This is a genomic window from Escherichia sp. E4702 (genome assembly GCF_963883545.1).
In the GTDB taxonomy this organism is placed as follows: Bacteria; Pseudomonadota; Gammaproteobacteria; order Enterobacterales; family Enterobacteriaceae; genus Escherichia.
Genome location: NZ_CAWORF010000034.1, coordinates 1 through 57,205, shown reverse-complemented (window position 1 = coordinate 57,205; position 57,205 = coordinate 1). Strand labels below are relative to the sequence as shown.

Genomic DNA, 57,205 nt, shown 5'->3' with positions numbered 1-57,205 from the left:
AAAAGTGACTTCAGCACCGCGTGCCGTCAGAGTTTCTCCAATCAGCTCACGACCGCCGTTGCCACGTAATATCAGCGCACGTTTGCCCGCAATACTTTGTAATTCCGGTAATTGTAGCAAGACTTCACTGATTTCCCGATCCTGCGGATAACGAACCTGGTGTCCGCTCACGGTATGCAGCGCCAGCGCAGTGGTGCGGCCGATGGCGAAATAACCAGCAAGTGATGGCCATTTAAGGGCTTGCTGATGCAGTTGTGATTGGGCAAAAGCAACGGCGTGTTGCGAAAGGGCAAACAATAGATCGCCTTCACCAAGTGCTGATAGCTGGTCGGCAAGTTGTGGCAATTGCCGACCCGGGGAAAACTCTATCAGCGGAAAATGCCAGGCCACCTGCCCCAGTGTGCGCAGACGGCTCACTAACTCTTCTCCAGTTGGAGATGGGCGGGTGACCAGGATACTCATGCTGGCGCGTCTCCGTTGTATACTTCAGCGAGAATCTCCCGTGCGCCGTTGTTCAGTAGCTCTTCCGCCAGTGAAATCCCCATTTGCTCGGCATCCTGCGGCGCACCGCGGCGTTCACCACGAATAATCTGCGAACCGTCCGGCGCACCGACCAGCGCACGCAACCAGATTTTGCCGTCGACAAGTTCGGCATAGCTGCCAATCGGCACCTGACACCCCCCTTCCAGACGGGTATTCATCGCACGTTCAGCGGTGACGCGTAGCGCGGTTTCATGGTGATTAAGCGCGGCAAGAAGCTCGCGGGTACGCGTATCATCAAGGCGGCATTCAATACCTACGGCACCTTGTCCGACTGCCGGAAGAGAAATTTCAGGGGGCAGCGCAGCGCGAATGCGGGACTCCAGCCCTAAACGTTTTAGTCCAGCCACGGCAAGAATAATGGCATCGTATTCGCCGTTATCCAGCTTGCTAAGGCGTGTTCCAACGTTCCCACGCAGAGAGCGGATAATCAGGTCCGAGCGGCGTTCCGCCAGTTGGCACTGGCGACGTAAGCTGGAAGTCCCGACGATACTGCCAGCCGGTAATGCATCCAGACTGTCATAATTATTGGACACAAAGGCATCACGCGGATCCTCGCGTTCGCAAATGGTGACCAGCCCCAGACCTTGCGGGAATTCAACCGGCACATCTTTCATCGAATGTACGGCGATATCGGCGCGGTTTTCCAGAAGCGCGACTTCCAGCTCTTTAACAAATAAGCCTTTTCCGCCTACTTTCGCCAGCGGCGTATCAAGAATTACATCGCCGCGCGTCACCATCGGTACTAGTTCAACGACTAATCCCGGATGGCTCGCCATCAACTTGTCTTTGACATAGTGTGCCTGCCAGAGTGCAAGTGGGCTTTGGCGTGTGGCAATTCTTAAAACATTGTCTAACATGCTTGTTACCGTCATTATCATCCGTGGTCCATCCTAACATCCTTGCTGGAGCGATGTCAGTGTTGTGGTGAAACGTTGACGTTAATGCAAAACGTAAATGGAATCCTGACAGGCGTTTCAAGCCGTCGTAATAAGGAATTTACAGAGAATAAACGGTGCTACACTTGTATGTAGCGCATCTTTCTTTACGGTCAATCAGCAAGGTGTTAAATTGATCACGTTTTAGACCATTTTTTCGTCGTGAAACTAAAAAAACCAGGCGCGGAAAGTGGTAACAGTTACCTTTGACATACGAAATATCCCGAATGCCGCGTGTTTCCGTTGATGTTGCCGGAATCACAGACATGACGGGTAGCAAATCAGGCGATACGTCTTGTACCTCTATATTGAGACTCTGAAACAGAGACTGGATGCCATAAATCAATTGCGCGTGGATCGCGCGCTTGCTGCCATGGGGCCTGCATTCCAACAGGTTTACAGTCTGCTGCCGACATTGTTGCACTATCACCATCCGCTAATGCCGGGTTACCTGGATGGTAACGTTCCCAAAGGCATTTGCCTTTACACGCCTGATGAAACCCAACGCCACTACCTGAACGAACTTGAACTGTATCGTGGAATGTCAGTACAGGACCCGCCGAAAGGCGAGCTTCCGATTACTGGTGTATACACGATGGGCAGTACTTCGTCCGTAGGGCAAAGTTGTTCCTCTGACCTGGATATCTGGGTCTGTCATCAATCCTGGCTCGATAGCGAAGAGCGCCAATTACTACAACGTAAATGTAGCCTGCTGGAAAGCTGGGCCGCCTCGCTGGGGGTGGAAGTTAGCTTCTTCCTGATTGATGAAAACCGTTTCCGCCACAACGAGAGTGGCAGTCTGGGGGGCGAAGATTGCGGCTCTACCCAGCATATACTGCTACTTGATGAATTTTACCGTACCGCCGTGCGTCTCGCCGGTAAGCGTATTCTGTGGAATATGGTGCCTTGCGACGAAGAAGAGCATTACGATGACTACGTAATGACGCTCTACGCGCAGGGCGTGCTGACGCCAAATGAATGGCTGGATCTCGGCGGCTTAAGCTCGCTTTCCGCTGAAGAGTACTTTGGTGCCAGCCTTTGGCAACTCTACAAAAGTATCGATTCCCCGTACAAAGCGGTGCTGAAGACACTGCTGCTGGAAGCCTATTCCTGGGAATATCCGAATCCACGCCTGCTGGCGAAAGATATCAAACAGCGTTTGCACGACGGCGAGATTGTGTCGTTTGGCCTCGATCCGTACTGCATGATGCTGGAGCGTGTTACTGAGTACCTGACGGCGATTGAAGATTTCACCCGTCTGGATTTAGTACGCCGCTGCTTCTATTTAAAAGTGTGCGAAAAACTCAGCCGTGAACGCGCCTGCGTAGGCTGGCGTCGTGAAGTGTTAAGCCAGTTGGTGAAAGAGTGGGAATGGGACGATGCTCGTCTGGCAATGCTCGATAACCGCGCTAACTGGAAGATAGATCAGGTGCGTGAGGCGCACAACGAGCTGCTCGACGCAATGATGCAGAGCTACCGTAATCTGATCCGCTTTGCGCGCCGCAATAACCTTAGCGTCTCCGCCAGCCCGCAGGATATCGGTGTGCTGACGCGTAAACTGTACGCCGCGTTTGAAGCATTACCGGGTAAAGTGACGCTGGTAAACCCGCAGATTTCACCTGATCTCTCGGAACCGAATCTGACCTTTATTTATGTACCGCCGGGCCGTGCTAACCGTTCAGGTTGGTATCTGTATAACCGCGCGCCAAATATTGAGTCGATCATCAGCCATCAGCCGCTGGAATATAACCGTTACCTGAATAAACTGGTGGCGTGGGCATGGTTTAACGGCTTGCTGACCTCGCGCACCCGTTTGTATATTAAAGGCAACGGCGTTGTCGACTTGCCGAAGTTGCAGGAGATGGTCGCCGACGTGTCGCACCATTTCCCGCTGCGCTTACCTGCACCGACACCGAAGGCGCTCTACAGCCCGTGTGAGATCCGCCATCTGGCGATTATCGTTAACCTGGAATATGACCCGACGGCAGCCTTCCGCAATCAGGTGGTGCATTTTGATTTCCGTAAGCTGGATGTCTTCAGCTTTGGCGAGAATCAAAATTGCCTGGTAGGTAGTGTGGACCTGCTGTATCGCAACTCGTGGAACGAAGTGCGTACGCTGCACTTCAACGGTGAGCAGTCGATGATTGAAGCCCTGAAAACCATTCTCGGCAAAATGCATCAGGACGCCGCACCGCCAGATAGCGTGGAAGTCTTCTGCTACAGCCAGCATCTGCGCGGCTTAATCCGTACTCGCGTGCAGCAACTGGTTTCTGAGTGTATTGAACTGCGTCTTTCCAGCACCCGTCAGGAAACCGGACGTTTCAAGGCGCTGCGCGTTTCCGGTCAAACCTGGGGCTTGTTCTTCGAACGCCTGAATGTATCGGTACAGAAACTGGAGAACGCCATCGAGTTTTATGGCGCTATTTCGCATAACAAACTGCACGGCCTGTCAGTGCAGGTTGAAACCAATCACGTCAAATTACCGGCTGTGGTGGACGGCTTTGCTAGTGAAGGGATCATCCAGTTTTTCTTCGAAGAAACGCAGGACGAGAATGGCTTTAATATCTACATTCTCGACGAAAGCAACCGGGTTGAGGTGTATCACCACTGCGAAGGCAGCAAAGAGGAACTGGTGCGTGACGTCAGTCGCTTCTACTCGTCATCGCACGACCGCTTCACCTACGGCTCAAGCTTCATCAACTTCAACCTGCCGCAGTTCTATCAGATTGTGAAGGTCGATGGTCGCGAACAGGTGATTCCGTTCCGCACCAAATCTATTGGCAACATGCCGCCTGCCAACCAGGATCACGATGCGCCGCTATTACAGCAGTATTTTTCGTGATGAGCGTGCCGGAAAGCGAGGCTTATCCGGCATGCAATCTTAGCGAAAACTGACGGTTTCACCCGCCTGCTGCGTTGCCGCCTGCTCCAGCAAATCCCAGAAGGTTTCACCGCTACGGTCGCAAATCCACTCATCGCCTTTCAGGTCAAAATGGTAGCCGCCCTGTTTGGTCGCCAGCCACACCTGGTGCAGCGGTTCCTGACGATTAATAATGATTTTGCTGCCGTTTTCAAAGGTAATGGTCAGCACGCCACCGTTGATTTCGCAGTCGATATCGCTGTCGCCATCCCAGTCGTCCAGATGCTCTTCAATGGTCAGCCACAGTTGGTCAGCCAGGCGATGAAATTCACTGTCGTTCATTGTTGTATCCTGTTTTTAAGTGATGGCGGCAGTATAGCGGCATGGGGTCAGGGCTTCAAAGTTTGCACCTCTGCGGCTGCGTTCCGGCATGATTCATCCGTCACCGGAATAATAATGTCTCTGTTATGAATTTCACGCACATTCTCTTCTCTGACGCGTGTTTTAGCCGGGCAGGGGGATGGCGTAATCCTTACCTCTGTATCGGTCCATGTATAAACATTGCGATCGTCATAAGCGAAGCGATCGTTTTTAGTTAGCGGACCGTTAACTGGAATAATTTGCACACTCTTTGACCGTAATGGGCGGATAAAATAAGCATGCTGTTTACCGCTATTAAATGAGCGTTCAATGACCAGGTCTGGCGTATCCAGCGGGATTATCTCAAGCTGGTCTTCACCAAATGCCGATAATTTTGTTACATACAGCCGATCTTTATACTGCGCAATATTGCCAGTAATCAGATGAAATTGTTCAGGTTCAATACCCGGTAGGTCTATCCACTTGCTCCACTGACGGTCGGGCGTGAGCTGTTTACGCCAGCGAACGCGACTTTCCCCTACTTCAAAAGAGACGTCATCATCTACGGGTATCGCTTTGCCAGATAATTGACCAAAGGGATAACGATGCAGACCCTTATTGTCGCAAAAAACCAGCAGTGAATGAGGTATCCAGCGAATTATTTCAAATGAATCTGCATCCGCCGCAAGGCGAACGCCATTTAAATAAATATTCTGCCCACTGCGGATAAGCAGATCATTGGAATACAAATTTCTGTTTACACTCATAAGACGTGGATTAATACCCCACCATCTTTTTTCTAATACAGTAACATCACTGCTGCTCCCCTGACGTCTACCGGACAAGTAGAGATTTTTACTATCCACCAGCGTGGTAGAGTTACCTTCGATAGCTTTTAGTGTCGCCAGATCAACACGTGACGCGCCGCTATTACTTTCGGTACGCTGTCCGTCAAAATAGAGGCTATATTTATCGACCGCGAAGCGGCCCATAGCCTGAAAGCTGGCAATATCGACAGTGGGTGTTCCCGGTGGATTGCTAACGATTTTGCCACGCCAGAGAATAACGCGGCCGTCTGTCACCCAGTGATATTCCTCATTTTCTATGCTTATTTCATCGGAAGGTATATAGCCTTCCACCAACTCCCGCTCCCCGGATATATTTGTCACAAGGCGCAAATCGGTCCTGTTCATCTTCGGAAATTGGGCAATGATTTTCTTATCCACCCAATTACCTTTACCGTAAGACATGACACCGTGATCGTTGTAATAGTCGAACCCTATGGCCTGTACAGGAGGTGTCAGAAATGTGTGCCCCAACAGGATGAGTGCAACTGTGATTATTTGACCCTTCATTTTGTCGCCTCATTGCGCGGGGCAGGAATAAATTCGCCGTCATCGGTAATTTTTCCGTCCAGATATCCCGTTTTGTAATTTACGCCATAGCCATATCCCGAATGTTGTTCCTTCCAGATTAAGCGAACTTGTTTCGGATCCGCGGTGCGGTATCGCCAGAGCTGCGCGCCATCAAAGCTGTAAACGTAGCGGTTATCGCGGGCATACCATCTGCGCATAAAGGGATGGTCATTAAGATGGGCTTCGCGTTCATCCGGAGAGCGGTTATCCAGTAAGATCAGCGGTCCGTCAGATTCAAACACGTGTAAACCGGAATGGTATGGCCACCCTTCGGCACGCGTAAGTAAATAGCCGTGGTGTTTCCCGGCGTTGAAACGTTTGTTGATAATAAGATTGGGATCATCGAGTTTTACGATCTCCAGCTTGCGGTCACCAGACTCTGTTTCGATGATGGTATAAAGCGAGTCCTGATACTGGGCGACAGCATCACTGATGGGGTGGAACTGTTCAGGATCGAGTCCGGGTAACTCTTCCTGTTTACAAGCAGGCCCTTTACGCCAGAACACTTTCTTTTCCAGCAGAGAAAAATCCAGACAGTGCTTTGTTAAATCCTCATCCCACGCCAGATTTTCCTTGTCGAGGACTTTACGCTGCAGCCCGTTTTTATCACGCCAGGTCAAGAGTGAGCCGGGCATCCAGCGCACGACGGAAAAGGTGTCCGGGTCGGCATCCAGTTGTTCGCCGTTGATCAGGATTTTGGTCCGTGTACGAGCCAGGGTATCCCAGGGGCCAAATGGGGTAGCCACACAGGGATTAAACGCGGTAGAAAACTTTCCTCGCTGATCCCATGACTTTTGTGCCAGTACCGTAAAGGTGTCGGGATCATCAAGGCGCTGACCATTTGCGTAAAGATAATGCTTGTCACGGAGAATCAAACCTAGCCAGTCTGGTTCCCATTGCGGGTTAAATTCTACCTGACGCAACGTTTGGCGGTTTAGTTGCTGGTTGCTATCGGTGCGTTTGCCTTCGTAATAGAGGCTGTACTTATCTGCGGCAAAATCACCCCATGCCTGAAATGACGAGATATCGACTGGCGGTGTGCCTGGAGGGTTTTGCACAATCTCGCCAGCGTAGAGAATAGCGCGACCATCGCTATAGTAAGAGTAATGGGGAAAAGTTGCGTTTGCGCCGCTGTAGACAACGTCTGTCGTGAGATCGGTAGCCGGGGGCACCGTTTCCCAATCCTCCAGTTTTGTTGGGTCAATTAACAAATTGGGTAACAGACGCAGACGCTTGTAGTTAATCTGCGGTAGCGAAATATTGGTCTTTTCATAAGGGCGTAGGTACACCACGCCTTTTCCCTGTTTCTGGTAAATATTATGTTCCGGCTCATCAAGCCGGCATCCCCATGCCGACGATAAGAACAACGAACAAGCCAACAAACAAACCACATTGCGATAGTGCATAAAGCCATCCTGGCGCGAGGTGCCGATCACGAAACTACCAGCAAAACATAAATCCCCACGAGTAAGCGTTATACTCGCAGCATTTCCTCACTTTTCAGACTTCATAAAGAGTCGCTAAACGCTTGCTTTTACGCCTTCTCCTGCGATGATAGAAAGCAGAAAGCGATGAACTTTACAGGCAATCCATAATGAAAAACGTGTTTAAGGCACTCACTGTATTACTTACTCTCTTCAGCCTGACGGGCTGCGGTCTGAAAGGTCCGCTCTATTTCCCGCCTGCAGATAAAAACGCACCGCCGCCGACCAAACCGGTAGAGACGCAAACGCAATCCACGGTGCCGGATAAAAACGATCGCGCCACTGGCGATGGTCCATCCCAGGTGAATTACTAAAAGTCAGTTTCTGTACCCGCGTGATTGGAGTAAATGATGCAGTTCTCGAAAATGCATGGCCTTGGCAACGATTTTATGGTCGTCGACGCGGTAACGCAGAATGTCTTTTTTTCACCGGAACTGATTCGTCGCCTGGCGGATCGGCACCTGGGAGTAGGGTTTGATCAGTTGCTGGTGGTTGAGCCGCCGTATGATCCTGAACTGGATTTTCACTATCGCATTTTTAATGCTGATGGCAGTGAAGTGGCGCAGTGCGGCAACGGCGCGCGCTGCTTTGCCCGTTTTGTGCGTCTGAAAGGGCTGACCAATAAGCGCGATATCCGCGTCAGCACCGCCAACGGGCGGATGGTTCTGACCGTCACCGATGATGATCTGGTCCGCGTAAATATGGGCGAGCCCAACTTCGAGCCTTCCGCTGTGCCGTTTCGCGCTAACAAAGCGGAAAAGACCTATATTATGCGCGCCGCCGAGCAGACAATCTTATGCGGTGTGGTGTCGATGGGAAATCCGCACTGCGTGATTCAGGTCGATGATGTCGATACTGCGGCGGTAGAAACACTGGGGCCTGTTCTGGAAAGCCACGAGCGTTTTCCGGAGCGCGCCAATATCGGTTTTATGCAAGTGGTTAAGCGCGAGCATATTCGTTTACGCGTTTATGAGCGTGGGGCAGGAGAAACCCAGGCCTGCGGCAGCGGCGCGTGTGCGGCGGTTGCGGTAGGGATTCAGCAAGGTTTGCTGGCCGAAGAAGTACGTGTGGAACTCCCTGGTGGTCGTCTTGATATCGCCTGGAAAGGTCCGGGTCATCCGTTATATATGACGGGTCCGGCAGTACATGTTTACGACGGATTTATTCATCTATGAAGCAACCAGGGGAAGAACTACAGGAAACACTCACGGAGCTTGATGACCGGGCGGTTGTCGATTATCTGATTAAAAATCCTGAGTTTTTTATCCGCAATGCGCGCGCAGTAGAAGCGATACGTGTGCCACATCCGGTACGCGGTACCGTTTCGTTGGTCGAGTGGCATATGGCTCGCGCGCGTCACCATATTCATGTTCTGGAAGAGAACATGTCGCTGTTGATGGAACAGGCTATCGCCAACGAAGGCCTGTTTTATCGCTTACTCTACCTGCAGCGCAGTCTCACCGCCGCCAGCAGTCTCGACGATATGCTGATGCGTTTTCACCGCTGGGCGCGCGATCTCGGTCTGGCGGGCGCGAGTGTGCGTCTGTTTCCGGATCGTTGGCGCTTAGGTGCGCCGTCGAACCATACTCATCTGGCATTAAACCGTCAGGCTTTCGAACCACTGCGTATTCAGCGTCTGGGCCAGGAGCAGCACTATCTGGGGCCGCTTAACGGGCCGGAGCTGCTGGTGGTGCTACCGGAAGCGAAAGCGGTGGGATCGGTGGCGATGTCGATGCTGGGAAGCGATGCTGATTCAGGCGTGGTGCTGTTCACCAGCCGCGATGCTAATCACTATCAACAAGGGCAGGGAACGCAGTTACTTGATGAAATTGCGCTGATGTTGCCGGAGCTTCTGGAGCGTTGGATTGAACGCGTATGACCAATTTACATACCGATGTAGAACGCTATCTACGTTATCTGAGCGTGGAGCGTCAGCTTAGCCCGATAACCCTGCTTAACTACCAGCGCCAGCTTGAGGCGATCATCAATTTTGCCAGCGAAAACGGCCTGCAAAGCTGGCAGCAATGTGATGTGACGATGGTGCGCAATTTTGCTGTACGCAGTCGCCGTAAAGGGCTGGGCGCGGCAAGCCTCGCATTACGCCTCTCTGCGCTACGTAGCTTTTTTGACTGGCTGGTCAGCCAGAACGAACTCAAAGCTAACCCGGCAAAAGGTGTTTCGGCACCGAAAGCGCCACGTCATCTGCCGAAGAATATCGACGTCGACGATATGAATCGGCTGCTGGATATTGATATCAACGATCCCCTCGCCGTGCGCGACCGGGCAATGCTGGAAGTGATGTACGGCGCGGGCCTGCGTCTTTCCGAACTGGTGGGGCTGGATATCAAACACCTCGACCTGGAGTCCGGCGAAGTGTGGGTGATGGGGAAAGGCAGCAAAGAGCGCCGCCTGCCGATTGGTCGCAACGCTGTGGCGTGGATTGAGCACTGGCTTGATTTGCGTGACCTGTTTGGTAGCGAAGATGACGCGCTTTTCCTGTCGAAACTGGGCAAGCGTATCTCCGCGCGTAATGTACAGAAACGCTTTGCCGAATGGGGCATAAAACAAGGGCTGAATAATCACGTTCACCCGCATAAATTACGTCACTCGTTCGCTACGCATATGCTGGAGTCGAGCGGCGATCTTCGTGGTGTGCAGGAGCTGCTGGGTCATGCCAACCTCTCCACCACGCAAATCTATACTCATCTTGATTTTCAACACCTTGCCTCGGTGTACGATGCGGCGCATCCACGCGCCAAACGGGGGAAATAATGCGTTTTTACCGGCCTTTGGGGCGCATCTCGGCGCTCACCTTTGACCTGGATGATACCCTTTACGATAACCGTCCGGTGATCCAACGTACCGAGCAAGAAGCTCTTATCTTTGTGCAAAATTATCATCCGGCGCTGCGCAGCTTCCAGAATGAAGATCTGCAACGCCTGCGCCAGGCGGTACGGGAAGCGGAACCCGAGATTTATCACGACGTGACGCGCTGGCGTTTTCGTTCGATTGAACAAGCGATGCTCGACGCCGGGCTGAGTGCCGAAGAAGCCAGCGCAGGCGCACACGCGGCAATGATCAACTTTGCCAAATGGCGCAGCCGAATCGACGTCCCGCAGCAAACCCACGACACCTTAAAAAAGCTGGCGAAGAAATGGCCGCTGGTGGCGATCACCAACGGTAACGCCCAGCCGGAGCTGTTTGGTTTGGGGGATTATTTTGAGTTTGTGCTGCGCGCTGGCCCGCACGGGCGCTCGAAACCGTTCAGCGATATGTACTTTCTGGCGGCGGAAAAACTCAACGTGCCGATCGGCGAGATCTTACATGTTGGGGACGATCTCACCACTGACGTGGGCGGGGCAATTCGCAGCGGAATGCAGGCCTGTTGGATCAGACCGGAAAATGGCGATCTGATGCAAACCTGGGACAGCCGTTTACTCCCGCATCTGGAAATTTCCCGGTTGGCATCTCTGACCTCGCTGATATAATCAGCAAATCTGTATATATACCCAGCTTTTTGGCGGAGGGCGTTGCGCTTCTCCGCCCAACCTATTTTTACGCGGCGGTGCCAATGGACGTTTCTTACCTGCTCGATAGCCTTAATGACAAACAGCGCGAAGCGGTGGCCGCGCCACGCAGCAACCTTCTGGTGCTGGCGGGCGCGGGCAGTGGTAAGACGCGCGTACTGGTGCATCGTATCGCCTGGCTGATGAGCGTGGAAAACTGCTCGCCATACTCGATTATGGCGGTGACGTTTACCAACAAAGCGGCGGCGGAAATGCGTCATCGTATCGGGCAACTGATGGGCACCAGCCAGGGCGGCATGTGGGTCGGCACCTTCCACGGGCTGGCGCATCGCCTGCTGCGTGCGCACCACATGGACGCCAACCTGCCGCAGGATTTCCAGATCCTCGACAGTGAAGACCAGCTGCGCCTGCTTAAGCGTTTGATCAAGGCGATGAACCTCGACGAGAAGCAGTGGCCGCCGCGCCAGGCAATGTGGTACATCAACAGCCAGAAAGATGAAGGCCTGCGTCCGCATCATATTCAAAGCTACGGTAACCCGGTGGAGCAGACCTGGCAGAAGGTGTATCAGGCGTATCAGGAAGCGTGTGACCGCGCGGGCCTGGTGGACTTCGCCGAGCTGCTGCTGCGCGCCCACGAACTGTGGCTTAACAAGCCGCATATCCTGCAACACTACCGCGAACGTTTTACCAACATCCTGGTGGACGAATTCCAGGATACCAACAACATTCAGTACGCGTGGATCCGCCTGCTGGCGGGCGATACCGGCAAAGTGATGATCGTTGGCGATGACGATCAATCAATCTACGGCTGGCGCGGGGCGCAGGTCGAGAATATTCAGCGTTTCCTCAATGATTTCCCCGGTGCTGAAACTATCCGTCTGGAGCAGAACTACCGCTCTACCAGCAATATTCTGAGCGCCGCTAATGCCCTGATTGAAAACAACAACGGGCGTTTGGGTAAAAAATTGTGGACCGATGGCGCGGACGGTGAGCCGATTTCCCTCTATTGCGCTTTTAACGAACTCGACGAAGCGCGTTTTGTGGTTAACCGCATCAAGACCTGGCAGGACAACGGCGGGGCGCTTGCCGAGTGCGCCATTCTCTACCGCAGCAACGCCCAGTCGCGCGTGCTGGAAGAGGCGTTATTGCAGGCGAGTATGCCGTACCGTATTTACGGCGGGATGCGCTTCTTCGAACGCCAGGAAATCAAAGATGCGCTCTCGTATCTGCGCCTGATTGCCAACCGTAACGACGACGCGGCCTTTGAGCGCGTGGTGAATACGCCAACGCGGGGTATTGGTGACCGGACGCTGGACGTGGTACGTCAGACATCGCGCGATCGCCAGTTAACACTCTGGCAGGCATGTCGTGAACTGTTGCAGGAAAAAGCCCTCGCCGGACGTGCTGCCAGCGCCTTACAGCGGTTTATGGAACTGATCGACGCCTTAGCGCAGGAAACTGCCGATATGCCGCTGCATGTACAGACTGACCGGGTAATTAAAGACTCCGGCCTGCGCACCATGTACGAGCAGGAGAAGGGCGAAAAAGGCCAGACGCGTATCGAAAACTTAGAGGAGCTGGTGACGGCAACGCGCCAGTTCAGCTACAACGAAGAAGACGAAGATTTAATGCCGCTGCAGGCGTTCCTCTCCCATGCGGCACTGGAAGCAGGTGAAGGGCAGGCGGATACCTGGCAGGACGCGGTGCAGTTGATGACGCTACACTCGGCGAAAGGTCTGGAGTTTCCGCAGGTGTTTATCGTTGGTATGGAAGAGGGCATGTTCCCAAGCCAGATGTCGCTGGATGAAGGCGGACGTCTGGAAGAAGAACGGCGTCTGGCCTACGTTGGCGTAACCCGCGCGATGCAGAAACTGACGCTGACCTACGCGGAAACTCGCCGTCTGTATGGCAAAGAGGTTTACCATCGCCCCTCGCGCTTTATTGGCGAGCTGCCGGAAGAGTGTGTGGAAGAGGTGCGCCTGCGCGCCACGGTAAGCCGCCCGGTCAGCCATCAGCGTATGGGTACGCCAATGGTCGAGAATGACAGCGGCTACAAACTCGGCCAGCGCGTGCGCCACGCTAAGTTTGGTGAAGGCACTATCGTCAATATGGAAGGCAGCGGCGAACATAGCCGTTTGCAGGTGGCATTCCAGGGCCAGGGAATCAAATGGCTGGTGGCAGCTTACGCCCGACTGGAGACGGTGTAATTTACGATCACGTTGCCGGATAAGGCGTTTACGCCGCATCCGGCATCAGCACCTTACTTAGCGCACTTCTTCACATCAATATTCCAGTCAGCACCAGACGCAACCTGATGTTTCTGCGCAAAATTATCCATATTCAGCGCCACGGAAACATTCAACAAGCTGTTCAGATACACCATCGGCTGGCCTTCCGGCACATCGCCGAAGCTGGCGACATACGGCATTTTCCCTTCGTATTTTTTCTCGGAACCTTCGGAAATGGTCACACATAACGTATCGTTGAGTTTGATCCCCGCCTGATTCAACAACTCGTCGCTGATATTGCTCCAGACGTTACCGTACTGAATATCGAGAATCGGGATATTGCCCTTCACTTCACCTTTTGTCGCTTTCGCTTTTTGATAAGGCAGTTCGACAACTTTTGCCGGAAGCTCAGGCCCCACCTGCTCAAAGGAAATCGCGCCGGAAGCCAGACGCGCCCCTGTGTAGGCATATACATCGCGACCATGGAAGGTATATGACTTTTCGGAACCTTTCAGGCGGTTGGTTTTTTCATCGATTTGCCGGACGCTCTCAATACCCAGCGATTCCGCCACCAAAGTGAGCGTACCGTTATCCGGTGAAACGAAGTATTGACCGTTTGTGGTTTTCAGCACTACCGATTTACGGTCAGTGCCTACGCCCGGATCGACCACACTGACAAACACCGAACCTTGCGGCCAGTAACTGGCAGTCTGATACAGGCGATAAGCACCTTCCCAGATGTTATACGGTGGAATTTCGTGGGTTAAATCAAAGATTTTAAGATTATGGTCAACGCCGAAAGCGACGCCTTTCATCGCCGAGACGGCCCCATCTTTCAGGCTAAAATCAGTTTGTAAAATCAAAGCGTTATCCGCATAAGCGGACGATGATCCCAGACACGTTAATAAAAATAACGTTGCGAGCGTTTTTTTCATTTTTGTTTCCCTTCATTTATCTGATGATTTTCCAGCTGTGTAGCCAGTCCCAGTTTGTCTGGCCTCCTCGAGTGTACAATGCTTAACCTTTCCGCTCGACGGAAATCATGGTGACAAAAGGATAGCGTTGCCACGGGATTGCCCCGCCTTTCATATACATATGTGAAATCGTGCCATCAAGATAAAGCAGCTGCTCAACGTTCAGTTTCGCTTTGGCATAACAGGCAAAATCATAAAAGTTTGTCACCTGCTGGCTCAACAAAAACACAGCGTTCCCTTGTTTATTAATCCCCACACCGTTACGGATTTTGCGTGAGGTGACGTTGGGATGAATGCGCGGATTAATTACGCCATTTTCCATCAACATTGGCCCTGACTGCACCGCAAACTGAATCTTTTTACTGGTTTTAAAGGCATCCAGACGAACGATGCCGACTTTATTTCCCGCAACATAAAAAACGCCGCCAGGACGGATAAAGAAATTACCTTCCCCCGAGGCGAGATTTAACGCCACTTTCTGCTGACCGTTTTCGATGTACAAACCGAGCGGCGCATAGCTTTCATCATAGATGCCGCCGTTCATCACCATCTGAACTTGCCCCTGGCTATTAATATCCTCCAGCAGTGCATGTAACGTTCCCCACGCTTCGCCATTGGCTTTTTGCCAGTACATTTTCACCCGTTCGGTTTGAGGATTAACGGTATACGCCTGCACAGTCAGCGTTGGGTCAGAGAGCGCGCAGTCATCAGCAGCAACAGCAAACAAGGGAAGCAAGGTGAGGGCGAGAAAAATCCGTTTGAGATTCAAGGTGATCATTCCTTTACCAATGAGTAGCCGATGCGCCATTATAGGTCCTGGATGTGGGATTTTTTTATCCTGTTAATGACCTTGACGAGTACCAAAAAGCGCGAAGTTCAACTATTGTTCTGTGGTGTTCCGTTGCGTGTTGACGGCAAAATTTTGCTGGCGTAACATGCGCGCACGATCACTCTAAGAGGACATTCGCCTTGGACACACCCAGTAGATACTGGCTCACTATCCTGTCATCCAGGATCAACTCCTAAGGCTATCCCCTTTTGCTGATAGCCTTAGCGGTTGTCAGCGACCTCAATTTTCCCGTCGCGCTGAGTCAGGCTGTTTAATGGTCTGAAACTCAATTTGTTTCTGTGTGCCCACCGAACTGTCCGATATTTTAAGCATTGGGAGTCCCGGTCATGCTGAGCGCATTTCAACTGGAAAATAACCGACTGACCCGGCTGGAAGTCGAAGAGTCACAACCCCTTGTAAATGCAGTATGGATTGATCTTGTCGAACCGGATGACGACGAGCGACTGCGCGTACAATCTGAACTTGGCCAGAGCCTGGCAACCCGCCCGGAACTGGAAGACATCGAAGCATCGGCGCGTTTCTTTGAAGACGATGACGGCCTGCATATTCACTCCTTCTTCTTCTTTGAAGATGCGGAAGATCACGCCGGTAACTCTACTGTAGCATTTACCATCCGCGATGGTCGTCTGTTTACACTGCGTGAACGCGAGCTGCCTGCATTCCGTCTGTATCGTATGCGCGCCCGCAGCCAGTCGATGGTAGACGGTAACGCTTACGAGCTGCTGCTGGATCTGTTCGAAACCAAAATCGAACAGTTAGCGGATGAAATTGAAAACATCTACAGCGATCTGGAGCAACTGAGCCGGGTGATTATGGAAGGGCGTCAGGGCGATGAGTACGACGAGGCACTCTCCACATTGGCAGAACTGGAAGATATCGGCTGGAAAGTTCGCCTGTGTCTGATGGATACCCAGCGCGCGCTCAACTTCCTGGTACGTAAAGCACGCTTACCGGGTGGGCAACTGGAGCAGGCGCGTGAAATCCTGCGAGATATCGAATCCCTGCTGCCGCATAACGAATCCTTGTTCCAGAAGGTGAACTTCCTGATGCAGGCGGCGATGGGCTTTATCAACATCGAGCAGAACCGCATCATCAAGATCTTCTCGGTGGTATCCGTCGTGTTCCTGCCGCCAACGCTCGTCGCTTCCAGCTACGGGATGAACTTTGAGTTTATGCCAGAGTTGAAGTGGAGCTTCGGCTACCCGGCAGCGATTATCTTTATGATCCTCGCGGGCCTGGCACCGTATCTGTACTTTAAGCGCAAGAACTGGTTGTAAAAAGAAGGCGGTGGCTTAGCCTGGCTAAGCCATCTCTTATTCAAAGGCTCCAGGTATTTAACCCTTTTACTTCTTTCTCATAGAACCATTTGTTCGTGTTAACAGCAACATAGGCTGCTACGGCAATTCCCAGAATGTTAACGCCAATTAGTGCACCAACAAATAGAGATAGAATACTAAGTAATAGAACTATAATTGCTTTTTTCCATAATCCCAGGACAAATAAATATATCCAGGAACAGAAGAAAGCAATGAAATTCATTTGAATAGTTAAGCGTTGTCTTACTTTTAATGCTTTAAATGCTGCTTTATATTCTGGTGTTGCCCCCCAGAATCCAGGAAAACCATGTTGATCATAAAAATTAAATCGATATTTCCATTTTTCACTTAATGAACCATCGTTCATATATTCCTTACTCATAAATACTCCGTACTATTGTTTTGATGAATCAGTAGGTGCAAGCATTAGCATACTGAAAGTGGAAAAGTAGCAAATTAAAAAAATCATCGAACCATTGCCTGAACAGGCAAAATCTTCGGCTATCATTGTGATGATAGAGATAATATATACTGCCAATGTACCAAAAACATAAGTTTTTATATATATGAAACCACTATCACGGAGTCGTTGGCAATTCATGTTGATGACGAGATAATGGAGTGCGATGGTAGAGACTATAACAAGAAAACCAGCTTCCCCATCGTTAAAAAAAACAATAAGAAAGGCAAAAATGAAATTTATTAAAATAAAGGAAAATATATATCGGCGTCTGGAAATCTTACCGTTCGATGTTGGGATAAACATACGTAACATAAATTTTACATCCTTGTGTGAGTCTCCTGTCAGCATGGCAATATGCCCACTCTCATGCAAGAGCAGGCATATTTTTTCAGAATATATTTATTTTTTATTTGGACGTTCTACGCTGCGTATAAATCGCATCCATCACAAAAATTGCCAGCGCCACCCAAATAAAGGCGAAAGTCACCATCTTATCGGCACCTGGTTTTTCACCATAAAACGTCACAGCCAGCAGGAACATCAGCGTCGGGCCAATGTACTGGAAAAAGCCTAACGTTGAGAGACGCAGGCGCGTGGCTGCGGCGGTAAAACACAACAGCGGTACGGTAGTGACAATACCGGCGGCGATCAGCAGTAAATTCAGCGACATAGGATTTTGCCCCATATGGCTGGTTGAGCTGTCGGCAATAGCAAACAGGTAAATCGCCGCCACGGGCAGCAACCACATGGTTTCGATTAACATGCCGGTTTGCGCTTCAACGGCAATCTTCTTGCGTACCAGGCCGTAGAAGGCAAAACTAAACGCCAGCCCCAGCGCGATGATTGGCAGCGAACCAAAAGTCCACAGCTGGACCAACACGCCACATATCGCCAGAATCACCGCCAGCCATTGCATCCGGCGGAATCGCTCGCCGAGGAAAATCATCCCCAGCACTATATTCACCAGCGGGTTAATAAAGTAACCAAGGCTCGCTTCCAGCATATGGTGATTGTTCACCGCCCAGATAAACAGTAGCCAGTTGCCGCCAATCAGCACGGCAGAGACTGCCAGCATAAAAATTTTCTGTGGCGTCTGAATCAGCGTTTTTAAATAGGACCACTGGCGGCAGATGCTCATCAGCACCACCATAAAGAAAAACGACCAGATCACGCGATGCGTCAGGATCTCTTCGGCGGGCACGTAGTAAATCAGCTTGAAGTACGCTGGGGCGATACCCCAAATAAAATAAGCGGCAAGAGCGAGTAATACGCCCTGCCGCGTTTGTTTTGCATCCATTGGAAAACTCATTTTTTGTTGTTGATAGCAGTTGACCTGCTCAGTTTGCTGACAAAGTGTGCTTTGTTCATGCCGGATGCGGCGTTAACGCCTTATTCAGCCTACAAAACCATGCAAATTCAATATATTGCATTTCTCTGGTAGGTCTGATAAGCGTAGCGCATCAGGCAATTTTGCGTTTGTCATAAGTCTCAGCAGTTTACCTGCTTTTATGTATTCAACCTACCATATAGGTGGCGGTAGCACTGGCAATATAAAGCTGTTCTTCATTGTGCAGTTCAACGCGGGCGACGGCGACTTTATTACCCGCACGCAGCAGGCTACTGGTAGCTGTAAAACGCTCGCCTCTGCCTGGACGTAGATAATCGACGCGAAGATCAATTGTCCCCATCCGCGATAGCCGCTGGCGCAGTTCATCCTCACTGATGGTTTCGTGGCGGGTTAAGGTGCTACCTACACACACCAGACCCGCGGCGACGTCCAGCGCCGACGCAATGACCCCACCGTGCAAAATGCTTTGCGCCCAGTTACCAACCATCATCGGCTGATTTTTAAAGGCCAGCTGTGCAAATTCTTTTTCGTAACGCTCCAGCTCCATCCCCAATGCGCGGTTAAATGGCATGTGATAAACAAACATTTCACCCACTAATTTCAGGGCTTGTTCGGCGGTCAGTACGGCAGACATATCATCCTTACACTTCATTGGTTAATGAAATGTTGATTTTATGCTTCTTTGTTGTTGGTTTCTACTTTAGGAAGGGATAACTAACGGCAATTGAGTTAAGTATGTAAAATAGCCCGCAGAAAAAATATTCATCTAATCAATAATTCGTTACGGAGAACACGATCGATGCGGACTCTACTGGGCTGCTTGTTGCCGATGTGTATGCTGCCGATAGTGGCAAATGCGCAAGAGGCAACGGTGAAAGATGTGCATGACGCGCCAGCAGTACGTGGCAGCATTATCGCCAATATGTTGCAGGAGCATGACAATCCTTTCACCCTTTATCCTTACGACACCAACTACATCATCTACACCCAAACCAGCGATCTCAATAAAGAAGCTATTGCCAGTTACGACTGGGCAGAAAACGCGCGTAAGGATGAAGTAAAGTTCCAGTTGAGCCTGGCGTTTCCGCTGTGGCGGGGGATTTTGGGGCCAAACTCTGTACTGGGCGCTTCCTACACCCAGAAATCCTGGTGGCAGCTTTCTAATAGCGATGAGTCATCACCGTTTCGTGAAACCAACTATGAACCGCAATTGTTCCTCGGGTTCGCCACCGATTACAGCTTTGCAGGCTGGACGCTGCGCGATGTAGAGATGGGTTATAACCACGACTCTAACGGACGTTCTGACCCAACTTCCCGTAGTTGGAACCGTATCTACACCCGCCTGATGGCAGAAAATGGTAACTGGCTGGTGGAAGTGAAGCCGTGGTATGTCGTCGGTAATACGGACGATAACCCGGACATCACCAAATATATGGGTTACTACCAGCTTAAAATTGGTTATCACCTCGGTGATGCTGTGCTGAGCGCGAAAGGGCAGTACAACTGGAACACCGGTTATGGTGGTGCGGAGTTAGGCTTAAGCTACCCGATCACCAAACATGTGCGCCTTTATACTCAGGTTTATAGCGGCTATGGCGAATCGCTCATCGACTATAACTTCAGCCAGACCCGTGTCGGTGTAGGAGTTATGCTAAACGACCTGTTCTGATGTGAGTTGATTGAAAGGCAAATCTGGAATCCAGCATCCAGGATTACCCTCTCAGAGACTAAAAGCATTGCAGTTTCTCGCGCAGGCGCTGAAAATAGCGCCTGTTTTTATTTCAGGCAATCGGGGTGAATGTGGCGCAGGCGGAAGTGTTGAATCTGGAGTCCGGAGCTAAGCAGGTTTTACAAGAAACCTTTGGCTACCAACAGTTTCGCCCTGGTCAGGAAGAGATCATCGATACCGTACTTTCTGGTCGCGATTGCCTGGTCGTCATGCCCACTGGTGGCGGAAAATCCCTTTGCTATCAAATTCCTGCCTTATTGCTAAACGGCCTTACCGTGGTTGTTTCACCGCTGATTTCGTTGATGAAAGATCAAGTGGATCAACTGCAAGCCAACGGCGTGGCGGCGGCGTGCCTTAACTCGACGCAAACCCGAGAGCAGCAACTTGAAGTGATGACAGGCTGCCGTACCGGGCAAATTCGTCTGCTCTATATCGCGCCGGAACGCCTGATGCTGGATAACTTCCTTGAGCATCTGGCGCACTGGAATCCGGTGTTATTAGCCGTTGATGAAGCGCATTGTATCTCCCAATGGGGCCACGATTTCCGCCCGGAATATGCCGCGCTCGGTCAGCTGCGTCAGCGTTTTCCGACGCTGCCGTTTATGGCGCTAACCGCCACCGCCGACGACACCACGCGCCAGGATATTGTGCGCCTGCTGGGGCTGAACGATCCGCTAATTCAAATCAGCAGTTTTGACCGTCCGAATATTCGCTACATGCTGATGGAGAAGTTCAAACCGCTCGATCAGTTGATGCGTTACGTGCAGGAACAGCGGGGGAAGTCGGGCATTATCTACTGCAACAGTCGGGCGAAAGTAGAAGACACCGCCGCGCGTCTGCAAAGTAAAGGAATTAGCGCGGCGGCGTATCATGCCGGGCTGGAAAATAATGTCCGCGCCGATGTGCAGGAAAAATTTCAGCGTGATGACCTGCAAATTGTGGTGGCGACCGTGGCGTTTGGCATGGGCATCAACAAGCCGAACGTCCGCTTCGTGGTGCATTTTGATATTCCGCGCAATATCGAATCCTATTATCAGGAAACCGGACGCGCCGGGCGTGATGGCCTGCCCGCGGAAGCGATGCTGTTTTACGATCCGGCTGATATGGCGTGGCTGCGCCGTTGTCTGGAAGAGAAGCCGCAAGGGCAATTGCAGGATATCGAGCGCCATAAACTCAATGCGATGGGCGCATTTGCCGAAGCGCAAACTTGCCGTCGTCTGGTGTTGCTGAACTATTTTGGCGAAGGTCGTCAGGAACCATGTGGTAACTGCGATATCTGCCTCGATCCGCCGAAACAATACGATGGTTCAACCGATGCGCAGATTGCCCTTTCCACTATTGGTCGTGTGAATCAGCGGTTTGGTATGGGCTATGTGGTGGAAGTGATTCGCGGCGCCAATAACCAGCGTATCCGCGACTATGGTCATGACAAACTGAAAGTCTATGGCATGGGCCGTGATAAAAGTCATGAGCACTGGGTGAGCGTGATCCGCCAGCTGATTCACCTCGGCCTGGTGACGCAAAATATTGCCCAGCACTCCGCGTTACAACTGACAGAAGCCGCGCGCCCGGTACTGCGCGGCGAATCTTCTTTGCAACTCGCCGTGCCGCGTATTGTGGCGCTTAAACCGAAGGCAATGCAGAAATCGTTCGGCGGCAACTATGACCGTAAACTGTTCGCTAAATTACGCAAACTGCGTAAATCGATTGCCGATGAAAGCAATGTCCCGCCGTACGTGGTGTTTAACGACGCAACCTTGATTGAGATGGCGGAACAGATGCCAATCACTGCCAGCGAAATGTTGAGTGTTAACGGCGTTGGGATGCGCAAGTTGGAACGCTTTGGTAAACCGTTTATGACGCTTATCCGCGCGCATGTTGACGGCGATGACGAAGAGTAGTCAGCGGCATAAAAAAGTGCCAGGATGAACATTCCGTAAACGTTTCCCCCGCGAGTCAATTGTATGTTGATGTTATTCCTCACCGTTGCCATGGTGCACATCGTGGCGCTTATGAGCCCCGGTCCCGATTTCTTTTTTGTCTCTCAGACCGCTGTCAGTCGTTCCCGTAAAGAAGCGATGATGGGTGTGCTGGGCATTACCTGCGGCGTAATGGTTTGGGCTGGGATTGCGCTGCTTGGCCTGCATCTGATTATCGAAAAAATGGCCTGGCTGCATACGCTGATTATGGTAGGTGGTGGCCTGTATCTCTGCTGGATGGGTTATCAGATGCTGCGTAGTGCACTGAAAAAAGAGGTTGTTTCTGCACCTGCGCCACAGGTAGAACTGGCGAAAAGTGGGCGCAGTTTCCTGAAAGGTTTACTGACCAATCTCGCCAATCCGAAAGCGATTATCTACTTTGGTTCGGTATTCTCGCTGTTTGTCGGCGATAACGTCGGCACCACCGAACGCTGGGGCATTTTCGCGCTGATTATTGTCGAAACGCTGGCATGGTTTACCGTCGTTGCCAGCCTGTTTGCCCTGCCGCAAATGCGCCGTGGTTATCAACGTCTGGCGAAGTGGATTGATGGTTTTGCCGGGGCGTTATTTGCCGGATTTGGCATTCATTTGATTATTTCGCGTTGATGCCAGACGCGTCATCAGAGTAAGTCGGATAAGGCGTTTACGCCGCATCCGACATTATTTTTCACGCATGCCTTGCCGATGCCAACAGCGCTCCCACCAGCATAAACAGCGAGCCGAAAATCTTATTCAATGCCTTCATTTGTTTTGGCCCTTTTATCCATAACGCGATTCGTTGGGCGAGCGTGGCGTAACCGATCATCACAATAATATCGACCACAATGGTGGTGACGCCGAGCACGATATACTGCATAACTTGCGGTTGCTGCGGCATGATGAACTGCGGAAATAGCGCTGCCAGAAACACAATACTTTTAGGATTGGTGAGATTCACAAACACGGCCCGTTGGTACAGATGACGCCGTGATTGGGTCGGGGTCAGCGATTTAAGGTCAATTGCACCAGCGGCGCGCCACTGCTGGATCCCCAGCCAAATCAGGTAAGCCGCGCCTGCCCACTTCAACACTTCAAACGCAATCACCGAGCGGGAAAACAGCGTCCCCAATCCCACGCCAACCAGCACAATATGAATCGCCAGCCCGGTTTGTAAACCAGCAATAGACGCCACTGCGCCACGATAACCGTGGTTAAGGGAAGTGGTCATGGTATTGATTGCGCCAGAGCCTGGCGACAAGCTTAAAATGATCGATGTCAGCAGGTAGGCAAACCACCATTCTAAAGTCATGATGAACTCCCGGTGTGTCTATTTTTGTGCCACAATACGCTACTGTCGCAGCGTTGTGTCAGGCACGCTTAAAAAAACGATTTTACGTGGTTTAAGAGGCAGATTACCCGATGTTTCAGCAGCAAAAAGACTGGGAAACAAGAGAAAAAGCGTTTGCTGCTTTTACCATGGGACCGCTGACTGATTTCTGGCGTCAGCGTGATGAAGCAGAGTTTACTGGTGTGGATGACATTCCGGTGCGCTTTGTCCGTTTTCGCGCGCAGCACCATGACCGGGTGGTCGTCATCTGTCCAGGGCGTATTGAGAGCTATGTAAAATATGCGGAACTGGCCTACGACCTGTTTCACCTGGGGTTTGACGTATTAATCATCGACCATCGCGGGCAAGGGCGTTCTGGTCGTCTGTTAGCCGATCCACATCTCGGCCATGTTAATCGTTTTGATGATTATGTTGATGATCTGGCGGCGTTCTGGCAACAAGAGGTCCAGCCAGGTCCGTGGCGTAAACGCTATATACTGGCCCACTCGATGGGCGGCGCAATCTCCACTCTGTTCCTGCAACGCCATCCTGGCGTGTGCGATGCCATTGCACTGACCGCGCCAATGTTCGGCATTGTGATTCGCATGCCGTCATTTATGGCGCGGCAGATCCTAAACTGGGCCGAAGCGCACCCACGTTTTCGCGATGGCTATGCGATAGGCACCGGGCGCTGGCGCGCCTTGCCGTTTGCCATCAACGTGCTTACCCACAGCAGGCAGCGATATCGGCGCAATCTACGCTTCTATGCTGATGACCCAACAATTCGTGTCGGCGGGCCGACATACCATTGGGTACGTGAAAGTATTCTGGCCGGAGAACAGGTGTTAGCCGGAGCAGGTGATGACGCCACGCCAACGCTGCTTTTGCAGGCTGAAGAAGAGCGCGTGGTGGATAACCGCATGCACGACCGTTTTTGTGAACTTCGCGCCGCCGCGGGCCACCCTGTAGAAGGAGGTCGACCGTTGGTAATTAAAGGTGCGTACCACGAGATCCTTTTTGAAAAGGACGCAATGCGCTCAGTCGCGCTCCACGCCATCGTTGATTTTTTCAACAGGCATAACTCACCCAGCGGAAACCGCTCTACAGAGGTTTAAATTTCTTATGTACCAGGTTGTTGCGTCTGATTTAGATGGCACGTTACTTTCTCCCGACCATACGTTATCCCCTTACGCCAAAGAAACTCTGAAGCTGCTCACCGCGCGCGGCATCAACTTTGTGTTTGCGACTGGTCGCCACCACGTTGATGTGGGGCAAATTCGCGATAATCTGGAGATTAAGTCTTACATGATTACCTCCAATGGCGCGCGCGTTCACGATCTGGATGGCAATCTGATTTTTGCTCATAACCTGGATCGCGACATTGCCAGTGACCTGTTTGGCGTAGTCAACGACAATCCGGACATCATTACTAACGTTTATCGCGACGACGAATGGTTTATGAATCGCCACCGCCCGGAAGAGATGCGCTTTTTTAAAGAAGCGGTATTCAAATATGCGCTATATGAGCCGGGGTTGCTGGAACCAGAAGGTGTCAGCAAAGTGTTCTTCACCAGTGATTCCCATGAAAAACTTCTGCCACTGGAGCAAGCGATTAACGCTCGCTGGGGCGATCGCGTCAATGTCAGTTTCTCTACCTTAACCTGCCTGGAAGTCATGGCTGGCGGCGTTTCAAAAGGCCATGCCCTGGAAGCGGTAGCGAAGAAACTGGGCTACAGCCTGCAAGATTGTATTGCCTTTGGTGACGGGATGAACGATGCCGAAATGCTGTCGATGGTGGGTAAGGGCTGCATTATGGGCAGCGCACACCAACGGCTGAAAGACCTGCATCCAGAGCTGGAAGTGATTGGTACTAACGCCGAAGACGCAGTGCCGCATTATCTGCGTAAGCTCTATTTATCGTAATCGTTCTTTATTTGGTCAGTTGTCAACCTGATACTTCGCTACAATGGATACTCGTTAATCAAAGAGTTTTCCATTGTGGCGCTACTTATCATCACCACGATTCTGTGGGCCTTCTCCTTTAGCTTTTATGGCGAGTACCTTGCGGGGCACGTCGATAGCTATTTTGCGGTGCTGGTGCGCGTTGGCCTGGCGGCACTCGTTTTTCTGCCGTTTCTGCGTACCCGTGGCAATAGCCTGAAAACGGTCGGCCTGTATATGCTGGTGGGCGCGATGCAGCTTGGCGTGATGTATATGCTGAGTTTCCGTGCTTATCTCTACCTGACGGTTTCCGAGTTGTTGTTATTTACCGTGCTGACGCCGCTCTACATCACGCTGATTTATGACATCATGAGTAAGCGCCGTCTGCGCTGGGGCTATGCCTTTAGCGCCTTGCTGGCGGTGATTGGTGCCGGGATTATTCGCTATGATCAGGTTACCGACCACTTCTGGACCGGCCTGTTGCTGGTGCAGCTCTCCAACATCACTTTCGCCATCGGCATGGTGGGTTACAAACGCCTGATGGAAACTCGCCCGATGCCACAGCATAACGCCTTTGCGTGGTTCTATCTCGGCGCGTTCCTGGTGGCGGTGATTGCATGGTTCTTGCTGGGAAATGCGCAGAAAATGCCGCAAACCTCGCTGCAATGGGGCATTCTGGTGTTTCTTGGCGTGGTGGCTTCCGGGATTGGCTACTTTATGTGGAACTACGGCGCGACGCAGGTGGACGCCGGAACGCTGGGCATTATGAATAATATGCACGTTCCGGCAGGGCTGCTGGTAAACCTGGCTATCTGGCACCAACAGCCGCACTGGCCAACATTTATTACAGGCGCGCTGGTGATCCTGGCCTCACTGTGGGTGCATCGTAAGTGGGTCGCTCCGCGCTCTTCACAAACGGCAGATGATCGCAGGCGTGATTGCGCGCTGAGCGAATAAACGCTTCCGTAATCGGCTGACGCTGCTCGCCATCGCGCACGGCGGCGTACAGTCGGCTCCACAAGCCTTCGCCCAGGGTTTTGGTCACCACCAGACCCTGGCGCTCAAAACTCTCTACTACCCAATGCGGCAGGGCGGCAATGCCCATCCGCGCAGCAACCATCTGAATCAACAATAAGGTGTTATCGACGCTTTTCAGTGACGGGCTGACGCCTGCCGGCTGAAGAAAATGGCGCCAGACATCCAGTCGGCTACGCTGCACCGGATAAATCAATAGCGTCTCGCTGGCGAGATCTTCCGGCGTGATACGCGTTTTCGCCGCCAGTGGATGGTCAGGTGCTAACACCAGACGCACTTCATAATCGAACATCGGCGAATAATGCAGTCCACTGCGCGGCAGAATATCGGACGTCATCACCAGATCCAGCTCGCCCTGTTGCAACGCGGGCTGCGGGTCAAACGTCACGCCCGATTTAAAATCCATCTCTACCTGCGGCCAGTTCTTATGAAAGTTTTCTAACGCAGGTGTCAGCCACTGAATACAGCTGTGGCACTCAATGGCAATGCGCAGGCGTGTCTGCTGCGGTTCATTACAGGCTTGCAGTGCCTGGCTGATTTGCGGCAGTACCTGGTTTGCCAGCTGCAACAGGATTTCTCCCTGCGGTGTAAAGCGTAGCGGCTGGCTCTTACGCACAAATAGCCGGAAGCCAAGACGTTGTTCCAGATCGCTAAACTGGTGAGACAGGGCGGATTGCGTCTGATGCAACGTCGCCGCAGCGGCTGCGAGCGAGCCGCAGTTCCGCAACGCTTGTAGCGTTTTCAGGTGTTTTACTTCGATCATGAAAGTCCTTCACTTCGGCATGAATAATTTGCGCTTGAGGAATATACAGTAACTGGCAAATATGGATGTGTAAACATCTGGACGTCTAAATACTAAAAATTCCACAAGGGGCATATAATGACAATTCTTAATCACACCCTCGGTTTTCCTCGCGTTGGCCTGCGTCGCGAGCTGAAAAAAGCGCAAGAGAGTTATTGGGCGGGGAACTCCACGCGTGAAGAACTGCTGGCAGTAGGGCGTGAATTACGTGCTCGTCACTGGGATCAACAAAAGCAAGCGGGTATCGACCTGCTGCCGGTGGGCGATTTTGCCTGGTACGATCATGTTCTGACCACCAGCCTGCTGCTGGGTAATGTTCCAGCGCGTCACCAGAACAAAGAGGGTTCGGTAGATATCGATACCCTGTTCCGTATTGGTCGTGGACGTGCGCCGACTGGTGAACCTGCGGCAGCGGCGGAAATGACCAAATGGTTTAACACCAACTATCACTACATGGTGCCGGAGTTCGTTAAAGGCCAACAGTTCAAACTGACCTGGACGCAACTGCTGGAGGAAGTGGACGAGGCGCTGGCGCTGGGCCACAAGGTGAAACCTGTGCTGCTGGGGCCGATTACCTACCTGTGGTTGGGGAAAGTGAAAGGTGAGCAGTTTGACCGCCTGAGCCTGCTGAACGACATTCTGCCGGTTTATCAGCAAGTGCTGGCAGAACTGGCAAAACGCGGCATTGAGTGGGTACAGATCGACGAACCCGCGCTGGTACTGGAACTACCGCAGGCGTGGCTGGACGCATACAAACCCGCTTACGACGCGCTCCAGGGCCAGGTGAAACTGCTGCTGACTACCTATTTTGAAGGCGTAACGCCAAACCTCGACACGATTACTGCGCTGCCTGTTCAGGGTCTGCATGTCGATCTCGTACATGGTAAAGATGACATTGCCGAACTGCACAAGCGTCTGCCTTCTGACTGGCTGCTGTCTGCGGGACTGATCAATGGTCGTAACGTCTGGCGCGCCGATCTTACCGAGAAATATGCACAAATTAAGGACATTGTCGGCAAACGTGATTTGTGGGTGGCATCTTCCTGCTCACTGCTGCACAGCCCCATCGACCTGAGCGTGGAAACGCGTCTTGATGCAGAAGTGAAAAGCTGGTTTGCCTTCGCCCTACAAAAATGCCATGAACTGGCACTGCTGCGCGATGCGCTGAACAGTGGTGACACGGCTGCTCTGGCAGAGTGGAGCGCCCCGATTCAGGCGCGCCGCCACTCTACCCGCGTCCATAATCCGGCGGTAGAAAAGCGTCTGGCGGCGATCACCGCGCAGGACAGTCAGCGTGCGAATGTCTATGAAGTGCGTGCTGAAGCCCAGCGTGCGCGTTTTAAACTGCCAGCGTGGCCGACCACCACGATTGGTTCCTTCCCGCAAACCACGGAAATTCGTACCCTGCGTCTGGATTTCAAAAAGGGCAATCTTGACGCCAATAACTACCGCACGGGCATTGCGGAACATATCAAGCAGGCCATTGTTGAGCAGGAACGTTTGGGACTGGATGTGCTGGTCCATGGCGAGGCTGAGCGTAACGACATGGTGGAATACTTTGGCGAGCACCTCGACGGTTTTGTCTTTACGCAAAACGGTTGGGTACAGAGCTACGGTTCCCGCTGCGTGAAGCCACCGATTGTTATTGGTGACGTTAGCCGCCCGGCACCGATCACCGTAGAGTGGGCGAAGTATGCACAATCGCTGACCGACAAACCGGTGAAAGGGATGCTGACTGGCCCGGTGACGATTCTCTGCTGGTCGTTCCCGCGTGAAGATGTCAGCCGTGAAACCATCGCCAAACAAATTGCGCTGGCGCTGCGTGATGAAGTGGCCGATCTGGAAGCCGCTGGAATTGGCATCATCCAGATTGACGAACCGGCGCTGCGCGAAGGTTTACCGCTGCGTCGCAGCGACTGGGATGCGTATCTCCAGTGGGGCGTGGAGGCTTTCCGTATCAACGCCGCCGTAGCGAAAGATGAAACGCAAATCCACACTCACATGTGTTATTGCGAGTTCAACGACATCATGGATTCGATTGCGGCGCTGGATGCAGACGTCATCACCATCGAAACCTCGCGTTCCGACATGGAGTTGCTGGAGTCGTTCGAAGAGTTTGATTATCCGAATGAAATCGGTCCAGGCGTCTATGACATTCACTCGCCAAACGTACCGAGCGTAGAATGGATTGAAGCCTTGCTGAAGAAAGCGGCAAAACGCATTCCGGCAGAGCGTCTGTGGGTCAACCCGGACTGCGGCCTGAAAACGCGTGGCTGGCCAGAAACCCGCGCCGCGCTGGCAAACATGGTGCAGGCGGCGCAGAATTTGCGTCGGGGATGATGAGTATTAACGAGTCACTGTAAATTACAGCACGATAATGGCTTCCAGCACTGGAAGCCATTTTGCATGAGTGCCAGATTGAAGCAGATCTTCAGGAGCAGAAATAACCGAATCGTTTTTTCGCAAAACACAGTTTTGAGTGATTCCGTTCAGTAATCAACGCTACGTTATTTATTCTCACGTTGCACGAGATTGTATCCCTTTTCAGTAACGTGGTAGTGAGGCATAGACTTATGTCCGCTATCCTCAATAATAACCAAACCCTCGTTAGCTAATTTGTTAACAATGTTAACAACATTACCGAATCCTGGAATTTGCCTTATGGATAGTGTGCGATCGAGATTCATCCAGTTCCAGTTTATATCTTTCTCAGTCATAACTTTTAGTACGTTAATTTCAGTTTCAGTTATCATAGTCAAGTGCATCCTGGTGGTATAAGTCATTAAGTTCTCCCTTAAGTTTATAATCTTCTAGAGTAGCAGTATGCGTATGATTTCAGAGTGCATAACCTGCGTCACCATCAGGTTGTCCTGTTTCCCAACCAAGATTACAGTAACGCTGATATTCCCGACACTCATGAGTATAGAAGTTAAGATCTACTTGTTCTGGGGGGATTTTTCCTTTCTCAATGTCTTTCAGTCTATTGATCATCACTTCATTTACAGGATCATGCCCAAATCTGGCTATATGTTTTTCAACAATAGCTATACCTTCCCTATTGATTGTTACGCCATTTGTCGTCAGGTTTTCTATTGGACCACCCGCAAGGTCGGGATTAAATGGTCTTCCTGATACTGCACCTCTGGCTCCGAAATGCGCAAGTGATTCCAAATCAGGGAATCTCATTCTTCCCAGAACAACTCCAGCAACTATTGAAGCACCAGCGATGAGTAACCCTTTGTTATCCATAACTTGATCGTAACCAGCAGGTGCATCTCCCCCCAACTTGTTTGCTGTTTCCCTGAATCCTTCGATATTCCCATTGTATATGCCGCCAGCAGCAAGCAGTCTGCCAACCGCTTTACTATTGAGTGTTTTGAGGCCATTATCATCTTTAGTTTTTGGCCGTGGTATAAACAGACGGTTGTAGTTATCGGGAAATGCCAAATAACTAAATTCAGTATTAGCAATCAGATGCCTGGAGAGTATATATTCATAACTGACTGTGATGGTTTCTGTATCCAGATTGTTTTCAGTAATCAGATAATTTATTGCTGATAAGAACGCGCCGCGGAGTTGAATGTTGTAATATTTCTCCCATCGACCAAATCTATTGATCCGATAGAAGTCAAACTCCATGAACAACTGCTCGTTATTGTTAATAGCGTTAATAAGTAACGGGGAGCTTTTATCAATCAACTTACAGAAACTAAGGCCATGCAATTGTGACCCTTTGCCTGTATTCGTAATACTATTAGAGAGCGAGAACGCGAAGATTTCATCTTCATGGCCAATCTGCCAGCGATTACCTATTGATGCGCTCGTTCCACAACGAGAGGAAATACATCCTTGTTGTTCTCCGGTTATGGTCAGGTAAATAATATCACTCATCCTTGAGAAACCTTTTATTAATTCTTTTGTGAAAGAGAAATAGTATTGTTGTTTTTACCTTTATTTACGCCTAAAAGTGATGAACTAAAATGTGAAAAACAAAATGTTTCACTTTAATATCTTTTTATCAGGAAGGTCTGAGATGATTTATAATTAATGTGAATGTGTTGATAATAATTAATGTTTGTTTGTGAATGGGAGTTGATGGTAAATCTCTAAGGTGTCTGCCATTGAAGAGACTCATTTATGACTATGACTTGCCGACTTTCTTAAGGTCAAATAGCGGAGTCGTAATCTCCAATCAATTCATACTGATTATTTTTTGGGGGACAGAGATGGCAGCAAAACGCACTCGTTCACTCACCATCTCAAATATAGACTAAGAGGAAACTAACTCCGCTTCCCACTATACTGCTTAAACCACTCCAGCATACGCTGCCAGCCGTCTTTCGCTGACTCGGCATGATAGCTCGGACGATAATCGGCGTTGAACGCATGCCCGGCATCCGGGTAAACGATAATCTCTGCTTTCGCGTTTGCTGCCCGCAGCGCCTGGCGCATCGTTTCCACGCTCTCCTGCGGAATGCTGTTATCCTGGCCGCCATATAAGCCGAGAACCGGAGCGTTAAGATCGGTTGCGATATCAACAGGTTGTTTCGGTGAATTCAGTGACTTATCGCCCGTCAGTTTGCCGTACCACGCCACTGCGGCTTTTAACTGTGGATTATGCGCGGCATACAGCCAGGCGATGCGTCCGCCCCAGCAAAATCCGGTGATCATTAAACGATGGACATCGCCGCCGTTGCGTGACGCCCAACTGGCGACATGATCGAGATCGGCCAATACCTGTGAGTCAGGTACTTTTGCCACCAGACCACTTAGCAGCGTTGGGATATCGGCGAAATCATTCGGATCGCCTTCGCGGAAATAGAGTTCTGGTGCGATAGCCAGATACCCCTCCAGCGCCAGACGGCGACAAATATCGCGGATATGTTCATGCACGCCAAAAATTTCTTGCACTACAATGACCACTGGCAGTGGGCCATCGCTCTGCTTTGGGCGAGCATGGTAAGCAGGCATGTTATCCCCTTGCGAAGGGATAGAGGTGAACCCTGCCACAATCGCATCTTCCGGAGTCTGAACGATGGTTGAGGCGAGGGGCGATGCAGCAGGTGCAAATCCAGATTGTTGTGTTGTTGCCATGGTATTCTCCGTACCCTTATAAAAATTTTGCGCAATGTTAACTATAGTCAGCATGCAACAAATCACATTGCCTGAATCGGCTCATCTTTTATGCAACAACACACGGTAAAGAGTTATTTATGTGATTTAAATCACTTTTATCGGGTAAATGCATGCAACACATTTGCGTCATGGTGATGGGTGTCACGAAAAAATGTTAAATCCTTCGGTAAAGTGTCTTTTTGCTTCTTCTGACTAAACCGATTCACAGAGGAGTTGTATATGTCCAAGTCTGATGTTTTTCATCTCGGCCTCACTAAAAACGATTTACAAGGGGCTACGCTTGCCATCGTCCCTGGCGACCCGGATCGTGTGGAAAAGATCGCCGCGCTGATGGATAAGCCGGTTAAGCTGGCATCTCACCGCGAATTCACCACCTGGCGCGCAGAGCTGGATGGTAAACCTGTTATTGTCTGCTCAACCGGTATCGGCGGTCCGTCTACTTCTATTGCTGTTGAAGAGCTGGCACAGCTGGGCATTCGCACCTTCCTGCGTATCGGTACGACGGGTGCTATTCAGCCGCATATTAATGTTGGTGATGTATTGGTTACCACAGCGTCTGTTCGTCTGGATGGCGCGAGCCTGCACTTCGCTCCGCTGGAGTTCCCGGCTGTCGCTGATTTCGAATGTACTACTGCACTGGTAGAAGCCGCGAAATCCATTGGCGCGACCACCCACATTGGTGTGACTGCTTCTTCTGACACCTTCTACCCGGGCCAGGAACGTTATGACACATACTCTGGTCGCGTAGTCCGTCACTTTAAAGGTTCTATGGAAGAGTGGCAGGCGATGGGCGTGATGAACTATGAAATGGAATCTGCAACGTTGCTAACCATGTGCGCAAGCCAGGGCCTGCGTGCGGGTATGGTGGCGGGCGTTATCGTTAACCGCACCCAGCAAGAGATCCCGAATGCTGAGACGATGAAACAAACTGAAAGCCATGCGGTGAAAATCGTGGTGGAAGCGGCGCGTCGTCTGCTGAAATAAAAAAATGCTCCCTGGCTTAGGGGAGCATTTCGATTGTTGTTAACGTGTGCTTTGTTCATGCCGGATGCGGCGTGAACGCCTTATCCGGCCTACAAAAGCATGCAAATTCAATATATTGCATTTCTGTGGTAGGCCTGATAAGCGCAGCGCATCAGGCAATTTAGCGTTTGTCATCAGTCTCATACTCCCCAACGTCGGGGAGCGATATCAATTACTGACGCCGTAAGCGCATAATTTTGCGGATTATTGGCGTCAGCAGCGTAAAGGCAGCCAGTATCAGCAATGCCAGAGTGATCGGTCGGGTATACAGAAAGTCGAGTGAACCCCCTGAAAGCGACAGCGCGCGGCGAAAATTACTTTCTGCCATTGGCCCCATAATCAATGCCAGCACTACGGGTGATGCCGGATATCCCCCTTTCTGCATGAAATAGCCCACCACGCCCGCAATCAACATAATGCCGACATCAAACAGGCTATTGTTCAGTGCATAAGTCCCGACAACACAAAGTGCGAGAATCATCGGCGTGAGAATATTGCCGGGGATTTTCACCACGTTACCGATGACTTTCAAAGAGAGCAGCCCAAGCACTAGCAGCATGAAGTAACAGAAGATCATACCGACAAACAGCGTATAAACCATATCGCCGTGGTCGGTAAACATCAGCGGGCCAGGCTGCATCCCCTGTAATGTTAACGCGCCCAGCATGATGGCGGTTACCGCATCGCCAGGGATCCCCAGCGTCAGCATAGGTAACAATGCGCCACCGGTGCAGCCATTCGCGCCTGCCTCACAGGAGGCCACCGCCTTAATCTCACCTTTACCAAAGTTTTCTGGTGTCTTACTGAAACGACGAGTTTCGTTATAGGCAACAAAAGCTGCAATATCCGCTCCTGCACCGGGGATCATGCCGATAAAAACCCCTAATCCTGATGAGCGCAAAATAGTTAATGCGATACGGCGTAGTGTTTGCCAGGGCAGTAACAGACTGCCGATAGCTACCTTCGCACCCTGACGAATTTGCTGATTTTGCTCCATAGAGCGGAATGCTTCTGAAGCAGCAAATAAACCAATCATCACCGGGATAAATGGCACATTCATCAGCTCCACAAATCCACCTGTAAACCGTGGAAAACCGCCCATTGGATCAAGGCCTATCGTTGCGATCAGCAATCCGCCAACCCCGGCAATCAGCCCTTTAATCAACGACTCACCGGAAATACTGGCAATAATGCTCAGCCCGAAAGTTGCCAGGGCGAAGGACTCCGAGGCACTAAATTTCAGCGCCCAACTGGCAAGCACCGGAGAGAGAAACATCAGCACGATAATACTGATCGTTCCGCCACTAAAGGAAGAGAACGTGGCGGCACTCAACGCCAGCCCGGCTTTTCCCTGCTTCGTCAGCTCATAACCGTCAATGGCGGTGGCAGCGGCGGCAGGCGTTCCGGGAATTTTGAGCAAAATTGCGGTGATAGAGCCGCCATACACGCCGCCAAAAAAGACGCCGCAAATCATCAACAAGCCAGAAACAGGCTCCATGCCGTAGGTGAAAGGCAGTAAAATCGCCACCCCCATGGTCGCTGTTAAACCGGGCAGAGCGCCAATCACAATACCCAGCATCACCCCAAAAGTGGCAAACAGCAGCGCCTGAGGATTATTGAGTAATGTCGAAAAACCCTGAGTTAAAAGTTCACTTTCAAACATTGCTGGCCCCTGTTATTCGAAAAATGTGCCGACAGGCAATGGCACCTGTAACGCTTCGACAAACAGCAACCAGAGGATTGCCGTTAACAGCAGCGCAATACCCGGTGTGAGTACCCATCGCCTGTAGCCCATCAACGTCATAATGACGATGAGGAAAACAGGAGTAGTAATGAGATAACCGCAGTAGCTCATTGCCACAATATAAAATGCGGTTGCCGCAATTCCTGTTGCCGTTTTCCTGAATGCCGGTTTTTCCTGTGCGTTGGCGCAAGATTCTGCTTTTGCCTGCAAAAGATCGCGTATCACCAGCAAGACAGCGAGCACAATCAGGGCGCAGGCATAGAAGGTAGGGAAGGCACTTGCACCGGGATCTGTTTCAATGGCAGTTGCTGGAAAATCAGCGGCATTAATCATCACCGCGCCAGCAACCACACAAAGTAACAGCGCCACCACCACAGTGGATGAAAGGCGCTTGCGGTGCGGTACGGCGAGCTGAGCAACAGACTGTTTTGTGTTCATCGACCGTACCTCAGGTTTATTTTTTCAGGCCCAGGCGAGTCAGCAACTCGTCAAAGTACTTTTCCTGCTCGCTGATTTGGGTCTGGAAGCTGGCGCCATCAAGCCATGCATAGTTGAGATTCAACTTTTGCAGTGCATCCTGGAATGCAGGCTCTTCAGCCGTCTCTTTTGCTGCCTTCGCCAGAACATCCACCACATCCTGCGGCGTTTTTTGCGACACAATCAGACCGCGCCAGGTGCCAATGGAGAGATCAACGCCTTTCTCTTTTAACGTCGGGACGTCAGGCATGGTTTTCATTCGCTCATCCGCCATCACCACCAGTGTCTTCAGCTTGCCGCCTTTCACATGGTTGATAACTTCACCAGGGCTTACGGAAACCGCTTCAATGTGCCCGCCTAACAGGCCTGTAATGGCAGGGGCTGCGCCGTCATAGGGGACATGAGAAAACTTCGCGCCAGTTTTGTCTTCCAGTGCAGCCGCCGCCAGATGCCAGATAGCCCCGGTGCCTGAGTTACCAATGCGTACTTTTCCGGGATTCGCTTTGGCGTAAGTCATAAATTCTTCATAGCTATTCCACGGCGCATCGGCACGGACGGTGATAGCCGCCGGATCCGCATTCAGACGGGCGATGGGTTTGAAGTCGCTGGTTTTAAAACGCACCATTCCGAGGCTGGGAAGGGTGGTCAGTTCAACCGTGCCTAAACCGATTTTGTAACCGTTAGGGCGGGCAGCGGCGATTTCGCTCAGGCCAATAGCGCCGCCACCGCCAGGTTTATTGATAACCCCGATGCTGACGGGTAAATGGTTTTTGGCGGCATCAGCAAAGGCTCGGGCAACCAGATCCGTACCGCCTCCGGCAGCGTAGGGTACGACTAACTCGATCTGTTTGGTTGGGTAGGAAGCCGCCTGTACGGGTGCAGTGCTGAGGGCAGCGCCTGCAAGAAGTACCATCGCAGCCATTTTTTTCGGTAAGGTAAGATGTTTTATCATTGCTTTTATATCCTTATTTATCAGTTAGTTGCTATTTAAATTATTCCATGCGTTCATAAACAGCACTGCATTTTCATAGACCTGCTCTGGCGTCATGCCGGGGCGATATAGCGCAGAACCGAGGCCAAAGCCGTTTGCGCCGTGGCTCAGATAACGCGCCATTGTTTCCGGTGTGATACCGCCTACCGGTAACATCGGAACGGATTGCGGAATAACCGCACGCCAGGCTTTGGTGACTTCTGGCGTAATTTGTTCGGCCGGAAACAGCTTGATGGCATTGGCGCCATGTTCAATGGCAGCAAAGGCTTCGGTGGGCGTAGCGACGCCAGGCGCGCAATACATACCCAGCGCACGGGCGCGACGGATCACCGCAGTATCGCAATGCGGCATCACGATAATCTGGCCTCCAGCCTCTTTAACCGCGACCACCTGCTCTACTGAAAGCACAGTTCCGGCTCCGACCAGGCAGTCCTTAGGCAGGGCGTCGCGCAGTAGACTGATACTTTGCAACGGCTCCGGCGAGTTCATGGGAATCTCAATCAGGCGGAATCCGGCGGCGTACAGCTTTTCACCGATGGCGACAATCTCATCCGGTTTCACGCCGCGTAAAATGGCGACTAACCCGGTTCTTTGCAAAAGAGTATTAAATGGCATGAGTACATTCCCTGGCGTTGGTGGAGAGTAACCCGGCAGCGTGGGCGATTCGCCATAATCCCTGTTCAGTGGCATTAGGAATGGCGTGAAGCTGTCTGTCGGGAAAAACGTGGCTGAACGCCCGTGAATAGCGGCTGTTCAGGGTGGCGCTACCGATTAAGGCGATCGGCGTTGTGGCGGGTAAATCACGCAGCAAGCTGGATGCCAGACCACATAATTCATGGCCTATCAGTAATCCGGAAAGATAATCGCCCTGTGAGGACGGCGTAAGATTATCGGTCAGTAAGCGCGAACGGGTCGAAAACAGCGTCGATAATAATCCGGTCTGATGATGCTCCAGTGCCGCTGTCAGTCCTTGGGCGAAGGCATCCCAGTGAGGTTCATCTCCCGAACGCATGGTGGCACCAAGAATCGAATGGCGGGATAAAACATCAAATAACTCGCCCGTCATAAAGGTCCGGAAATCGGTAATGGTGTTATTTTCAACCACCGCCCATTTTGCATGAGTACCAGGTAAGCCAATCAGCACCGGCATACCCCTACGGATTGCGTCTTGCAGGGCAGGTTCCATTGCGATGGCACCGAAGATTTGTGTCTCTTCGCCACGCATCACTTCGGGCATTTCACCTTCTTTAATCACGCCGGGAATGATGTGCAGCATTGTCTGCTGTTGGTGGATAACCGGCGTCAGTTGCTTCGCCAGTCCATCGAGAGTGACCGGGCAAGGTAAATAAGCTGCTGGTTGCCACCCTTGCGCACTGCCGATCATGCCGCAAGCCAGAACCGGGCATGAGGTTTGTGCCAGCCAGTCGCCACAGATACGCAAAAATGTATCGTGGAAAGCGTCCTCACGTGTTGCTGCCTGGGAGGGTAATTTCATGATCCCCCAGGGGAATTCACGTTTTTCTTGTGGATCTGGTGAGTCACCAAAACGCCATGCCCGAAGCGATGACGTTCCCCAGTCCAGGGCAATAAATGAGGTATTTCCCGACATTAGCCGTTTCCTTTAATCATGGTTTAATTATCTTTGCGGACATGCTTACCCCAGCCCAGTTCAGCGGAGATCTCTTCTGCACAGGATTTGACGTAAGGTGCCAGTTCTTCCAGGCGCGCCAGCGACATATACGTGGTGGTACTGGCGACAGAAATGGCCGCCACAATTTCATTCCGGGCGTTGTAAATCGGCGCTGCAACGCAACGGATAGTGGGCTCGTTCTCTTCCAGATCAAAAGCAAAACCACTGGTGGCATAACGGCGCATGTTTTGTATAAATGCGCCCAGTTTTGTTTCATCACCACAAGTCAAAAATAGTGTGCGCCACTCTTCTTCTGTTCGGTTGAGGATCAACGCTTTACCGATTCCCGTAATCGCCAGAGGCATGCGATGCCCAGGACGTGAGCGCATTTCCAGCCCGCGCTGACTGTTGATCTTCTCCAGATACAGCACTTCGTCGCCTTCAACGATCCCCAGATGCACGGTGTCCAGGGTGTAACGGGCCAGACGTTGCAAAACGGGCTGTGCAACTTCATACAATGAAGTGCTTTCCAGCGCTCTGGCGCCGAGTTCGATCAGTTTGGCGCCCAGTTGGTAGCCCTGAGTTGGGACATGGCGCAGATAGCGTTGCTCCACCAAAACAGAGACTAAACGATGGGTTGTACTCCGCGTCGTGCCGGTGAACTCGCCGATACTTTTCAGGTCATGGCAACCGTTATAAACAGCATTAATAACCGCCAGTCCGCGTAATAACGTTTGTGCGCCAGCGGTGGTTGAAGAGGTTTCTGCCATAGGTGTCTCCTGATGATATTGCCGAGTGTTTCACAGAATAAAGTGGGGAAAAGGTGATGCGTCCCACAATATAAACTTAGTCTCATATTGTGGGATAAAATAAGCAAAATAAACGATCGTTTTGCGTAGCGCCTCGCAGGAAATACCTTTCAAACTGGACGTTTGTACAGCACAATTCTATTTTGTGCGGGTAAGTTGTTGCGTCAGGAGGCTTTGTGGATTTCTCAATCATTGTTTATGCCATTATTGCGCTGGTCAGTGTGGCCATCGGTTGGCTGTTTGCCAGTTATCAACATGCGCAGCAAAAAGCCGAGCAATTAGCTGAACGTGAAGAGATGGTCGCGGAGTTAAGTGCGGCAAAACAACAAATTACCCAAAGTGAGCACTGGCGTGCAGAGTGTGAATTGCTCAATAACGAAGTGCGTAGTCTGCAAAGTATTAACACCTCGCTGGAGGCAGATCTGCGTGAAGTGACCACGCGGATGGAAGCTGCACAGCAACATGCTGACGATAAAATTCGCCAGATGATTAACAGCGAGCAGCGTTTGAGCGAGCAGTTTGAAAACCTCGCCAACCGTATTTTTGAGCACAGTAATCGCCGTGTAGATGAACAAAATCGCCAGAGTCTGAACAACCTGCTATCGCCGCTGCGTGAACAACTGGATGGTTTTCGCCGACAGGTACAGGACAGCTTTGGTAAAGAAGCACAAGAACGCCATACCCTGACCCACGAAATTCGTAATCTACAGCAACTCAACGCGCAAATGGCCCAGGAAGCGATCAACCTGACGCGCGCGCTGAAAGGCGATAACAAAACCCAGGGGAACTGGGGCGAAGTGGTACTGACGCGGGTGCTGGAGGCTTCCGGACTGCGTGAAGGGTATGAATACGAAACCCAGGTAAGCATCGAAAATGATGCTCGCTCGCGGTTGCAGCCGGATGTCATCGTGCGGCTACCGCAGGGGAAAGATGTGGTGATCGATGCAAAAATGACGCTGGTCGCCTATGAACGCTACTTCAACGCGGAAGACGACTACACACGTGAAAGCGCATTGCAGGAGCATATTGCTTCGGTACGTAATCACATCCGCTTGCTTGGGCGCAAAGACTATCAACAGCTGCCGGGGCTACGAACGCTGGATTATGTGCTGATGTTTATTCCCGTTGAGCCAGCGTTTTTACTGGCGCTTGATCGCCAGCCAGAGCTGATCACCGAAGCGTTAAAGAACAACATCATGCTGGTTAGCCCCACCACACTGCTGGTGGCGTTGCGTACTATCGCCAACCTGTGGCGTTATGAGCATCAAAGCCGTAACGCCCAGCAGATCGCCGATCGTGCCAGCAAGCTGTACGACAAGATGCGTCTGTTTATTGATGATATGTCCGCGATTGGTCAAAGTCTGGACAAAGCGCAGGATAACTATCGCCAGGCGATGAAAAAACTCTCTTCAGGTCGCGGAAATGTGCTGGCGCAGGCAGAAGCGTTTCGCGGTTTAGGGGTAGAAATTAAACGCGAGATTAATCCGGACTTGGCTGAACAGGCGGTGAGCCAGGATGAAGAGTATCGACTGAGGTCGATTCCGGGGCAGCCGAATGATGAAGCTTATCAACGCGATGATGAATATAATCAGCAGTCGCGCTAGCCCATTAGGGGTAGTTAAGCCGGGTAGAAATCTAGGGCATCGACGCCCAATCTGTTACACTTCTGGAACAATTTTTTGATGAGCAGGCATTGAGATGGTGGATAAGTCACAAGAAACGACGCACTTTGGTTTTCAGACCGTCGCGAAAGAACAAAAAGCGGATATGGTCGCCCACGTTTTCCATTCCGTGGCATCGAAATATGATGTCATGAATGATTTGATGTCATTTGGTATTCATCGTTTGTGGAAGCGATTCACGATCGATTGCAGCGGCGTACGCCGTGGGCAGACCGTGCTGGATCTGGCTGGCGGCACCGGCGACCTGACGGCAAAATTCTCCCGCCTGGTCGGTGAGACTGGCAAAGTGGTCCTCGCCGATATCAATGAATCCATGCTCAAAATGGGCCGCGAGAAGTTGCGTAATATCGGTGTGATTGGCAACGTTGAGTATGTTCAGGCGAACGCAGAGGCGCTGCCGTTCCCGGATAACACCTTTGATTGCATCACCATTTCGTTTGGTCTGCGTAACGTTACCGACAAAGATAAAGCACTGCGTTCGATGTATCGCGTGCTGAAACCGGGCGGCCGCCTGCTGGTGCTTGAGTTCTCGAAGCCGATTATCGAACCGTTAAGCAAAGCCTATGACGCTTACTCCTTCCATGTGCTGCCACGTATTGGCTCGCTGGTGGCGAACGATGCCGACAGCTACCGCTATCTGGCCGAATCCATCCGTATGCATCCCGATCAGGATACGCTGAAAGCCATGATGCAGGATGCCGGATTCGAAAGTGTCGATTATTACAACCTGACGGCTGGCGTTGTGGCGCTGCATCGTGGTTATAAGTTCTGACAGGAGTACGACTATGCCTTTTAAACCTTTAGTGACGGCAGGAATTGAAAGTCTGCTCAACACTTTCCTGTATCGCTCACCCGCGCTGAAAACAGCCCGCTCGCGTCTGCTGGGTAAAGTATTGCGTGTGGAGGTAAAAGGCTTTTCGACGTCGCTAATTCTGGTGTTTAGTGAACGGCAGGTCGATGTGCTGGGCGAATGGTCTGGCGATGCTGATTGCACCGTTATCGCCTACGCCAGCGTGTTGCCGAAACTTCGTGACCGCCAGCAGCTTGCCGCACTAATTCGTAGCGGTGAGCTGGAAGTGCAGGGCGATATTCAGGTGGTACAGAATTTCGTTGCGCTGGCAGATCTGGCTGAGTTCGACCCTGCGGAACTGCTGGCCCCTTATACCGGTGATATCGCCGCTGAAGGAATCAGCAAAGCCCTGCGCGGCGGTGCGAAGTTCCTGCATCATGGTATTAAACGCCAGCAACGTTACGTGGCGGAAGCTATCACCGAAGAGTGGCGTATGGCGCCAGGTCCGCTTGAAGTGGCCTGGTTTGCGGAAGAGACGGCTGCCGTCGAGCGTGCTGTTGATGCCCTGACCAAACGGCTGGAAAAACTGGAGGCTAAATGACGCCAGGTGAAGTACGGCGCCTATATTTCATCATTCGCACCTTTCTAAGCTACGGACTTGATGAACTGATCCCCAACATGCGTATCACCCTGCCGCTGCGGCTATGGCGATACACGCTCTTCTGGATGCCGAACCGGCATAAAGAAAAACCGTTAGGTGAGCGACTGCGACTGGCGCTGCAAGAGCTGGGGCCGGTATGGATCAAGTTCGGACAGATGTTGTCTACCCGTCGCGACCTTTTCCCACCGCATATTGCCGATCAGCTGGCGTTATTGCAGGACAAAGTCGCTCCGTTTGATGGCAAGCTGGCAAAGCAGCAGATTGAAGCTGCAATGGGCGGTCTGCCGGTGGAGGCGTGGTTTGACGATTTTGAAATCGAGCCGCTGGCGTCGGCCTCTATCGCCCAGGTTCATACCGCGCGATTGAAATCGAATGGCAAAGATGTGGTAATTAAAGTCATCCGTCCGGACATTTTGCCGGTGATTAAAGCGGATCTGAAACTTATCTACCGCCTGGCTCGCTGGGTGCCGCGTTTGCTGCCGGATGGCCGCCGTCTGCGCCCAACTGAAGTGGTGCGCGAGTACGAAAAGACCTTGATTGATGAACTGAATTTGCTGCGGGAATCTGCCAACGCCATTCAGTTACGACGCAATTTTGAAGACAGCCCGATGCTCTACATCCCGGAAGTTTACCCTGACTATTGCAGCGAAGGGATGATGGTGATGGAGCGCATTTACGGCATTCCCGTTTCTGATGTTGCGGCGCTGGAGAAAAACGGCACTAACATGAAATTGTTGGCGGAACGCGGTGTGCAGGTGTTCTTCACCCAGGTTTTCCGTGACAGCTTTTTCCATGCCGATATGCATCCAGGCAACATCTTCGTAAGCTATGAACACCCGGAAAACCCGAAATATATCGGCATTGATTGCGGGATAGTCGGCTCGCTAAACAAGGAAGATAAACGTTATCTGGCGGAAAACTTTATCGCCTTCTTTAACCGCGACTATCGCAAAGTGGCAGAGCTGCATGTCGATTCAGGCTGGGTACCGCCAGATACCAACGTTGAAGAGTTCGAATTTGCCATTCGTACCGTTTGCGAACCTATCTTTGAGAAACCGCTGGCCGAAATTTCGTTTGGACATGTGCTGTTAAATCTGTTTAATACGGCGCGTCGCTTCAATATGGAAGTGCAGCCGCAACTGGTGTTACTTCAGAAAACCTTGCTCTATATCGAAGGGGTAGGACGGCAGCTTTATCCGCAGCTCGATTTATGGAAAACTGCAAAACCTTTCCTTGAATCGTGGATTAAAGATCAGGTCGGTATTCCCGCGCTGGTGAGAGCATTTAAGGAAAAAGCGCCGTTCTGGATCGAAAAAATGCCAGAACTGCCTGAATTGGTTTATGACAGTTTGCGCCAGGGCAAGTATTTACAGCATAGTGTTGATAAGATTGCGCGCGAGTTACAGTCGAATCATGTGCGTCAGGGACAATCTCGTTACTTATTGGGGATTGGTGCGACGTTAGTATTAAGCGGCACATTCTTGTTGGTCAGCCGACCGGAATGGGGGCTGATGCCCGGCTGGTTAATGGCGGCCGGTCTGATCGCCTGGTTTGTCGGTTGGTGCAAAACACGCTGATTTTTTCATCGCTCAAGGCGGGCCGTGTAACGTATAATGCGGCCTTGTTTAATCATCATCTACCACAGAGGAACATGTATGGGTGGTATCAGTATTTGGCAGTTATTGATTATTGCCGTCATCGTTGTACTGCTTTTTGGCACCAAAAAGCTCGGCTCCATCGGTTCCGATCTTGGTGCGTCGATCAAAGGCTTTAAAAAAGCAATGAGCGATGATGAACCAAAGCAGGATAAAACCAGTCAGGATGCTGATTTTACTGCGAAAACCATCGCCGATAAGCAGGCGGATACGAATCAGGAACAGGCTAAAACAGAAGACGCGAAGCGCCACGATAAAGAGCAGGTGTAATCCGTGTTTGATATCGGTTTTAGCGAACTGCTATTGGTGTTCATCATCGGCCTCGTCGTTCTGGGGCCGCAACGACTGCCTGTGGCGGTAAAAACGGTAGCGGGCTGGATTCGTGCGTTGCGTTCACTGGCAACAACGGTGCAGAACGAACTGACCCAGGAGTTAAAACTCCAGGAGTTTCAGGACAGCCTGAAAAAGGTTGAAAAGGCGAGTCTCACCAACCTGACGCCTGAACTGAAAGCGTCAATGGATGAACTGCGCCAGGCCGCGGAGTCGATGAAGCGTTCCTACGTTGCGAATGACCCTGAAAAGGCGAGCGATGAAGCGCACACCATTCATAACCCGGTGGTGAAAGACAATGAGGCTGCGCATGAAGGCGTCACGCCTGCCGCTGCACAAACGCAGGCCAGTTCGCCGGAACAGAAGCCAGAAACCACGCCAGAGCCGGTGGTAAAACCTGCTGCGGACGCTGAACCGAAAACCGCTGCACATTCCCCTTCGTCGAGTGATAAACCGTAAACATGTCTGTAGAAGATACTCAACCGCTTATCACGCATCTGATTGAGCTGCGTAAGCGTCTGCTGAACTGCATTATCGCGGTGATCGTGATATTCCTGTGTCTGGTCTATTTCGCCAATGACATCTATCACCTGGTATCCGCGCCATTGATCAAGCAGTTGCCGCAAGGTTCAACGATGATCGCCACCGATGTGGCCTCGCCGTTCTTTACGCCAATCAAGCTGACCTTTATGGTGTCGCTGATTCTGTCAGCGCCGGTGATTCTCTATCAGGTGTGGGCATTTATCGCTCCTGCACTCTATAAGCACGAACGTCGCCTGGTGGTGCCGCTGCTGGTTTCCAGCTCTCTGCTGTTTTATATCGGCATGGCGTTCGCTTATTTCGTGGTCTTCCCGCTAGCGTTTGGTTTCCTTGCCAATACCGCGCCTGAAGGGGTGCAGGTATCCACCGACATTGCCAGCTATTTGAGCTTCGTGATGGCGCTGTTTATGGCGTTTGGTATCTCCTTTGAAGTGCCTGTGGCGATTGTGCTGCTGTGCTGGATGGGGATTACCTCGCCAGAAGACTTACGCAAAAAACGTCCGTATGTGCTGGTTGGTGCATTTGTCGTCGGGATGCTGCTGACGCCGCCGGATGTCTTCTCGCAAACGCTGTTGGCGATCCCGATGTACTGTCTGTTTGAAATCGGTGTCTTCTTCTCACGCTTTTACGTTGGTAAAGGGCGAAATCGGGAAGAGGAAAACGACGCTGAAGCAGAAAGCGAAAAAACTGAAGAATAAATTCAACCGCCCGTCAGGGCGGTTGTCATATGGAGTGCAGGATGTTTGATATCGGCGTTAATTTGACCAGTTCGCAATTTGCGAAAGACCGTGATGATGTTGTAGCGCACGCTTTTGACGCGGGAGTTAATGGGCTACTCATCACCGGTACTAACCTGCGTGAAAGCCAGCAGGCGCAAAAGCTGGCGCGTCAGTATTCGTCCTGTTGGTCAACGGCGGGCGTACATCCTCATGACAGTAGCCAGTGGCAAGATGCAACAGAAGAAATGATTGTGGCGCTGGCCTCGCAGCCAGAAGTGGTGGCGATTGGTGAGTGTGGCCTCGACTTTAACCGCAACTTTTCGACGCCGGAAGAGCAGGAACGCGCTTTTGTTGCCCAGCTACGTATTGCCGCAAAGTTAAACATGCCGGTATTTATGCACTGCCGTGATGCCCACGAGCGGTTTATGATATTGCTGGAGCCGTGGCTGGATAAACTGCCTGGCGCGGTGTTGCACTGTTTTACCGGCACACGCGAAGAGATGCAGGCGTGCGTGGCGCGCGGAATTTATATCGGCATTACTGGTTGGGTTTGCGATGAACGACGCGGACTGGAGCTGCGAGAACTGTTGCCATTTATTCCGGCGGAGCAATTGCTGCTTGAAACAGACGCACCGTATTTGCTTCCGCGCGATCTCACGCCGAAGCCATCGTCACGGCGTAATGAGCCAGCCTATCTGCCCCATATTTTGCAACGTATTGCACACTGGCGTGGGGAAGATGCCGCATGGCTGGCTGCCACCACGGATGCCAATGTCAAAACACTGTTTGGGATTGCGTTTTAGAGTTTGCGGAACTCGGTGTTCTTCACACTGTGCTTAATCTCTTTATTGATAAGATTAAGCAATAGCATAGAGCGAGCCTCGCCGTCGGGTTCGGTGAAAATAGCCTGAAAACCTTCGAAAGCGCCTTCGGTGATAATCACCTTATCACCAGGATAGGGCGTCGCCGGATCAACAATGTCTTCCGGTTTATACACCGACAGTTGATGAATAACCGCAGATGGGACTATCGCCGGCGATGCGCCAAAGCGCACAAAGTGGCTGACGCCGCGGGTAGCACTGATGGTTGTGGTATGAATTACTTCCGGATCAAATTCCACAAACAGGTAGTTGGGGAACAATGGTTCACTGACTGCGGTACGTTTGCCTCGCACGATTTTTTCCAGGGTGATCATCGGCGCCAGGCAATTCACCGCCTGTCTTTCGAGGTGTTCCTGGGCACGTTGAAGTTGCCCGCGCTTGCAGTACAGTAAATACCAGGATTGCATAATGACTCTTATCCGTTTAATCGGGGCGCAAGGATAGCAAAAGCTTTACGCTAAGTTAATTATATTCCCCGGTTTGCGTTATGCCGTCAGAGTTCACGCTAATTTAACAAATTTACAGCATCGCGAAGATGAACGCCGTATAATGGGCGAAGATTAAGAGGCTACAATGGACGCCATGAAATATAACGATTTACGCGACTTCCTGACGCTGCTTGAACAGCAGGGTGAGCTAAAACGTATCACGCTCCCGGTGGATCCGCATCTGGAAATCACTGAAATTGCTGACCGCACTCTGCGTGCCGGTGGACCTGCGTTGTTGTTTGAAAACCCCAAAGGTTATTCGATGCCGGTGCTGTGCAACCTGTTTGGTACGCCAAAGCGCGTGGCGATGGGCATGGGCCAGGAAGATGTTTCGGCGCTGCGTGAAGTCGGTAAATTATTGGCGTTTCTGAAAGAGCCGGAGCCGCCAAAAGGTTTCCGCGACCTGTTTGATAAACTGCCGCAGTTTAAGCAGGTGTTAAACATGCCGACAAAGCGATTGCGTGGTGCGCCTTGCCAACAAAAAATCGTCTCTGGTGATGACGTCGATCTTAACCGCATTCCCATTATGACCTGCTGGCCGGAAGACGCCGCGCCGCTAATTACCTGGGGGCTGACCGTGACGCGCGGCCCGCATAAAGAGCGGCAGAATCTGGGCATTTATCGCCAGCAGCTGATTGGTAAAAACAAACTGATTATGCGCTGGCTGTCGCATCGCGGCGGCGCGCTGGATTATCAGGAGTGGTGTGTGGTGCATCCGGGCGAACGTTTCCCGGTTTCTGTGGCGCTGGGGGCCGATCCCGCCACGATTCTCGGTGCAGTGACGCCAGTCCCGGATACATTGTCGGAATACGCCTTTGCCGGATTGCTGCGCGGCACCAAGACCGAAGTGGTGAAGTGTATCTCCAATGACCTTGAAGTGCCCGCCAGTGCGGAGATTGTGCTTGAAGGGTATATCGAACAAGGCGAAACGGCGCCGGAAGGGCCGTATGGCGACCACACCGGTTACTATAACGAAGTCGATAGTTTCCCGGTATTTACCGTGACGCATATTACCCAGCGTGAAGATGCGATTTACCATTCCACCTATACCGGGCGTCCGCCAGATGAACCTGCGGTACTGGGCGTGGCGTTGAACGAAGTGTTCGTGCCGATTCTGCAAAAACAGTTCCCGGAAATTGTCGATTTTTATCTGCCGCCGGAAGGCTGTTCTTATCGCCTGGCGGTAGTGACAATCAAAAAACAGTACGCCGGACATGCGAAGCGCGTCATGATGGGGGTCTGGTCATTCTTACGCCAGTTTATGTACACTAAGTTCGTGATCGTCTGCGATGATGATGTCAACGCACGCGACTGGAACGATGTGATTTGGGCGATTACCACCCGTATGGACCCGGCGCGGGATACTGTTCTGGTAGAAAATACGCCCATTGATTATCTGGATTTTGCCTCGCCCGTCTCCGGGCTGGGTTCAAAAATGGGGCTGGATGCCACGAATAAATGGCCAGGGGAAACCCAGCGTGAATGGGGGCGTCCCATCAAAAAAGATCCAGATGTTGTCGCGCATATTGACGCTATCTGGGATGAACTGGCTATTTTTAACAACGGTAAAAGCGCCTGATGCGCGTTTGTTTTGCCCTATTTATCGATCCGACAGAGAAAGCGCATGACAACCTTAAGCTGTAAAGTGACCTCGGTAGAAGCTATCACGGATACCGTATATCGTGTCCGCATCGTGCCAGACGCGGCCTTTTCTTTTCGTGCTGGTCAGTATTTGATGGTGGTGATGGACGAGCGCGACAAACGCCCGTTTTCAATGGCTTCGACGCCGAATGAACAAGGTTTCATTGAGCTGCACATTGGCGCTTCGGAGATCAATCTCTACGCCAAAGCCGTTATGGATCGCATCCTTAAAGATCATCAAATCGTGGTGGATATTCCCCACGGTGAAGCGTGGCTGCGCGATGATGAAGAACGTCCGATGATTCTGATTGCGGGCGGCACGGGGTTCTCTTATGCGCGCTCGATTTTGCTGACAGCGCTGGCACGTAATCCCAATCGCGATATCACCATTTACTGGGGCGGGCGTGAAGAGCAACATCTTTATGATCTGTCCGAGCTTGAGGCGCTTTCTCTGAAGCATCCTGGTTTGCGTGTGGTGCCGGTAGTTGAACAACCGGAAGCGGGCTGGCGTGGACGTACTGGCACCGTGTTAACGGCGGTATTGCAGGATCACGGTACGCTGGCGGAGCATGATATCTATATCGCTGGCCGCTTTGAGATGGCGAAAATCGCCCGTGACCTGTTCTGCAATGAGCGTAATGCGCGGGAAGATCGCCTGTTTGGCGATGCGTTTGCGTTTATCTAAGCCATAAAAAACCCGCCCCTGACAGGCGGGAAGAACGGCAACTAAAACTTTATACAGTGGCATTTGGATCTATGTCGCATCCGGAAAACAATGCCTGATGCGACGCTTGCGCGTCTTATCGTGCCTACAAATAGTCATGGACCGTGGGCCGGATAAGGCGTTTATGCCGCATCCGGCAAGCAATGCCCGATGCGACGCTGACGCGTCTTATCGTGCCTACAAATAGTCCTGAACCGTAGGCCGGATAAGGTGTTTATGTCGCATCCGGCAAACAATGCCCGATGCGACGCTGACGCGTCTTATCGTGCCTACAAATAGTCCCGGACCGTAGGCCGGATAAGGCGTTTACGCCGCATCCGGCAAGTGTTTAAACCCGCTCAAACACCGTTGCAATACCCTGACCCAGACCGATACACATCGTCGCCAGACCAAACTGGACGTCTTTGCGCTCCATCAGATTCAGCAGCGTGGTACTGATACGAGCACCTGAACAGCCCAGCGGATGACCCAGCGCGATCGCGCCACCGTTGAGGTTGATCTTCTCGTCAATCTGCTCCATTAACCCGAGATCTTTAATGCACGGCAGGATCTGCGCGGCAAAGGCTTCGTTCATTTCAAACACGCCGATATCACTGGCAGAAAGCCCCGCTTTTTTCAGCGCCAGCTTCGAGGCCGGAACCGGGCCGTAGCCCATAATCGACGGATCACAACCAACGACCGCCATCGAACGTACGCGGGCGCGCGGCTTAAGACCTAATTCACGGGCGCGGCTTTCACTCATCACCAACATGGCAGCTGCACCATCGGAAAGCGCAGAAGATGTACCCGCCGTTACCGTACCGTTGACTGGATCAAACGCCGGACGCAGCGTGGCGAGGGCTTCCACGGTGGTTTCCGGGCGAATCACTTCGTCGTAATTAAACTGCTTCAGGACGCCGTCGGCATCGTGACCACCGGTCGGGATAATTTCATTTTTAAATGCACCCGACTGCGTGGCGGCCCAGGCGCGGGCGTGTGACCGCGCGGCAAAGGCATCCTGCATTTCACGGCTGATACCGTGCATACGCGCCAGCATTTCTGCCGTTAAGCCCATCATGCCCGCCGCTTTGGCGACATTGCGGCTCAGGCCGGGGTGAAAATCGACGCCGTGACTCATCGGCACATGGCCCATATGCTCCACGCCGCCAACCAGACATGCTTGCGCATCGCCGGTCATGATCATTCGTGCTGCGTCATGCAGTGCCTGCATGGATGAACCACACAAGCGATTGACGGTAACCGCCGGGACAGAGTGTGGTACTTCAGCCAACAGCGCCGCGTTACGGGCGATGTTAAAACCTTGCTCCAGCGTCTGCTGCACACAGCCCCAGTAAATATCGTCGAGAGCCGCCGCTTCCAGCGCCGGGTTACGCGCCAGCAAGCTACGCATTAAATGAGCGGAGAGATCTTCCGCACGCACGTTACGAAAAGCACCGCCCTTCGAACGGCCCATCGGGGTGCGAATTGCATCGACAATGACAACCTGTTCCATTGTGACTCCTTAAGCCGTTTTCAGGTCGCCAACCGGACGGGCTGGCTCAACCGGGGGATAGTACGGTTCGTTATGACGCGCTTTATTACGCAGACCTTCCGGCACTTCATACAGCGGGCCGAGGTGCTGATATTGCTGTGCCATATCGAGGTATTTTGCGCTACCGAGGGTGTCCAGCCAGCGGAACGCGCCGCCGTGGAACGGAGGAAAGCCCAGGCCGTAGACCAGCGCCATATCCGCTTCAGCCGGAGTGGCGATAATGCCCTCTTCCAGACAGCGCACCACTTCGTTGACCATCGGGATCATCATGCGGGCGATAATCTCTTCTTCGCTGAAATCGCGCTTCGGCTGGCTCACTTCTGCCAGCAGGTCGTCAACGACGGCGTCTTCTTCTTTCTTCGGCTTACCTTTGCTGTCTTCTTTATAACGCCAGAAACCGAGGCCGTTCTTCTGACCAAAGCGGTTGGCATCAAACAGCGCGTCGATGGCATCGCGATAATCTTTCTGCATCCGCTGCGGGAAGCCTGCTGCCATCACTGCCTGAGCGTGATGCGCGGTATCAATCCCCACAACATCCAGCAGGTATGCCGGACCCATCGGCCAGCCAAACTGTTTTTCCATCACTTTGTCGATCTTGCGGAAATCCGCGCCGTCGCGCAGCAACTGGCTGAAACCGGCGAAGTAGGGGAACAGCACGCGGTTAACAAAGAAGCCGGGGCAGTCGTTAACCACAATCGGCGTTTTGCCCATCTTGCTCGCCCAGGCGACGACTTTCGCGATGGTTTCGTCGGAGCTTTTCTCGCCGCGAATAATTTCCACCAACGGCATTCGGTGGACCGGGTTAAAGAAGTGCATCCCGCAGAAGTTTTCCGGGCGTTCCAGCGCGTTGGCCAGTTCGCTGATAGGAATGGTTGAAGTGTTAGACGCCAGCACGGTATCCGGGCGTACTTTCTGCTCGGTTTCTGCCAGTACGGCTTTTTTCACTTTCGGGTTTTCGACAACCGCTTCTACCACAACATCCACGCGGTCAAACCCGGCGTAGTCGAGCGTTGGGTGGATCGTGGAGATCACGCCAGCCAGTTTCAGACCATCGATCTTGCCGCGCTCAAGCTGCTTGTTCAGCAGTTTCGCGGCTTCAGTCATGCCGAGGGCTAACGACTTGTCGTTAATATCTTTCATGACAACCGGCACGCCTTTCCACGCAGACTGGTAAGCGATGCCGCCGCCCATAATGCCTGCGCCCAGCACAGCGGCCTGTTTCGGGGTTTCAACGTCTTTGGTGAGTTTCTTCGCTTTGCCTTTTACATATTGATCGTTAAGGAAAATGCCGACCAGTGCGCGGGCTTCGTTGGTATGCGCCAGCGGGACAAAACTTTTGTTTTCCAGGTTTAAGGCTTCTTCACGACCAAAACGGGCCGCAGCTTCAATAGTTTTTACTGCGGTGATGGGCGCCGGATAATGTTTCCCCGCCGTTTGCGCGACCATCCCTTTAGCGATGGTGAAGCTCATGGTGGCTTCAATCTTGCTCAGTTTTAGCGGTTCCAGCTTCGGCTGACGTTTCGCTTTCCAGTCGAGGTCGCCGTTAATGGCCTGGCGTAAAATCGCCATCGCCCCTTCAATCAGTTTTTCTGCTTTGACTACGCCATCCACCAGACCGATTTTCAGCGCCTGATCCGCGCCGACATCTTTACCGGCGGCAATGATTTCCAGCGCACTGTCAGCGCCCAGCATACGTGGCATACGTACAGAACCGCCAAAGCCCGGCATGATGCCCAGTTTGGTTTCCGGCAGACCGATGCGCAGATCCGGCGTCGCCAGACGATAATCGGTCGCCAGCACGCATTCGCAGCCACCGCCCAGCGCATAGCCGTTGACGGCAGCAATGGTCGGCACCGGCAGATCTTCCAGGCGATTGAACACGCTATTGGCAAAATGCAGCCACTGACTTAACTGTTCTTCAGGAACGAGGAACAGGGACAAAAATTCGGTGATATCAGCACCGACGATAAAGGCTGCTTTGTTCGAACGCAGCAGCAGCCCTTTTAGATCTGATTGCTGTTCCAGCACGCCGATGGCCTCGCCGAGGCTGGCGACGGTCGCAGTGTCGAGTTTATTAACTGAACCTGGGGCATCAAATACCAGTTCGGCAATGCCATCTTCCAGCCAGTCAAGGTACAGGGTGTCGCCTTTGTAAAGCATGTCAGTCTCCTGAATCCGCAAGGTGATCTGGTCGTACCAGATGTATCGAAGTGTGTATTTTATGTTAAAAATATGCAAACAAAAGATTAAAGAAATGCCGATCTGATCACGCTCGGCAGAAATCACGCTCTGTATTAACGATGTGCTAAGATGCGGAGACTTAAGGTCAAAAAAACAGAAGGGTAAAAAATGGAATCACTGGCCTCGCTTTATAAAAATCATATAGCTACCTTACAAGAACGGACTCGCGATGCGCTGGCGCGCTTCAAGCTGGATGCATTACTTATTCACTCCGGCGAGCTGTTCAACGTTTTTCTCGACGATCATCCCTATCCGTTTAAAGTGAACCCGCAATTCAAAGCGTGGGTGCCGGTAACTCAGGTGCCAAACTGCTGGTTGCTGGTGGATGGCGTGAACAAGCCGAAACTGTGGTTCTATCTGCCGGTTGATTACTGGCACAACGTCGAACCGCTGCCGACCTCCTTCTGGACTGAAGATGTGGAAGTGATCGCGCTGCCGAAAGCCGATGGCATTGGTAGCCTGCTGCCTGCTGCGCGCGGCAATATCGGTTATATCGGTCCGGTGCCGGAACGTGCGCTGCAACTGGGTATTGAGGCCAGCAACATCAACCCGAAAGGGGTGATCGACTACCTGCATTACTACCGCTCCTTCAAAACCGAGTACGAACTGGCCTGTATGCGTGAAGCGCAGAAAATGGCGGTCAACGGTCATCGCGCGGCAGAAGAAGCGTTCCGTTCTGGCATGAGCGAGTTCGATATCAACATTGCCTATCTGACCGCGACCGGTCATCGTGATACCGACGTACCTTACAGCAACATTGTGGCGCTTAACGAACACGCTTCGGTGTTGCATTACACCAAACTGGATCATCAGGCACCGGAAGAGATGCGCAGCTTCCTGCTGGATGCCGGGGCAGAATATAACGGTTATGCGGCTGACCTGACTCGTACCTGGTCGGCAAAAAGCGACAACGACTACGCGCAGCTGGTGAAAGACGTCAATGATGAACAACTGGCGCTGATCGCTACCATGAAAGCAGGCGTCAGCTATGTGGATTACCACATCCAGTTCCATCAGCGCATTGCCAAACTGCTGCGTAAACATCAAATCATCACCGATATGAGTGAAGAAGCGATGGTCGAAAACGATCTCACCGGACCGTTTATGCCGCATGGTATCGGCCATCCGCTGGGCCTGCAGGTGCATGACGTAGCCGGTTTTATGCAGGATGATAGCGGTACGCACCTCGCGGCACCGGCAAAATATCCGTACCTGCGCTGCACCCGTATTCTCCAGCCGGGCATGGTGTTAACCATTGAGCCGGGTATCTACTTCATCGAATCGCTGCTGGCACCGTGGCGTGAAGGGCAATTCAGCAAACACTTCAACTGGCAGAAAATTGAAGCACTGAAACCGTTCGGCGGCATTCGTATCGAAGACAACGTGGTGATCCACGAAAACAGCGTGGAAAACATGACCCGGGATCTGAAACTGGCGTGATGGAAAGCTGGTTAATTCCTGCGGCACCAGTCACGGTCGTTGAAGAGATCAAAAAGAGCCGCTTCATAACGCTGTTGGCGCATACCGATGGCGTTGAGGCGGCGAAAGCGTTTGTTGAATCGGTGCGGGCAGAACACCCCGATGCCCGCCACCATTGCGTGGCGTGGGTAGCTGGCGCACCGGATGATTCACAACAGCTGGGTTTCTCTGACGACGGGGAACCGGCGGGAACGGCAGGTAAACCGATGCTCGCCCAACTAATGGGCAGCGGCGTCGGGGAAATTACCGCTGTGGTGGTGCGCTACTACGGCGGCATATTGCTTGGCACCGGTGGGTTAGTGAAAGCGTATGGCGGCGGCGTGAATCAGGCGCTGCGCCAGCTAACGACCCAACGCAAGACGCCATTAACCGAATATACTTTGCAATGTGAATATAGTCAGTTAACCGGCATTGAAGCGTTGCTGGGGCAGTGTGACGGCAAAATTATCAACAGTGATTATCAGGCATTCGTTTTGCTGCGGGTGGCGCTTCCGGCAGCGAAAGTGGCTGAATTTTCCGCAAAGCTGGCGGATTTTAGCCGTGGTTCATTGCAATTGTTAGCGATTGAAGAATAATCCCCACTTCGTTTTGCAGAACTAAGGAAGCGGCAGAGATGCATTTTCGCGCCATTACCCGAATCGTTGGACTACTGGTCATCTTATTTTCAGGGACAATGATTATCCCTGGACTGGTAGCACTCATCTACCGGGATGGAGCGGGCCGCGCTTTTACCCAGACCTTTTTTGTCGCCCTCGCCATTGGCTCTATGCTGTGGTGGCCGAACCGTAAAGAGAAGGGCGAACTGAAATCCCGTGAAGGGTTTCTGATCGTGGTGCTGTTCTGGACCGTGCTGGGTAGCGTCGGTGCGCTCCCTTTTATCTTTTCGGAAAGCCCGAATCTCACGATTACCGATGCGTTTTTTGAATCTTTCTCTGGCCTGACCACTACGGGGGCCACTACGCTGGTGGGGCTGGATTCACTCCCTCATGCCATCCTCTTTTATCGCCAGATGCTGCAATGGTTTGGCGGGATGGGGATCATCGTGTTGGCGGTTGCGATACTACCTATCCTCGGCGTGGGTGGGATGCAGCTCTATCGCGCGGAAATGCCCGGCCCACTGAAAGATAACAAAATGCGTCCGCGAATTGCGGAAACGGCGAAAACCCTGTGGTTGATTTATGTCTTGCTGACCGTCGCCTGTGCACTGGCGCTGTGGTTTGCTGGAATGGATGCCTTTGATGCTATCGGTCATAGCTTTGCGACAATCGCTATTGGCGGCTTCTCGACTCATGATGCCAGCGTTGGCTATTTCGATAGCCCGACCATTAACACCATCATTGCTATCTTCCTGCTGATCTCCGGCTGTAACTACGGTCTGCACTTTTCGCTGTTAAGTGGGCGGAGTCTGAAGGTTTATTGGCGCGATCCGGAATTTCGCATGTTTATCGGCGTACAGTTTACGCTGGTGGTTATTTGTACCCTCGTGCTGTGGTTTCATAATGTCTACAGTTCAGCGCTGATGACAATTAACCAGGCGTTTTTCCAGGTGGTGTCGATGGCGACAACCGCCGGGTTTACGACTGACAGCATTGCCCGCTGGCCGCTCTTTTTGCCGGTACTGCTTTTATGTTCAGCTTTTATCGGCGGTTGTGCCGGGTCAACGGGCGGTGGCCTGAAAGTGATCCGCATCCTGCTGCTGTTTAAGCAGGGGAACCGTGAGCTGAAACGACTGGTGCATCCGAACGCCGTCTACAGCATTAAGCTGGGGAACCGTGCACTGCCGGAACGTATCCTCGAAGCCGTTTGGGGATTTTTCTCCGCCTATGCATTAGTGTTTATTGTCAGTATGCTGGCGATAATCGCCACGGGCGTGGATGACTTTTCTGCCTTTGCCTCGGTTGTTGCGACATTGAATAACCTGGGGCCAGGGCTTGGCGTGGTTGCTGATAACTTTACCAGCATGAACCCGGTGGCTAAATGGATCCTGATTGCCAACATGCTGTTTGGTCGTCTCGAGGTCTTTACATTGCTGGTGCTCTTTACCCCGACTTTCTGGCGTGAATGATGGAGTAATACGTGAAAACATTAATTCTTTTCTCAACAAGGGACGGACAAACGCGCGAGATTGCCTCCTACCTGGCTTCGGAACTGAAAGAACTGGGGATCCAGGCGGATGTCGCTAATGTGCACCGCATTGAAGAACCACAGTGGGAAAACTACGATCGCGTGGTGATTGGCGCTTCTATTCGCTACGGTCATTACCATTCTGCGTTCCAGGCATTTGTCAAAAAGCATGCCACCCGGCTGAACTCAATGCCGAGCGCCTTTTACTCCGTCAACCTGGTGGCACGCAAGCCGGAGAAGCGGACTGTGCAGACCAACAGCTACGCACGAAAGTTTCTGATGAACTCACAATGGCGCCCCGATCGCTGTGCCGTTATTGCCGGGGCGCTGCGTTATCCACGCTATCGTTGGTACGACCGCTTTATGATCAAGCTGATTATGAAGATGTCAGGCGGAGAAACAGATACGCGCAAAGAGGTTGTTTATACCGATTGGGAGCAGGTCGCGAATTTTGCCCGAGAAATAGCTCAATTAACCAACAGATCGGCGTCGAAATAAGCATAAAGAATAAAAAACGCGCATTCGGAAAATTATTTTAAATTTCCTCTTGTCAGCTCAGAATAACTCCCTATAATGCGCCACCACTGACACGGAACAACGGCAAACACGCCGCCGGGTCAGCGGGATTCTCCTGAGAATTCCGGCAGAGAAAAGCAAAAAAATGCTTGACTCTGTAGCGGGAAAGCGTATTATGCACACCCCGCGCCGCTGAGAAAAAGCGAAGCGGCACTGCTCTTTAACAATTTATCAGACAATCTGTGTGGGCACTCGAAGATACGGATTCTTAACGTCGCAAGACGAAAAATGAATACCA

The 57,205-nt window shown here is 51.9% G+C and carries 56 protein-coding genes (1 of these 56 cut by a window edge); 31 read left to right on the top strand and 25 right to left on the bottom strand.

What is annotated here, in order from left to right; genetic code table 11:
* On the bottom strand, positions 1-462 hold the 5' portion of the coding sequence (hemD, locus tag AACU94_RS20130) for a uroporphyrinogen-III synthase (protein WP_135488519.1). The gene continues 279 nt to the left of window position 1, outside the view; only the first 462 of its 741 coding nucleotides appear in the window; it begins with the start codon at positions 460-462; its stop codon lies beyond the left edge, outside the window.
* Positions 459-1,400, bottom strand: coding sequence for a hydroxymethylbilane synthase (gene hemC / locus AACU94_RS20125; protein ID WP_135488518.1), 942 nt, complete (start codon positions 1,398-1,400; stop codon positions 459-461). Before hemC ends, hemD begins: the two co-directional genes overlap by 4 nt.
* Positions 1,401-1,773: 373 nt before the next feature.
* On the opposite strand from hemC, the gene cyaA reads away from it, so the two are divergent.
* Positions 1,774-4,320, top strand: a complete 2,547-nt coding sequence (gene cyaA, locus AACU94_RS20120; RefSeq protein WP_135403520.1) for a class I adenylate cyclase — start codon at positions 1,774-1,776, stop codon at positions 4,318-4,320.
* A gap of 39 nt (positions 4,321-4,359) precedes the next feature.
* Here cyaA and cyaY read toward each other — a convergent pair whose 3' ends face one another.
* Genes cyaY through AACU94_RS20105 form a run of 3 tightly spaced genes read right to left on the bottom strand, consistent with a single transcriptional unit; the run spans position 4,360 to position 7,519 of the window.
* Positions 4,360-4,680: an iron donor protein CyaY gene (gene cyaY, locus AACU94_RS20115; RefSeq protein WP_000999936.1), complete on the bottom strand. Its 321-nt coding sequence runs from the start codon at positions 4,678-4,680 to the stop codon at positions 4,360-4,362.
* 47 nt (positions 4,681-4,727) lie between these two features.
* Entirely contained in the window at positions 4,728-6,053 is a 1,326-nt protein-coding gene (locus AACU94_RS20110; RefSeq protein ID WP_135488517.1) for a DKNYY family protein, read from the bottom strand.
* The gene (locus tag AACU94_RS20105) at positions 6,050-7,519 is read right to left on the bottom strand and encodes a DKNYY family protein (protein WP_135488516.1); all 1,470 of its coding nucleotides are present in this window, start codon (positions 7,517-7,519) and stop codon (positions 6,050-6,052) included. Before AACU94_RS20105 ends, AACU94_RS20110 begins: the two co-directional genes overlap by 4 nt.
* A gap of 188 nt (positions 7,520-7,707) precedes the next feature.
* On the opposite strand from AACU94_RS20105, the gene lptM reads away from it, so the two are divergent.
* The 6 genes from lptM to uvrD all read left to right on the top strand — a co-directional run bounded on the left by lptM (position 7,708) and on the right by uvrD (position 13,331).
* Entirely contained in the window at positions 7,708-7,911 is a 204-nt protein-coding gene (lptM, locus tag AACU94_RS20100; protein ID WP_000799889.1) for an LPS translocon maturation chaperone LptM, read from the top strand.
* Between the two features lie 36 nt (positions 7,912-7,947).
* The gene (gene dapF, locus AACU94_RS20095; protein ID WP_001160654.1) at positions 7,948-8,772 is read left to right on the top strand and encodes a diaminopimelate epimerase; all 825 of its coding nucleotides are present in this window, start codon (positions 7,948-7,950) and stop codon (positions 8,770-8,772) included.
* On the top strand, positions 8,769-9,476 hold the full coding sequence (locus AACU94_RS20090; protein WP_135488515.1) for a DUF484 domain-containing protein: 708 nt from the start codon (positions 8,769-8,771) through the stop codon (positions 9,474-9,476). Before dapF ends, AACU94_RS20090 begins: the two co-directional genes overlap by 4 nt.
* Positions 9,473-10,369 carry a tyrosine recombinase XerC gene (xerC, locus tag AACU94_RS20085; RefSeq protein WP_130209428.1) on the top strand — a complete coding sequence of 299 codons (897 nt, stop codon included), beginning with the start codon at positions 9,473-9,475 and terminating at the stop codon, positions 10,367-10,369. The genes AACU94_RS20090 and xerC overlap by 4 nt, the downstream gene beginning before the upstream one ends.
* A complete protein-coding gene (gene yigB / locus AACU94_RS20080) occupies positions 10,369-11,085 on the top strand; it encodes a 5-amino-6-(5-phospho-D-ribitylamino)uracil phosphatase YigB (RefSeq protein WP_135488514.1) in 717 nt (238 codons plus the stop codon). Before xerC ends, yigB begins: the two co-directional genes overlap by 1 nt.
* 83 nt (positions 11,086-11,168) lie before the next feature.
* Positions 11,169-13,331, top strand: a complete 2,163-nt coding sequence (gene uvrD / locus AACU94_RS20075; RefSeq protein ID WP_000383407.1) for a DNA helicase II — start codon at positions 11,169-11,171, stop codon at positions 13,329-13,331.
* 53 nt (positions 13,332-13,384) lie between these two features.
* On the opposite strand, the gene AACU94_RS20070 is transcribed toward uvrD, so the two are convergent.
* Positions 13,385-14,287: an SAM hydrolase/SAM-dependent halogenase family protein gene (locus AACU94_RS20070; RefSeq protein WP_135488513.1), complete on the bottom strand. Its 903-nt coding sequence runs from the start codon at positions 14,285-14,287 to the stop codon at positions 13,385-13,387.
* 82 nt (positions 14,288-14,369) lie between these two features.
* Entirely contained in the window at positions 14,370-15,134 is a 765-nt protein-coding gene (locus tag AACU94_RS20065) for a phosphodiester glycosidase family protein (RefSeq protein WP_135488512.1), read from the bottom strand.
* Between the two features lie 161 nt (positions 15,135-15,295).
* On the opposite strand from AACU94_RS20065, the gene ysgD reads away from it, so the two are divergent.
* Both ysgD and corA read left to right on the top strand, forming a co-directional pair.
* Positions 15,296-15,352 carry a protein YsgD gene (ysgD, locus tag AACU94_RS20060; RefSeq protein WP_211180520.1) on the top strand — a complete coding sequence of 19 codons (57 nt, stop codon included), beginning with the start codon at positions 15,296-15,298 and terminating at the stop codon, positions 15,350-15,352.
* Between the two features lie 150 nt (positions 15,353-15,502).
* Positions 15,503-16,453 carry a magnesium/cobalt transporter CorA gene (gene corA, locus AACU94_RS20055; protein WP_130209436.1) on the top strand — a complete coding sequence of 317 codons (951 nt, stop codon included), beginning with the start codon at positions 15,503-15,505 and terminating at the stop codon, positions 16,451-16,453.
* A 40-nt stretch (positions 16,454-16,493) separates the two neighbouring features.
* Here corA and AACU94_RS20050 read toward each other — a convergent pair whose 3' ends face one another.
* From AACU94_RS20050 to yigI, 4 genes are all read right to left on the bottom strand, one after another.
* On the bottom strand, positions 16,494-16,874 hold the full coding sequence (locus tag AACU94_RS20050) for a DUF2628 domain-containing protein (protein WP_001402663.1): 381 nt from the start codon (positions 16,872-16,874) through the stop codon (positions 16,494-16,496).
* Between the two features lie 12 nt (positions 16,875-16,886).
* Positions 16,887-17,267 (bottom strand): protein YigG, encoded by a 381-nt coding sequence (yigG, locus tag AACU94_RS20045; RefSeq protein ID WP_276320016.1) that lies wholly within the window; start codon positions 17,265-17,267, stop codon positions 16,887-16,889.
* Between the two features lie 94 nt (positions 17,268-17,361).
* Entirely contained in the window at positions 17,362-18,252 is an 891-nt protein-coding gene (gene rarD / locus AACU94_RS20040; protein ID WP_135488511.1) for an EamA family transporter RarD, read from the bottom strand.
* Between the two features lie 217 nt (positions 18,253-18,469).
* The gene (yigI, locus tag AACU94_RS20035; RefSeq protein ID WP_001277142.1) at positions 18,470-18,937 is read right to left on the bottom strand and encodes an acyl-CoA thioesterase YigI; all 468 of its coding nucleotides are present in this window, start codon (positions 18,935-18,937) and stop codon (positions 18,470-18,472) included.
* A 165-nt stretch (positions 18,938-19,102) separates the two neighbouring features.
* On the opposite strand from yigI, the gene pldA reads away from it, so the two are divergent.
* From pldA to rhtC, 3 genes are all read left to right on the top strand, one after another.
* Positions 19,103-19,972 (top strand): phospholipase A, encoded by an 870-nt coding sequence (pldA, locus tag AACU94_RS20030; RefSeq protein WP_135488510.1) that lies wholly within the window; start codon positions 19,103-19,105, stop codon positions 19,970-19,972.
* 131 nt (positions 19,973-20,103) lie between these two features.
* On the top strand, positions 20,104-21,933 hold the full coding sequence (gene recQ, locus AACU94_RS20025) for an ATP-dependent DNA helicase RecQ (protein WP_044867267.1): 1,830 nt from the start codon (positions 20,104-20,106) through the stop codon (positions 21,931-21,933).
* Between the two features lie 63 nt (positions 21,934-21,996).
* Positions 21,997-22,617 carry a threonine export protein RhtC gene (gene rhtC / locus AACU94_RS20020; RefSeq protein WP_000928845.1) on the top strand — a complete coding sequence of 207 codons (621 nt, stop codon included), beginning with the start codon at positions 21,997-21,999 and terminating at the stop codon, positions 22,615-22,617.
* A gap of 61 nt (positions 22,618-22,678) precedes the next feature.
* Here rhtC and rhtB read toward each other — a convergent pair whose 3' ends face one another.
* Complete coding sequence (gene rhtB, locus AACU94_RS20015; RefSeq protein ID WP_130219502.1) at positions 22,679-23,299, bottom strand: homoserine/homoserine lactone efflux protein; 621 nt, start codon at positions 23,297-23,299, stop codon at positions 22,679-22,681.
* A 110-nt stretch (positions 23,300-23,409) separates the two neighbouring features.
* Here rhtB and pldB point away from each other — a divergent pair, with 110 nt between their 5' ends.
* The 3 genes from pldB to bioP all read left to right on the top strand — a co-directional run bounded on the left by pldB (position 23,410) and on the right by bioP (position 26,215).
* A complete protein-coding gene (gene pldB, locus AACU94_RS20010) occupies positions 23,410-24,432 on the top strand; it encodes a lysophospholipase L2 (RefSeq protein WP_135403512.1) in 1,023 nt (340 codons plus the stop codon).
* A gap of 7 nt (positions 24,433-24,439) precedes the next feature.
* Positions 24,440-25,240, top strand: a complete 801-nt coding sequence (yigL, locus tag AACU94_RS20005; protein ID WP_135488509.1) for a sugar/pyridoxal phosphate phosphatase YigL — start codon at positions 24,440-24,442, stop codon at positions 25,238-25,240.
* A 75-nt stretch (positions 25,241-25,315) separates the two neighbouring features.
* Positions 25,316-26,215 (top strand): biotin transporter, encoded by a 900-nt coding sequence (gene bioP / locus AACU94_RS20000; RefSeq protein WP_001196233.1) that lies wholly within the window; start codon positions 25,316-25,318, stop codon positions 26,213-26,215.
* Here the strand turns inward: bioP and metR are convergent.
* Positions 26,103-27,056, bottom strand: coding sequence for an HTH-type transcriptional regulator MetR (metR, locus tag AACU94_RS19995; protein WP_000573618.1), 954 nt, complete (start codon positions 27,054-27,056; stop codon positions 26,103-26,105). The genes bioP and metR overlap by 113 nt on opposite strands.
* A gap of 117 nt (positions 27,057-27,173) precedes the next feature.
* Between metR and metE the strand changes: the two genes are divergently transcribed.
* Entirely contained in the window at positions 27,174-29,435 is a 2,262-nt protein-coding gene (gene metE, locus AACU94_RS19990; RefSeq protein ID WP_135488508.1) for a 5-methyltetrahydropteroyltriglutamate--homocysteine S-methyltransferase, read from the top strand.
* Positions 29,436-29,602: 167 nt separating this feature from the next.
* Here metE and AACU94_RS19985 read toward each other — a convergent pair whose 3' ends face one another.
* The 3 genes from AACU94_RS19985 to AACU94_RS19975 form a co-directional block, all read right to left on the bottom strand.
* The gene (locus AACU94_RS19985) at positions 29,603-29,848 is read right to left on the bottom strand and encodes a MarR family transcriptional regulator (RefSeq protein WP_130223367.1); all 246 of its coding nucleotides are present in this window, start codon (positions 29,846-29,848) and stop codon (positions 29,603-29,605) included.
* 82 nt (positions 29,849-29,930) lie between these two features.
* The gene (gene tssD, locus AACU94_RS19980; RefSeq protein WP_445298356.1) at positions 29,931-30,986 is read right to left on the bottom strand and encodes a type VI secretion system tube protein TssD; all 1,056 of its coding nucleotides are present in this window, start codon (positions 30,984-30,986) and stop codon (positions 29,931-29,933) included.
* A 390-nt stretch (positions 30,987-31,376) separates the two neighbouring features.
* Complete coding sequence (locus AACU94_RS19975; protein ID WP_135488507.1) at positions 31,377-32,189, bottom strand: dienelactone hydrolase family protein; 813 nt, start codon at positions 32,187-32,189, stop codon at positions 31,377-31,379.
* A 261-nt stretch (positions 32,190-32,450) separates the two neighbouring features.
* On the opposite strand from AACU94_RS19975, the gene udp reads away from it, so the two are divergent.
* On the top strand, positions 32,451-33,215 hold the full coding sequence (gene udp, locus AACU94_RS19970; protein ID WP_130209452.1) for a uridine phosphorylase: 765 nt from the start codon (positions 32,451-32,453) through the stop codon (positions 33,213-33,215).
* Positions 33,216-33,426: 211 nt separating this feature from the next.
* Here the strand turns inward: udp and AACU94_RS19965 are convergent, their stop codons facing one another.
* Genes AACU94_RS19965 through AACU94_RS19940 form a run of 6 tightly spaced genes read right to left on the bottom strand, consistent with a single transcriptional unit; the run spans position 33,427 to position 38,866 of the window.
* Positions 33,427-34,917 (bottom strand): tripartite tricarboxylate transporter permease, encoded by a 1,491-nt coding sequence (locus AACU94_RS19965; protein WP_135488506.1) that lies wholly within the window; start codon positions 34,915-34,917, stop codon positions 33,427-33,429.
* Positions 34,918-34,929: 12 nt separating this feature from the next.
* Positions 34,930-35,436 (bottom strand): tripartite tricarboxylate transporter TctB family protein, encoded by a 507-nt coding sequence (locus AACU94_RS19960; protein WP_130223359.1) that lies wholly within the window; start codon positions 35,434-35,436, stop codon positions 34,930-34,932.
* Between the two features lie 16 nt (positions 35,437-35,452).
* Entirely contained in the window at positions 35,453-36,427 is a 975-nt protein-coding gene (locus tag AACU94_RS19955) for a Bug family tripartite tricarboxylate transporter substrate binding protein (RefSeq protein ID WP_135488505.1), read from the bottom strand.
* A 24-nt stretch (positions 36,428-36,451) separates the two neighbouring features.
* Complete coding sequence (locus tag AACU94_RS19950) at positions 36,452-37,081, bottom strand: 2-dehydro-3-deoxy-6-phosphogalactonate aldolase (protein WP_135488504.1); 630 nt, start codon at positions 37,079-37,081, stop codon at positions 36,452-36,454.
* Positions 37,071-38,075 carry a 2-dehydro-3-deoxygalactonokinase gene (locus AACU94_RS19945; RefSeq protein WP_135488503.1) on the bottom strand — a complete coding sequence of 335 codons (1,005 nt, stop codon included), beginning with the start codon at positions 38,073-38,075 and terminating at the stop codon, positions 37,071-37,073. The genes AACU94_RS19950 and AACU94_RS19945 overlap by 11 nt, the downstream gene beginning before the upstream one ends.
* 23 nt (positions 38,076-38,098) lie before the next feature.
* Positions 38,099-38,866, bottom strand: coding sequence for an IclR family transcriptional regulator (locus AACU94_RS19940; protein WP_135488502.1), 768 nt, complete (start codon positions 38,864-38,866; stop codon positions 38,099-38,101).
* Positions 38,867-39,081: 215 nt separating this feature from the next.
* Here AACU94_RS19940 and rmuC point away from each other — a divergent pair, with 215 nt between their 5' ends.
* The 8 genes from rmuC to tatD all read left to right on the top strand — a co-directional run bounded on the left by rmuC (position 39,082) and on the right by tatD (position 46,085).
* Complete coding sequence (gene rmuC, locus AACU94_RS19935) at positions 39,082-40,509, top strand: DNA recombination protein RmuC (protein WP_135488501.1); 1,428 nt, start codon at positions 39,082-39,084, stop codon at positions 40,507-40,509.
* A gap of 94 nt (positions 40,510-40,603) precedes the next feature.
* Positions 40,604-41,359: a bifunctional demethylmenaquinone methyltransferase/2-methoxy-6-polyprenyl-1,4-benzoquinol methylase UbiE gene (ubiE, locus tag AACU94_RS19930; RefSeq protein WP_000227958.1), complete on the top strand. Its 756-nt coding sequence runs from the start codon at positions 40,604-40,606 to the stop codon at positions 41,357-41,359.
* 13 nt (positions 41,360-41,372) lie between these two features.
* Positions 41,373-41,978 carry a ubiquinone biosynthesis protein UbiJ gene (gene ubiJ / locus AACU94_RS19925; protein ID WP_130223349.1) on the top strand — a complete coding sequence of 202 codons (606 nt, stop codon included), beginning with the start codon at positions 41,373-41,375 and terminating at the stop codon, positions 41,976-41,978.
* Complete coding sequence (gene ubiB, locus AACU94_RS19920; RefSeq protein WP_135486953.1) at positions 41,975-43,615, top strand: ubiquinone biosynthesis regulatory protein kinase UbiB; 1,641 nt, start codon at positions 41,975-41,977, stop codon at positions 43,613-43,615. The genes ubiJ and ubiB overlap by 4 nt, the downstream gene beginning before the upstream one ends.
* Positions 43,616-43,693: 78 nt before the next feature.
* A complete protein-coding gene (gene tatA / locus AACU94_RS19915; RefSeq protein ID WP_001295260.1) occupies positions 43,694-43,963 on the top strand; it encodes a Sec-independent protein translocase subunit TatA in 270 nt (89 codons plus the stop codon).
* A gap of 3 nt (positions 43,964-43,966) precedes the next feature.
* The gene (gene tatB, locus AACU94_RS19910; protein WP_130209474.1) at positions 43,967-44,482 is read left to right on the top strand and encodes a Sec-independent protein translocase protein TatB; all 516 of its coding nucleotides are present in this window, start codon (positions 43,967-43,969) and stop codon (positions 44,480-44,482) included.
* 2 nt (positions 44,483-44,484) lie between these two features.
* Positions 44,485-45,261, top strand: coding sequence for a Sec-independent protein translocase subunit TatC (gene tatC, locus AACU94_RS19905; protein WP_000109937.1), 777 nt, complete (start codon positions 44,485-44,487; stop codon positions 45,259-45,261).
* Between the two features lie 41 nt (positions 45,262-45,302).
* Positions 45,303-46,085 carry a 3'-5' ssDNA/RNA exonuclease TatD gene (gene tatD, locus AACU94_RS19900; RefSeq protein ID WP_135488500.1) on the top strand — a complete coding sequence of 261 codons (783 nt, stop codon included), beginning with the start codon at positions 45,303-45,305 and terminating at the stop codon, positions 46,083-46,085.
* Here the strand turns inward: tatD and rfaH are convergent.
* Positions 46,082-46,570: a transcription/translation regulatory transformer protein RfaH gene (gene rfaH / locus AACU94_RS19895; RefSeq protein WP_130209478.1), complete on the bottom strand. Its 489-nt coding sequence runs from the start codon at positions 46,568-46,570 to the stop codon at positions 46,082-46,084. The two genes, tatD and rfaH, sit on opposite strands and share 4 nt — an antisense overlap.
* 166 nt (positions 46,571-46,736) lie before the next feature.
* On the opposite strand from rfaH, the gene ubiD reads away from it, so the two are divergent.
* Together ubiD and fre are read left to right on the top strand one after the other, a co-directional pair.
* Entirely contained in the window at positions 46,737-48,230 is a 1,494-nt protein-coding gene (ubiD, locus tag AACU94_RS19890; protein WP_135488499.1) for a 4-hydroxy-3-polyprenylbenzoate decarboxylase, read from the top strand.
* Positions 48,231-48,275: 45 nt separating this feature from the next.
* Positions 48,276-48,977 (top strand): NAD(P)H-flavin reductase, encoded by a 702-nt coding sequence (gene fre / locus AACU94_RS19885; RefSeq protein WP_130209480.1) that lies wholly within the window; start codon positions 48,276-48,278, stop codon positions 48,975-48,977.
* Between the two features lie 367 nt (positions 48,978-49,344).
* Here the strand turns inward: fre and fadA are convergent, their stop codons facing one another.
* Together fadA and fadB are read right to left on the bottom strand one after the other, a co-directional pair.
* Positions 49,345-50,508: an acetyl-CoA C-acyltransferase FadA gene (gene fadA / locus AACU94_RS19880; RefSeq protein WP_063268381.1), complete on the bottom strand. Its 1,164-nt coding sequence runs from the start codon at positions 50,506-50,508 to the stop codon at positions 49,345-49,347.
* Positions 50,509-50,517: 9 nt separating this feature from the next.
* Positions 50,518-52,707, bottom strand: coding sequence for a fatty acid oxidation complex subunit alpha FadB (fadB, locus tag AACU94_RS19875; protein WP_130219472.1), 2,190 nt, complete (start codon positions 52,705-52,707; stop codon positions 50,518-50,520).
* A gap of 189 nt (positions 52,708-52,896) precedes the next feature.
* Between fadB and pepQ the strand changes: the two genes are divergently transcribed.
* From pepQ to hemG, 4 genes are read left to right on the top strand one after another with little or no spacing between them, the layout of a single operon-like run.
* Positions 52,897-54,228, top strand: a complete 1,332-nt coding sequence (pepQ, locus tag AACU94_RS19870; protein WP_130219470.1) for a Xaa-Pro dipeptidase — start codon at positions 52,897-52,899, stop codon at positions 54,226-54,228.
* Positions 54,228-54,842, top strand: a complete 615-nt coding sequence (locus AACU94_RS19865) for an IMPACT family protein (protein WP_001295262.1) — start codon at positions 54,228-54,230, stop codon at positions 54,840-54,842. Before pepQ ends, AACU94_RS19865 begins: the two co-directional genes overlap by 1 nt.
* Positions 54,843-54,880: 38 nt before the next feature.
* Entirely contained in the window at positions 54,881-56,332 is a 1,452-nt protein-coding gene (gene trkH, locus AACU94_RS19860; protein ID WP_000545680.1) for a Trk system potassium transporter TrkH, read from the top strand.
* A gap of 11 nt (positions 56,333-56,343) precedes the next feature.
* Positions 56,344-56,889 (top strand): menaquinone-dependent protoporphyrinogen IX dehydrogenase, encoded by a 546-nt coding sequence (gene hemG / locus AACU94_RS19855; RefSeq protein WP_130219468.1) that lies wholly within the window; start codon positions 56,344-56,346, stop codon positions 56,887-56,889.
* Positions 56,890-57,205: the final 316 nt, after the last annotated feature.

Bases quoted from the DNA above. Each gene is read 5' to 3' on its own strand.
- metR (WP_000573618.1), bottom strand. From the start codon at position 27,056: ATGATCGAAGTAAAACACCTGAAAACGCTACAAGCGTTGCGGAACTGC.
- AACU94_RS20090 (WP_135488515.1), top strand. From the start codon at position 8,769: ATGAAGCAACCAGGGGAAGAACTACAGGAAACACTCACGGAGCTTGAT.
- AACU94_RS19955 (WP_135488505.1), bottom strand. From the start codon at position 36,427: ATGATAAAACATCTTACCTTACCGAAAAAAATGGCTGCGATGGTACTT.
- AACU94_RS20110 (WP_135488517.1), bottom strand. From the start codon at position 6,053: ATGAAGGGTCAAATAATCACAGTTGCACTCATCCTGTTGGGGCACACA.
- AACU94_RS20065 (WP_135488512.1), bottom strand. From the start codon at position 15,134: ATGGCGCATCGGCTACTCATTGGTAAAGGAATGATCACCTTGAATCTC.
- AACU94_RS20070 (WP_135488513.1), bottom strand. From the start codon at position 14,287: ATGAAAAAAACGCTCGCAACGTTATTTTTATTAACGTGTCTGGGATCA.
- AACU94_RS19965 (WP_135488506.1), bottom strand. From the start codon at position 34,917: ATGTTTGAAAGTGAACTTTTAACTCAGGGTTTTTCGACATTACTCAAT.
- pepQ (WP_130219470.1), top strand. From the start codon at position 52,897: ATGGAATCACTGGCCTCGCTTTATAAAAATCATATAGCTACCTTACAA.
- tatC (WP_000109937.1), top strand. From the start codon at position 44,485: ATGTCTGTAGAAGATACTCAACCGCTTATCACGCATCTGATTGAGCTG.
- yigL (WP_135488509.1), top strand. From the start codon at position 24,440: ATGTACCAGGTTGTTGCGTCTGATTTAGATGGCACGTTACTTTCTCCC.
- fadB (WP_130219472.1), bottom strand. From the start codon at position 52,707: ATGCTTTACAAAGGCGACACCCTGTACCTTGACTGGCTGGAAGATGGC.
- rarD (WP_135488511.1), bottom strand. From the start codon at position 18,252: ATGGATGCAAAACAAACGCGGCAGGGCGTATTACTCGCTCTTGCCGCT.
- tatD (WP_135488500.1), top strand. From the start codon at position 45,303: ATGTTTGATATCGGCGTTAATTTGACCAGTTCGCAATTTGCGAAAGAC.
- tatA (WP_001295260.1), top strand. From the start codon at position 43,694: ATGGGTGGTATCAGTATTTGGCAGTTATTGATTATTGCCGTCATCGTT.
- AACU94_RS19950 (WP_135488504.1), bottom strand. From the start codon at position 37,081: ATGCCATTTAATACTCTTTTGCAAAGAACCGGGTTAGTCGCCATTTTA.
- yigB (WP_135488514.1), top strand. From the start codon at position 10,369: ATGCGTTTTTACCGGCCTTTGGGGCGCATCTCGGCGCTCACCTTTGAC.
- fre (WP_130209480.1), top strand. From the start codon at position 48,276: ATGACAACCTTAAGCTGTAAAGTGACCTCGGTAGAAGCTATCACGGAT.
- corA (WP_130209436.1), top strand. From the start codon at position 15,503: ATGCTGAGCGCATTTCAACTGGAAAATAACCGACTGACCCGGCTGGAA.
- AACU94_RS19945 (WP_135488503.1), bottom strand. From the start codon at position 38,075: ATGTCGGGAAATACCTCATTTATTGCCCTGGACTGGGGAACGTCATCG.
- rhtC (WP_000928845.1), top strand. From the start codon at position 21,997: ATGTTGATGTTATTCCTCACCGTTGCCATGGTGCACATCGTGGCGCTT.
- fadA (WP_063268381.1), bottom strand. From the start codon at position 50,508: ATGGAACAGGTTGTCATTGTCGATGCAATTCGCACCCCGATGGGCCGT.
- AACU94_RS19940 (WP_135488502.1), bottom strand. From the start codon at position 38,866: ATGGCAGAAACCTCTTCAACCACCGCTGGCGCACAAACGTTATTACGC.
- AACU94_RS19975 (WP_135488507.1), bottom strand. From the start codon at position 32,189: ATGGCAACAACACAACAATCTGGATTTGCACCTGCTGCATCGCCCCTC.
- yigG (WP_276320016.1), bottom strand. From the start codon at position 17,267: ATGTTACGTATGTTTATCCCAACATCGAACGGTAAGATTTCCAGACGC.
- ubiB (WP_135486953.1), top strand. From the start codon at position 41,975: ATGACGCCAGGTGAAGTACGGCGCCTATATTTCATCATTCGCACCTTT.
- rhtB (WP_130219502.1), bottom strand. From the start codon at position 23,299: ATGACTTTAGAATGGTGGTTTGCCTACCTGCTGACATCGATCATTTTA.
- pldA (WP_135488510.1), top strand. From the start codon at position 19,103: ATGCGGACTCTACTGGGCTGCTTGTTGCCGATGTGTATGCTGCCGATA.
- pldB (WP_135403512.1), top strand. From the start codon at position 23,410: ATGTTTCAGCAGCAAAAAGACTGGGAAACAAGAGAAAAAGCGTTTGCT.
- rfaH (WP_130209478.1), bottom strand. From the start codon at position 46,570: ATGCAATCCTGGTATTTACTGTACTGCAAGCGCGGGCAACTTCAACGT.
- AACU94_RS19960 (WP_130223359.1), bottom strand. From the start codon at position 35,436: ATGAACACAAAACAGTCTGTTGCTCAGCTCGCCGTACCGCACCGCAAG.
- cyaY (WP_000999936.1), bottom strand. From the start codon at position 4,680: ATGAACGACAGTGAATTTCATCGCCTGGCTGACCAACTGTGGCTGACC.
- AACU94_RS19865 (WP_001295262.1), top strand. From the start codon at position 54,228: ATGGAAAGCTGGTTAATTCCTGCGGCACCAGTCACGGTCGTTGAAGAG.
- hemC (WP_135488518.1), bottom strand. From the start codon at position 1,400: ATGTTAGACAATGTTTTAAGAATTGCCACACGCCAAAGCCCACTTGCA.
- lptM (WP_000799889.1), top strand. From the start codon at position 7,708: ATGAAAAACGTGTTTAAGGCACTCACTGTATTACTTACTCTCTTCAGC.
- AACU94_RS20050 (WP_001402663.1), bottom strand. From the start codon at position 16,874: ATGAGTAAGGAATATATGAACGATGGTTCATTAAGTGAAAAATGGAAA.
- tssD (WP_445298356.1), bottom strand. From the start codon at position 30,986: ATGAGTGATATTATTTACCTGACCATAACCGGAGAACAACAAGGATGT.
- ubiE (WP_000227958.1), top strand. From the start codon at position 40,604: ATGGTGGATAAGTCACAAGAAACGACGCACTTTGGTTTTCAGACCGTC.
- AACU94_RS20105 (WP_135488516.1), bottom strand. From the start codon at position 7,519: ATGCACTATCGCAATGTGGTTTGTTTGTTGGCTTGTTCGTTGTTCTTA.
- AACU94_RS19985 (WP_130223367.1), bottom strand. From the start codon at position 29,848: ATGATAACTGAAACTGAAATTAACGTACTAAAAGTTATGACTGAGAAA.
- xerC (WP_130209428.1), top strand. From the start codon at position 9,473: ATGACCAATTTACATACCGATGTAGAACGCTATCTACGTTATCTGAGC.
- trkH (WP_000545680.1), top strand. From the start codon at position 54,881: ATGCATTTTCGCGCCATTACCCGAATCGTTGGACTACTGGTCATCTTA.
- ubiJ (WP_130223349.1), top strand. From the start codon at position 41,373: ATGCCTTTTAAACCTTTAGTGACGGCAGGAATTGAAAGTCTGCTCAAC.
- metE (WP_135488508.1), top strand. From the start codon at position 27,174: ATGACAATTCTTAATCACACCCTCGGTTTTCCTCGCGTTGGCCTGCGT.
- uvrD (WP_000383407.1), top strand. From the start codon at position 11,169: ATGGACGTTTCTTACCTGCTCGATAGCCTTAATGACAAACAGCGCGAA.
- ubiD (WP_135488499.1), top strand. From the start codon at position 46,737: ATGGACGCCATGAAATATAACGATTTACGCGACTTCCTGACGCTGCTT.
- yigI (WP_001277142.1), bottom strand. From the start codon at position 18,937: ATGTCTGCCGTACTGACCGCCGAACAAGCCCTGAAATTAGTGGGTGAA.
- dapF (WP_001160654.1), top strand. From the start codon at position 7,948: ATGCAGTTCTCGAAAATGCATGGCCTTGGCAACGATTTTATGGTCGTC.
- udp (WP_130209452.1), top strand. From the start codon at position 32,451: ATGTCCAAGTCTGATGTTTTTCATCTCGGCCTCACTAAAAACGATTTA.